Source organism: Aquibium sp. A9E412 (genome assembly GCF_030398335.1).
Lineage (GTDB): Bacteria > Pseudomonadota > Alphaproteobacteria > Rhizobiales > Rhizobiaceae > A9E412.
Map to the genome: position 1 here is coordinate 55492 of NZ_JAOAOP010000002.1, position 55147 is coordinate 110638.

The following is a 55147-nucleotide window of genomic DNA, read 5'->3' on the forward strand; positions in this document are numbered from 1 at the left end:
GCGAACCGGCGCGGCGCGACGCGCTGTGCGCGCGCGGACGCGGGTCGACGTGTGCAGGCCGTGCACCTGCTGCGGGCCGTGCCGGCCGCCGGTGGAACCGGCCACGGTCTCGCGCATTGGGGCGAAGGATCATCCCGCTCCGACGACGACGAACCACCGATGGTGACGATGTGAGAAAGATACTGGTCACAGGAGGCTGCGGCTTCATCGGCCGCGCGGTCTGCGACGAGCTGCTTGCCGCCGGCCATGCGGTGCGCGCCTTCGATGCGCTGATCGACCAGGTGCACGGCGACGGCGCGCCGCGCATGCCCGACGCGGTGGAGACCGTGCGCGGCGACATCCGCGACATGGACGCCGTGCGCGCCGCCCTCGAGGGCGTCGACGGCGTCGTCCACCTCGCCGCCGAGGTCGGCGTCGGCCAGTCGATGTACGAGATCGCCCGCTATGTCAGCGGCAACGACCTGGGCACCGCGGTGCTGCTCGAGGCGATGATCGAGCGGCGCGTGCGGCGCATCGTCGTCGCCTCCTCGATGAGCGTCTACGGCGAGGGACTCTACGAGACGGCCGACGGCGAGCGCCGCGGCGCCGTGCGCCGGCGTCCCGAGGCGGTGGCGCGCGGCGCCTGGGACCCGCTCGACGCGGCGGGGCGGCCGCTCGTGCCGGTCGCCACCGACGAGGAGAAGCCGGTCGAGCTCGCCTCGATCTACGCGCTCAACAAGTTCATGCAGGAGCGGGCGACGCTGCTGTTCGGCGAGGCCTACGGCGTGGAGGCGGTGGCGCTCAGGCTGTTCAACGTGTTCGGCCCCGGCCAGGCGCTCTCCAACCCCTATACCGGCGTGCTCGCCAACTTCGCCGCGCGGCTGGCCAACGGCAAGCCGCCGATGATCTTCGAGGACGGCGAGCAGCGCCGCGACTTCGTGCATGTGCGCGACGTGGCGCGCGCCTTCCGGCTGGCGCTCGACAAGCCGCGCGCCCCCGGCCACGTCATCAACATCGGCAGCGGCGACGCCTACACCATCACGGCCGTCGCCCGGCTTCTCGCCGAGGCGATGGGCGTGCCGGACACCGAGCCGGAGATCCTCGGCAAGGCGCGCGCCGGCGACATCCGCCACTGCTTCGCCGACATCGGCAAGGCGCGCGAGCTGCTTGGCTTCGAGCCGGAGCGGCGGCTGGAGACCGCGCTCGGCGAGCTCGCCGAATGGGTGCTGTCGACCTCGGCGACCGATCGCGGCGCGGAGATGCGCCGCCAGCTCGAGGAGCGGGGCCTGGTGTCATGACGGCGCGCGAGGACCCGCAACAGGCGACGCACGTGCCCTACGGCTTCGTCGAGTGGTTCCGCCCCGGCGAGTACGAGCGCACCGAGGAGCTCCTGCCCGACCTGATCGCCTCGGGCGCACGCTACGTGCGCACCCACCTGTCGTGGGCGGAGTATCTCGCGCCCGGCGGCGAGGCCTGGTACGACTGGCTGATCCCCAAGCTCGGGCCGCAGATCGACCTGCTGCCCTGCGTGCACTACACGCCGCCGTCGCTCGCCCGCAACGGCCGCACCACCGGCGCGCCGCGCCGGCTCAAGGACTACGCCGACTTCGTCGACCACGTGCTGACGCGCTACGGCCGGCATTTCCGCAGCATCGAGCTGTGGAACGAGCCCAACAACCTGCTCGACTGGGACTGGCGCGAAGACACCGACTACCGGCTGTTCTGCGAGATGATCGGCGGCGCGGCGCACTGGGCGCGCCGGCGCGGCTGGCAGCCGGTGCTCGGCGGCCCCTGCCCGTTCGATGCCCACTGGCTCAACCTGATGGGCGAGCGCGGCGTGCTCGACGAGATCGCCGCCGTCGGCCTGCACGGCTTTCCCGGCACCTGGGACAGCGAGGCGGGAAGCTGGCAGGGCTGGCAGCGCTACGTCGAGGAGACGCGCGCAATCCTGGCGCGCCACAACGGCGACGCCGAGATCTGGATCACCGAGACCGGCTACTCGACCTGGCGCAACGACGAGATCGAGCAGGCCCGCCGCTTCCTGGAGGCGCTCGCCGCGCCGGTCGACCGCGTCTACTGGTACAGCTGGCGCGACGTGCCGTCCGACATCGCGGTGCAGGAGGGCCACTGGTTCGATCCGCGCCACTATCACCTCGGCGCCGTCGACAAGGCCAACCGGCCGAAGCTGCTCGCCCGCCTCCTGATGGAGGGCGGCGTGCCGCGGGTGCGCGCGGTGTGCGAGCTCGGCCGCCCGACGCTGGTCAGGAAGGCACGCCCGGTCGCGGTGATCGGCGGCGCCGGCTTCATCGGCGCCAACCTCGCCGACAGCCTGCTGGCCGACGGCCAGGAGGTGCTGGTGCTCGACAATCTGAGCCGGCCGGGCGTCGAGCAGAATCTCGACTGGCTGTGCCGGGCGCATGGCGAGCGCGTGCATTCGGCGCTGATCGACGTGCGCGACCTCGGCGCGCTGCAGGCGCCGCTGGCCGATGCGCGGGCGGTCGTCCATCTCGCCGCGCAGACGGCGGTGACGACCAGCCTCGAAGACCCGGTGGACGATTTCGAGGTCAATGCGCGCGGCACCGTCAACGTGCTCGAGGCGGTGCGCCGCGCCGGCACCGATGCGCCGGTGCTGTTCGCCAGCACCAACAAGGTCTATGGCGGGCTCGACGACCTCGCCATGGTGGCGCTCGACGACCGCTACATCCCCGAGGACGAGGCGGTGCGCGCCGGCGGCATCGGCGAGGATCGGCCGCTCGACTTCTGCACGCCCTACGGCTGCTCGAAGGGCGTGGCCGACCAGTACGTGCTCGACTATGCCCGGCACTACGGCGTGCGCTCGGCGGTGCTGCGCATGAGCTGCGTCTACGGGCCACGGCAGTTCGGCACCGAGGACCAGGGCTGGGTGGCGCATTTCCTGATCCGCGCGCTGTCGGGCGAGCCGATCTCGGTCTATGGCGACGGCCGGCAGGTGCGCGACATCCTGCACGTCAGCGACGCGGTCGGCGCCTACCGCGCGCTGCTCTGCGACATCGACCGGGTGAAGGGCCAGGCCTTCAATCTCGGCGGCGGCCCGCACAACGCCGTCAGCATCCGCATGGTGCTGCGCGAGATCGAGCGGCTGACGGCGCGCAAGGTGCCGGTCGCGCACGGGCCGTGGCGGCAGGGCGACCAGCTCTACTTCGTCGCCGACAACCGCCGGCTGGAGGCCGCCGTCGGCTGGCGGCCGCGCGTGCCGTGGCGCGAGGGGCTGGCCGAGCTGGCCGACTGGCTGCGCGCGCACCGCATCGCCGGCGACGCACGGCGCAGGGCGCTGGCATGACCGCAGCGCCCGCCTTCGACCGGACGATGCCGGACGGCCCGGCGCCGCGGCCCGCCCACGTGCTGATGACGCTCGACGCGGTCGGCGGTGTATGGCGCTACGCGCTCGACCTCGGCCGGGCGCTGCAGGCGGCCGGCACCGCGGTGACCTTCGCCGGCTTCGGGCCGCAGCCCGACGCCAGCAAGGCGGCCGAAGCCGCCGATGCCGGACGGCTGGTGTGGCTGCCGGCGCCGCTCGACTGGACGGCCGAGGGCGAAGCCGCGCTCGAGGCCGTGCCGCAGCTCCTCGGCGAGCTGGTCGCGCGCCACCGCGTCGACCTGGTGCATCTCAACCTGCCGAGCCAGGCGGCCGGCCTGGCGCTCGACGTGCCGGTGCTCGCCGTGTCGCATTCCTGCGTGGCGACGTGGTTCCGCGCCGTGCGCGGCAGCGGCCTGCCGGCGCCGCTCGCCTGGCATCATGCGCGCAACGCCGCCGGCCTGGCCGCGGCCGACACGGTGGTGGCGCCGAGCGCCAGCCATGCCGCCATGCTGGCCAGGACCTATGGGCCCTCGGTCGCCGCACGGGTGGTGCCCAACGCGGTGCGGCCGCTCGCCCCGGCCGCGCGCAAGCAGCCCTTCGTCTTCGCCGCCGGGCGCTGGTGGGACGAGGGCAAGAACGGCGCGACGCTCGACCGGGCGGCGGCCGATGCGCGGTGGCCGGTGCTGGCCGCCGGTCCGACGCACGGTCCGGACGGCCAGACGTTCGGCTTCGCGCACGCCCGCCACCTCGGCGAGATCCCCAACACGGCGGCGCGGCGCCACATGGCGGAGGCCGGCATCGTCGTCTCGCCGTCGATCTACGAGCCGTTCGGCCTGGCGGCGCTGGAGGCGGCGAGCGGCGGCGCGGCGCTGGTGCTGGCCGACAATGCGACCTATCGCGAGCTGTGGGACGGCGCGGCGCTGTTCGCCGCACCGGCCGACGCGGCCGGCTTCGCCGCGGCGATCAACCGGCTCGCCGACGACGACGCGCTGCGCGCCGACCTTGCCGGCCGCGCCCGGGTGCGCGCCGCCGGGTTCACGCAGGAGCGCCAGGTGCGCGCCATGCAGGGCCTCTATGCGGCGGCCATGGCCAGACGCTCCGAGCCCCGGCCGATCGCGGTGTGAGCGCCATGCGTTTCGTCTTCTACACCCACTCGCTGGTCTCCGACTGGAACCATGGCAACGCCCACTTCCTGCGCGGCGTGCTGCGCGAGCTGCTGCGCCGCGGCCACGAGGTGACGGCGCTCGAGCCGGCCGACGGCTGGAGCCGGGCCAACCTGCTCGCCGAGCAGGGCCCGGCCGCGCTCGACCGCTTCCGGCGCCGCTTCCCCGACCTCGCGCCGCGCAGCTACGGCGCGGACTTCGACCACGCCGCCGCGCTCGACGGGGCCGACGTGGTGATCGTGCACGAGTGGACCGACCCGGCGCTGGTCGCCGAGATCGGCCGGATCAGGCGGCAGGCCGGCTTCACGCTGCTGTTTCACGACACCCATCACCGCGCGGTCTCCGCGCAGGGCGAGATCGCGGCGCTGTCGCTCGACGACTATGACGGCGTGCTCGCCTTCGGCGCGGCGCTGCGCCGCCGCTACGAGCGGGCCGGCTGGGGCCGGCGCACCTTCGTGTGGCACGAGGCGGCCGACGACACGGTGTTCGCGCCCGAGCCGCATGCCGAGCCCGAGCGCGACCTGATCTGGATCGGCAACTGGGGCGACGACGAGCGCGCCGCCGAGCTCGAGAGCTTCCTCGTCGAACCGGCCGGCCGGCTCGGCCTCGCCGGCACGGTGCGCGGCGTGCGCTATCCCCGCTCCGCGCTGGCCGCGCTCGAGCGGGCCGGCCTCGCCTATGGCGGCTGGATCGCCAATGCCGACGTGCCGGCCGCCTTCGCCCGCCACCGCTTCACCGTGCACGTGCCGCGCCGGCCCTATGTCGCGGCGCTGCCGGGCATCCCCACCATCCGCGTGTTCGAGGCGCTGGCCTGCGGCATTCCGCTGATCTCGGCGCCGTGGGACGACGCGGAGGGGCTGTTCCGGCCCGGCCGCGACTATCTCGTGGCGCAGGACGGCGAAGCGATGGCGCGCCACATGCGCGACCTTCTCAACGACGCGGCGCTGCGCCGGGCGCTCGCCGACAGCGGGCTGGCCACCATCCGCGCGCGGCACACCTGCCGCCACCGGGTCGACGAGCTTCTCGCCATCCTGGCCGCGCTCGGCACGCGCGAGCCGGCGGCGCCGGTCGCGGTGCGGGAGGCGGCACGATGAAGCTCGCCTTCTACGGCTCCAGCCTGCTGTCGTCCTACTGGAACGGGGCGGCGACCTACTATCGCGGGCTGCTGCGCGCGCTCGCCGCGCGCGGCTTCGACATCACCTTCTACGAGCCCGACGCCTTCGGCCGGCAGCAGCACCGCGACATCGCGCCGCCCGCATGGTGCCGCGTCGTCGTCTACGAGGCGAGCGAGGCGGCGGCGGCGCGCGTGGCGGCCGAGGCCGCGGAGGCCGACATCGTCGTCAAGGCGAGCGGCGTGGGGTTCGCCGACGACCTGCTGCTGGCGTGCGTGCTGCAGGCCTGCCGCGCCGACGCGGTGGCGCTGTTCTGGGACGTCGACGCGCCGGCGACGCTGGCCGAGCTGCAGGCGGCGCCCGAACATCCGCTGCGCCGCGCGCTCGGCCGCATCGACGCGGTGCTGACCTATGGCGGCGGCGAGCCGGTGGTGGCCGCCTATCGCGCGCTCGGCGCGCGCGCCTGCCACCCGATCTACAATGCGCTCGACCCCGAGACGCACCACCCGGTGACGGCCGAGCCGCGCTTTGCCGCCGATCTCGCCTTCCTCGGCAACCGGCTGCCCGACCGCGAGGCGCGCGTCGAGGCCTTCTTCCTCGAACCCGCCGCCGCCCTGCCCGACGCGCGATTCCTGCTCGGCGGCTCGGGCTGGGACGACAAGCCGGTGACGGCCAATGTGCGCTACATCGGCCACGTGCCGACGGCCGACCACAACGCCTTCAACGCGACGCCGAAGGCGGTGCTCAACGTGTCGCGCGACAGCATGGCGGCGAACGGCTTCTCGCCGGCGACCCGCGTCTTCGAGGCGGCCGGCGCCGGCGCCTGCCTGCTCACCGACCACTGGGACGGCATCGAGCTGTTCCTCAAGCCCGACGAGGAGGTGCTGGTGGCGCGCGACGGCCAGGACGTGGCCGCCATCATGGACCAGCTCGCCGAGGAGCACGCGCGCGCCATCGGCCGGCGCGCCCTCGCCCGTGTGCTCGCCGAGCACACCTACGACCACCGGGCGATGGAGGCCGACCGCATCATGCGGGCGCTGCACGCCGCAAAGTCCAGGGACGCTGCCGAATGACCCATGCCCTCACCCTCGTCGTGTTCGGCCTGTCGCTGTCCTCCTCCTGGGGCAACGGCCACGCCACCACCTATCGCAGCCTGCTGCGCGGCGCCGCCGAGGCGGGCCACCGCGTCCTGTTTCTCGAGCGCGACGTGCCGTGGTACGCCGCCCACCGCGACCTGCCGGACCCGGATTTCTGCCGCCTCGCCTACTATGACGGGGTGGAGGACGCGACGGCGCGCTTCGGCGCGGAGATCGCCGAGGCCGACGCGGTGATCGTCGGCTCCTACGTGCCGGACGGCCCGAAGCTGATCGATGCGCTCGCCGCCGCGCGGCCGCGGCTGCTGTGCTTCTACGACATCGACACGCCGGTGACGCTCGCCCGGCTCGAGCGCGGCGACGAGGCCTTCCTCGCGCGCCGGCAGATCCCGCTGTTCGACGTCTACTTCTCGTTCTCCGGCGGCACGGTGCTCGACGAGCTGGAGACGGGCTACGGCGCGCGCCGCGCGGCGGCGCTCTACTGCTCGGTCGACGCCGACGCCTACCGGCCGACCGGCGAGGCGCCGCAATGGGATCTCGGCTATCTCGGCACCTACAGCCCGGACCGGCAGCCGGCGCTGGAGCGGCTGCTGATCGAGCCGGCGCGGCGGCTGCCCGAACGGCGCTTCGTCGTCGCCGGCTCGCAGTATCCCGACGACATCGCCTGGCCGGCCAACGTCGCGCGCATCGAGCATCTGCCGCCCGGCGAGCACGCCTCCTTCTACAGCCGCCAGCGCTTCACGCTCAACGTGACGCGCGCCGACATGATCGCCGCCGGGTGGTCGCCGAGCGTGCGCCTGTTCGAGGCGGCCGCCTGCCGCACGCCGATCATCAGCGACCGCTGGCGCGGCCTCGACGCGCTCCTGCCGGAGGGCGAGGCCGTCCTGATCGCCGACGACACGGCCGACGTGACGGCCGCGCTGACGGCGCTCGACGAGCCGCAGCGCCGGGCCCTGGCCGAGGCCGCGCACGCGCGCGTGATGGCCGGCCACACCGGCCGGGCGCGAGCCGAGGAGATGGCGATCGCGCTCAGGGAATGCCTCGACGACGACAGGCCGGGCCGCCCGCCCGGCGCGCAGGCCGCCGAAGCGGCCGGAAAGGAAACGCAATGGTGACCGCCCCGCCCATTCGCCGTCCCGACGACGGCGCGCCGCGGACCGTGCTCGTGGCCGGCGGCGCCGGCTTCGTCGGCTCGCATCTGTGCGACGCGCTGCTGGCCGCCGGCCATACGGTGATCTGTCTCGACAGCTTCCTGACCGGCAGCGAGACCAACGTGGCGCCGCTCGAGAACCACCCGCGCTTCCGGCTGGTGCGGCACGACATCTGCGAGCCGGTCGCCATCGAGGAGCCGCTCGACGAGATCTACAATCTCGCCTGCGCCGCCTCGCCGCCGCACTACCAGGCCGACCGCGTGCACACCATGCTGACCAGCGTGCAGGGCACGCACAACCTGCTGACGCTCGCCCGCGCGCACGGCGCGCGCTTCCTGCAGGCCTCGACCAGCGAGGTCTACGGCGACCCGGAGGAGCATCCGCAGACCGAGGACTATCGCGGCAACGTCAACTGCACCGGCCCGCGCGCCTGCTACGACGAGGGCAAGCGGGCGGCCGAGACGCTGTGCTTCGACATGCTGCACGGCGCCGGCGTCGACGCGCGGGTGGTGCGCATCTTCAACACCTACGGCCCGCGCATGCGCGCCGACGACGGGCGCATCATCTCCAACCTAGTGGTGCAGGCGCTGCGCAACGCGCCGCTGACGGTCTATGGCAGCGGCGCCCAGACGCGCTCCTTCTGCTACGTCTCGGACCTGGTGGACGGGCTGATGGCGATGATGGCGGTGACGCCCAACCCGCAGGTGCCGGTCAATCTCGGCAATCCCGGCGAGTTCGCCGTGCGCGACCTCGTGGCCATCATCCGCTCGCTGATCCCGACCTCCTCGCCGGTCGAGCACCGGCCGCTGCCGCAGGACGATCCACGGCGGCGCCGGCCCGACATCTCGCGCGCCAAGACGCTGCTCGGCTGGGCGCCCAGGGTGACGCTGGCCGAGGGCCTGCCGCCGACCATCGACTGGTTCGCGCAGCTCGCGCCGCCGGCCGCCGGCCGGCGCGACGCGGTGCCGCGCGAGCGCGCCTCGAACATCGGAGCGACGCCATGAACGAACGCGTGAAGCCCGACCTGGCGGCGCGGATCGCCGCGCTCGGCCCGTGGTTCCACAATCTGAGGATCGGCGGCCTGCAGACCGCGCCCGACCACTTTCTCGGCGACTATCCGGCCTTCAAGTGGGACGGCTTCAAGCACGTGGTGCCGGAGGATCTCGACGGGGCGAGCGTGCTCGATATCGGCTGCAACGCCGGCTTCTACGCCATCGAGATGAAGCGGCGCGGCGCCGGCCGCGTCGTCGGCATCGATTCGGACCCGCGCTATCTGCGCCAGGCGGAGTTCGCCGCCCGCCACGAGGGGCATGCCATCGAGTTCCGCCAGATGTCGGTCTACGAGGTAGCAAAGCTCGGCGAGCGCTTCGATCTGGTGCTGTTCATGGGCGTGCTCTACCATCTGCGCCACCCGCTGCTGGCGCTCGACCTGCTCTACGAGCACGCAGTCGGCGACCGGCTGCTGTTCCAGTGCATGCAGCGCGGCTCCGAGCGCGTCGAGGGGCTGGCGCCCGACCACCCGTTCTCGGAATGGGCGGTGTTCGAGCGCGACGACTTCCCCAAGCTGCATTTCGTCGAGGCGCGCTACGCGGCCGACCCGACCAACTGGTTCATTCCCAACAAGGCGGCCGCGGAGGCGATGCTGCGCAGCGCCGGCTTCGCGATCGAGGCCAATCCCGAGCGCGAGGTCTATCTGTGCCGGCGCGGCCGGCGGCCGGAGGCGGTCGAGCCGCCGCCGCTCTGATTCGGCACTCCCTCAACGTCTCGGGGAGCCGGTTGTCGCGACCGGCCATGCGCGCGCGAAAGAAAGCACGGGCGGGCGGTCCCTCAGGCCGCGTGCGCCATCAAACGGGGAGACCGGACGGCGCCGTGGCCAACCGCGCGTCCGGTCACGCCCAGGCGAGCGCGACGGCCACCACCACCGCGATGGCGACCGCCAGAAGCGCGCCGGCGACCGCGCGGCCGGCCGAGGCACCGTTGCCCGGCCCGCCCCTGCCGCTCGCCGCGCCGCGGCCGGCCCGTCCGGCCGACGTCTCGCCGGCGCCGCCCGATGTCGGACCGCCGGTCGCCCGGCGGCGCTCCGCGGCGGCCGCCTGCGGATCGGTCGGCGTGCCGCCGGCCTCCGCGTCGGTGCCGAGCGGCGCGACCGCGGGATCGGCCGCGGCCACCTTGTCGCCGGTGCGGCCGCTGTCGATGTCGTCGCGAAGCCTGGCCTCCTCGCCGGACGGCTTGCGCGGAAAGTCCTTGGCCATGGCGCTGGTCTCCTGCCTGCGGCCCGCACCGCCGCATCGCCGGCCGTGTCGGTTCATGCCGTGCAACGCCTGCGTGCGCAGAGGGTTCCGGTTGCGGGAAGCAAGCGTTCCGGAAAACGCGTGGGGCCGCACCCTTGCGGGCGCGGCCCCGTGCGCTGGAGGTGGCGCGGCCTCAGGCCGCCGCGGCGGCCTCATCCATCCACGCCTTGTGGCGCCGTTCGTCGGACAGTGCCGCCTCGAAGACAGGCTTGGCGGAGGCCGGCACCGCATCGTTCTCCACCGCATGGCGGTAGGCGGCGATGGTGTCGTCCTCTTTGCTGCTCATCGCCTTCAACAGCGCGCCCTCGCCCATCAGGCCGCCGAGCTTGACCTTGCCGGTGGTGAGCATCTGCTTCAGGTCGCCCTCGTCGGGGATGGTCGCGTCATGCTCGCGCGCCAGGCGCTCGAGCTCGGCGACGTGGCGCTCGTGGTCGGCCTTGAAGCCGGCCACGGTCTGCTTGCGCCCGGCGTCCTCGAGCCGCTCGATGGTCGCCTCGTAGGCGGCGATCGCGTCGCGTTCCAGCGACAGCATGTTCTCGATCAGGGTGGCGAAGTCGCCGCTCGTTCCGACGGTCGTTGCCATGGTGGTGTCTCCTTGTCGGGGTGGCCGCCCATGCGGGCGGCGGCTACATCTGCTCGCTCTGCGCGGCGGTGTCGGGCCGGGCCTTGCCGAGATCGGGCTTCTGGCCGAGCGGCTCGGGCTTGTCGCGCGCGGAAAACTTGCCGCGACCGTCGAGCGAGGCGCCGGAGGTCCAGCGACCCTCGGGCGTCGGCTCGTCGAGCGAGGTGTTGAGGAAGTAGTAGGAGTGCTCGGTCGCCTCGTTGTCCTGCGGCGTCGAGTTGGGCACGGGAAGCTGCTTTTCCATGCCGCCCAGCTCCTCGATGACGGCCAGCCACTGCTGCTGGTGCATCGTGTCGCGCGCGATCAGGAAGGACAGCATGTCCTTCATGCCGGCGTCGTCGGTCATGTGGTAGAGCCGGCTGGCGAGCACCCGGCCGCCCGCCTCGGCCGTCACGTTCGCCATCATGTCGGCACCGATGTTGCCGGTGGCGTAGACATGGCTCATGTCGAAGGGCACGCCGTTGGCGTTAACCGGCATCGCCGACAGGCCCGACGACAGAATGTGGCGCGGGTTCATGCCGCCGAGGATGGCGTTGACCACCGGGTCCTGCGCCGCCTCGTCCTGCTCCGACACGGTCGCGCCCTCGAGGTTCAGCGCCACCGCGTGGCCGAGGAACTCGATGTGCGACAGCTCCTCCGTCGCCGTCATCATCAGCATGTCGCGGTATTTGGGATCGCCGCGCGCGCCCATCGCCTGGAAGAAATACTGCATGGCGACGCGAATTTCGCCCTCGATGCCGCCGATCGCCTGTTGAAGATACTTGGCAAACAGCGGATCGGGACGGTCGACGCGCACCTTGTACTGCAGCTTCGAAGAATGATGAAACATCGTGGCCTCCGTCTCGCGTAGAACGTGCGAAACAAACCGCGCGCCGTTGAGTTCCGCTCCGGCGCGAAAAACGGCCCGGCCGGCCGCAGGCGGCCGTGCCGCGGGCACGCCGCCGCTCGAGCGAGGCTTCATGGCACGGGGTCTTTTCGGGGAGGCATGCGCTGCCGCGTCGCGGGCGCTGCCGGCCGTGACGGCGCACGAGCGGCGGCGCCCCGCCTGCCCGGCGGGCAGCCGCACGGGCGGCAGGCCGGGCACGGCGCACGGAGCGCGAGCAACAACGAAAAAGCCGGGCGCAGGCCCGGCTTCTTCAGTCGTCCGGACGTCGCCGCCCGGCGGACGGGGCGCTGCGCGCCCCTTTTCCCATCGTCAGTTGACGGCGTCCTTGAGGCCCTTGCCGGCCGAGAAACGCGGCACGTTGCGCGCGGGAACCTGAACCTGCGCGCCGGTCTGCGGGTTGCGGCCGGTCGACGCCTTGCGGTGCGAGACGCTGAAATTGCCGAAGCCCACCAGGCGCACGTCGCCGCCCCCCTTCAACTCACGCGTGATGACCGAGAAGACCGCATCGACCGCCGACTGGGCATCCCCCTTGGAGATGTTGGCCTCGTCGGCGACGGCGGCTACGAGCTCGTTCTTGTTCATCAATAATTACCCCTTCCTTGGAGACCGGAACGCACGACTCACGCCGGCAGGACCGCAATTCTAGGAAGAAGCGGAAGGAGCACCAAGCGGCAAATCCCGAAAAAACCGGGAAATGCGCGGTTTGAGGGGTCTTTTCGACAAGAAAGCCGGACCCGAGGGCCCGGCTTTCCGATTTTCGCGATGCGGGAGCGGTGTCAGTGGGCCACGGTCTGGCCCGCCGCGTCCTCCGGCACGTCGACCTTGGCTGCCGTCTCGACCGGCTCGGTCCATTCGATCGGCTCGGGCTTGCGCACCAGCGCATGCTCCAGCACCTCGCCGACCCGGCTGACCGGCACGATCTCCAGACCGCTCTTCACGTTGTCCGGGATGTCGGCCAGATCCTTGGCGTTCTCCTCGGGGATCAGCACCTTCTTGATGCCGCCGCGCAGCGCCGCCAGGAGCTTCTCCTTGAGGCCGCCGATCGGCAGCACGCGGCCGCGCAGCGTCACCTCGCCGGTCATGGCGACCTCCTTGTGCACCGGAATGCCGGTGAGCACGGAGACGATCGCGGTGACCATGGCGACACCGGCCGACGGACCGTCCTTCGGCGTCGCGCCTTCCGGCACGTGCACGTGGATGTCCTTCTTGTCGAAGACCGGCGGCTCGATGCCGAAGTCGATCGCCCGCGAGCGGACATAGGAGGCCGCCGCCGAGATCGATTCCTTCATCACGTCGCGCAGGTTGCCGGTGACGGTCATCTTGCCCTTGCCGGGCATCATCACGCCTTCCACCGTCAACAGCTCGCCGCCGACCTCGGTCCAGGCGAGACCGGTGACGACACCGATCTGGTCCTCGCCCTCGGCCTGGCCGAAGCGGAAGCGCGGCACGCCGAGATAGTCGGCCAGGTTGTCCTCCGTCACGTCGACGCGCGTCTTGTCGGTGCGCAGGATCTCGGTCACCGCCTTGCGGGCGAGCTTCATCAGCTCGCGCTCGAGATTGCGCACGCCCGCCTCGCGCGTGTAGGTGCGGATGACCGCCTGCAGCGCCTCGTCGGAGATGGCGAACTCCTTGTCGGCCAGCGCGTGGTCACGCATCGCCTTGGGCAGCAGGTGCCGCTTGGCGATCTCGACCTTCTCGTCCTCCGTGTAGCCGGCGATGCGGATGATCTCCATCCGGTCCATCAGGGCCGGCGGGATGTTCAGCGTGTTCGCCGTCGTCACGAACATGACGCTCGACAGGTCGTACTCGACCTCGAGATAGTGGTCCATGAAGGTCGAGTTCTGCTCCGGGTCGAGCACCTCGAGCAGCGCCGAGGACGGATCGCCGCGGAAGTCCATGCCCATCTTGTCGATCTCGTCGAGCAGGAAGAGCGGGTTGGACTTCTTGGCCTTCTTCATCGACTGGATGACCTTGCCGGGCATCGAGCCGATATAGGTGCGCCGGTGGCCGCGGATCTCGGCCTCGTCGCGCACGCCGCCGAGCGCCATGCGGATGAACTCGCGGCCCGTGGCCCGCGCGATCGACTTGCCGAGCGAGGTCTTGCCGACGCCGGGCGGTCCGACGAGGCAAAGGATCGGTCCCTTGAGCTTCTTCTGCCGGCTCTGCACGGCGAGATACTCGACGATGCGCTCCTTGACCTTGTCGAGGCCGTAATGATCGGCGTCAAGAACCTCCTCGGCATAGCCGAGGTCGTTCTTCACGCGGCCGAACTTGCGCCACGGGATCGACAGGAGCCAGTCGAGATAGTTGCGCACGACGGTGGCCTCGGCCGACATCGGCGACATGGTGCGCAGCTTCTTCAGCTCCGCCTCGGCCTTCTCGCGCGCCTCCTTCGACAGCTTGGTCTTCTTGATGCGCTCCTCGAGCTCGGCCGCCTCGTCGCGGCCGTCCTCGCCCTCGCCGAGCTCCTTCTGGATCGCCTTCATCTGCTCGTTGAGGTAGTACTCGCGCTGCGTCTTCTCCATCTGGCGCTTGACGCGGCTGCGGATGCGCTTCTCCACCTGGAGCACCGAGATCTCGGCCTCCATGAAGCCCATCGCCTTCTCCAGGCGCTCGCGCACGGACAGCGTGCCGAGCATCTCCTGCTTCTCGGGAATCTTGATCGCGAGATGCGAGGCGACCGTGTCGGCGAGCTTCGAGTAGTCCTCGATCTGGCTCGTCGCGCCGACCACCTCGGGCGAGATCTTCTTGTTCAGCTTGACGTAGTTCTCGAAGTCGGAGACCACCGAGCGCGCCAGCGCCTCGATCTCGACCTCGTCCTCCTCCGGCTCGGCGAGGATCGTCACGCCGGCCTCGTGGAACTCCTCGCGCGGGCTGAAGGCCTCGATGCGGGCACGCGCGGTGCCCTCGACCAGCACCTTGACGGTGCCGTCGGGCAGCTTGAGAAGCTGCAGCACGTTGGCCAGCGTGCCGACGTCGTAGATCGCGTCGGGCGTCGGGTCGTCGTCGGCCGCGTTCATCTGGGTGGCGAGCAGGATCTGCTTGTCCGCACCCATCACCTCTTCCAGAGCCTTGATGGACTTCTCGCGCCCCACGAAGAGCGGCACGATCATGTGCGGGAACACCACGATGTCCCTCAGGGGCAACACCGGGTAGCGCTGGTCGCCGGTCGTCTTTTCGAATTCGGTCATCTTTCAGCCTTTCAGGACACAGCCGCCGGAAGGCCGGCTGCGGCTTCGCGGTTGGCGGCCGGGACGCGGTTCCGCCCGTCACGCGTTCTCACCAGGAACTCAAGCACGGAACTGCCCCGCCGCGACTTGTCTCATACTTGGAGAGAGCGCCGGCAAAGATCAAGGCTTCGAGCCCGCCGCGGCCCGAGGCCGGCGCGTCGTCCCCAACATGCACGCCGACGAAACACAGCCTCCGGCGGCGAACGGCCGCCGGCATCGCCGTGCGAAGGGGCCGGCGCGCGGCCGGCACGCAATGTGCATCAGGCGCTGGCCGAGCCCTTTTCCTTCTCGCGCTCGGCGTAGATGTAGAGCGGGCGGGCATTGCCGGCCACGACCTCGTCGGAGATCACCACCTCCTCGACGCCCTCGAGCGCGGGCAGCTCGAACATGGTGTCGAGCAGGATCGCCTCCATGATGGAGCGCAGGCCGCGCGCGCCGGTCTTGCGCTCGATCGCCTTGCGGGCGATCGCCATCAGCGCGTTCTCGTGGAAGGTGAGCTCCACGTTCTCCATCTCGAACAGCCGCTGGTACTGCTTGACCAGCGCGTTCTTCGGCGCGGTGAGGATCTGCACCAGCGCCGGCTCGTCGAGATCCTCGAGCGTCGCCAGGATCGGCAGGCGGCCGACGAATTCGGGGATCAGGCCGAACTTCAGCAGGTCCTCCGGCTCGACCAGCCGCAGCAGCTCGCCCGTCGGCCGGTCCTCCGACGAGACGACGGAGGCGGAAAAGCCGATCGAGGTCTTGCGGCCGCGGTCGGAGATGATCTTGTCGAGGCCGGCGAACGCACCGCCGCAGATGAACAGGATGTTGGCCGTGTCGACCTGCAGGAACTCCTGCTGCGGGTGCTTGCGGCCGCCCTGCGGCGGCACCGAGGCGACGGTGCCCTCCATGATCTTCAGAAGCGCCTGCTGCACGCCCTCGCCCGACACGTCGCGGGTGATCGAGGGGTTGTCGGACTTGCGGCTGATCTTGTCGATCTCGTCGATGTAGACGATGCCGCGCTGCGCCCGCTCGACGTTGTAGTCGGCCGACTGCAGCAGCTTCAAGATGATGTTCTCGACGTCCTCGCCGACATAGCCCGCCTCGGTGAGCGTGGTCGCGTCGGCCATGGTGAACGGCACGTCGATGATGCGCGCCAGCGTCTGGGCGAGCAGCGTCTTGCCGCAGCCCGTCGGCCCGATCAGCAGGATGTTCGACTTGGCGAGCTCGACGTCGTTGTTCTTCGAGGCGTGCGCCAGACGCTTGTAGTGGTTGTGGACGGCGACCGACAGGACGCGCTTGGCGTGGCCCTGGCCGATCACGTAGTCGTCCAGCACCTCGAGGATCTCCTGCGGGGTGGGCACGCCCTCGCGCGACTTCACCATCGAGGACTTGTTCTCCTCGCGGATGATGTCCATGCACAGCTCGACGCATTCATCGCAGATGAACACCGTCGGGCCCGCTATCAGCTTGCGGACCTCGTGCTGGCTCTTGCCGCAGAACGAGCAGTACAGCGTGTTCTTGGAATCACCGCCGCCGTTGCTGATCTTGCTCATCGTCCAAGTCCTTTCACTGCCACCGGCAGGCCGTCGGCGCATGCCGGGCGACCCTGCCGGTCGGGGAGACATTGCCCTTGCTCCCCGGCCCTGCCGGCCACGTCGGTCGACTTCCGAACGAAACACAAATCGGAAAGCGCGACAACACGCTGCGAATCCCCGACCCGAAGCCTAGGTCGCGGAAAACCAACAGATACTTAACGTAGGCCGTTGCCCGAACCGAGGGAACAGGAAATTGTGACAGAAATGACGCATACCCGCTCAAAAACGCGTCATCCGCCGGGCGGTTCCGCCCTTCACGAGGCCGGAGTCCCTTCCATCGCCTCGCGCGAGGAGATGACGCGGTCGACGAGGCCGAAGTCGCGCGCCTCCTCCGCCGTCATGAAGTGGTCGCGGTCGAGCGTGCGCTCGATCGTCTCGTAGTCCTGGCCGGTGTGCGCGACGTAGACCTCGTTGAGGCGCCGCTTGAGCTTGATGATGTCCTGCGCGTGGCGCTCGATGTCGGAGGCCTGGCCGGAGAAGCCGCCGGAGGGCTGGTGCACCATGATGCGCGAATGCGGCGTCGCGAAGCGCATGTCCTTGTGGCCGGCGCACAGCAGCAGCGAGCCCATCGAGGCGGCCTGGCCGACGCACAGCGTGGAGACCGCCGGCTTGATGAACTGCATGGTGTCGTAGATCGCCAGGCCGCTCGTCACCACGCCGCCCGGCGAGTTGATGTAGAGCGCAATCTCCTTCTTCGGGTTCTCCGCCTCGAGCCACAGAAGCTGGGCGCAGACGAGGCTCGCCACGCCGTCCTCGATCGGCCCGGTGATGAAGATGATGCGCTCCTTGAGCAGCCGCGAGAAGATGTCGTAGGCCCGCTCGCCGCGGTTGGTCTGCTCGACCACCATCGGCACGAGGTTCATGGCGGTGTCGACGGGATTGGGCATGGAGGGAAGTTCCTTTCGGGGACGGACGGCACCCGCCCGGCAGATTCGCTGTCGTCTCACGCGATAGATAGGACGCCGCTTCCCGGTTGCGCAAGGGTTGCGGCCGGCGCGGCCTGCGGCCGTCAGCCGCCCGCCAGCCAGGCGGCGAGCGCGCCGGTGTCGCCGCCGTCGAGGGCGCGGGCGACGCGACGGCCGACCGCCGCGCCGAACTTGTAGCCGTGGCCGGAGCAGGCCGAGACGACCAGCGCGCGGCCCCGCTCGGCGCAGAAGAAGCGCTCGTCGGCGGTGAAGGTGTAGGCGCAGGTGACGACGTCGGCGACGCGGTACTCGCCGATGCGCGCGATCGGCGGGGCGAACAGGTCGCGCACCGCCTCGCCCTCGCCGGGCCGCGGCGCGCGGTCGCGGTCGGCATCGGCGGTCGGCTCCTTGTGCAGGCCGGAGCCGAACTTGAGCCCCGCACCGCCCGACGGCGGGATGATGTAGCCGTCGGTCGGGCCGCCGACGTCGAGAATCACCGGCGCCGTCGCCCAGGCGGCGACCAGGTCGGCCGGCGGCTCGAGATAGACGACCGCCGTGCGGTGCGGCGCGAGCGTCGCGGCGAGCGCGGGGACGAGCTGCGTCGTCCAGGCGCCGGCGGTGACGAGCACGCGGTCGGCGCCGCGCTGCCCGCCATCGGCGAGCCGCACCGTGCCGGCCGCGCCGTCGACGGCGACGACGCGGGTGTGGTCGAGGATCTCCGCGCCGCGCTGGCGCAGCCAGGCGACCAGATCGGCGGCGATCCGCCGGCAGTGCAGCGCGCCGCCCTCCGGCGAGACGAAGGCATAGCGGAAGCTGTCCGGCGCGAGGAACGCAAAGCGCGCGGCGGCGGCCGCGCCGTCGAGCCGCTCGAACGGCCAGCCGCCGGCGCGCATGCCTTCCAGATAGCGCTCCGCCTCGTCGCCCGGCGCGCGCGAGACGGCCATGAAGCCGCGCGGATCGTAGTGCACGGAGCCGATGTCGCGCCACAGCGCGTCCCACGCCTCGAACGCCTCGGTGATGGCGTGGCCGTAGCCGCTGTCCGGCGCATAGGCGCGGCGGATGATGCGGTGATGGTCGCCGGAGGCGGCAAGCGGGTTGGGGATCGGCCCCTGCTCGATCAGCGTCACGCCGTGGCCGGCCGCCACCAGCGCCCAGGCGCTGCACAGCCCTGCGATGCCGCCGCCGACGATGGTCACCTGCATGGCCGCCCCTCCCGCACGCTTCAGGCCGCGCACTTTACGCGCTGGCATGTCGCGAACAAGGCGACGGGTGCATTTCCGGCCGGCCCGAAAGCGGCTAGAAGGAGCCATGCGCGCCGACGACACGCCGCCCGACGGCCTCGCCCTCGATCCGACCACACGGCGGCTGCGGCTCGACCCGCACGCCGACGGCTTCGTCCAGGATCCCTACCGCGTCTATGCACAGGTGCACGCCCGCGCGCCGGTCTTCTTCTGGGAGGACTACGGCCTGTGGTGCGTGGCCGGCTACGAGGCGGTCAACCGGCTGCTGCGCGACCGCCGGCTGGGCCGCGCCCGGCCGGCGACGCTGCCGCCGCCGGCCGGGCGCGGCCATCTGGCCGATTTCGACGCGGTCGAGGCGCACTCGATGCTGGAGCTCGAGCCGCCGGCGCACACCCGGCTGCGCACGCTGGTCAACCGCGCCTTCGTGTCGCGCCAGGTGGAGCGGCTCAGGCCGCGCGTCGAGGCGCTGGCGCACACGCTGATCGACGGCTTCGCCGGCGACGGCGAGGCCGAGCTGATCGCCCGCTTCGCCACGCCGATCCCCATCACGGTGATCGCCGAGATGCTCGGCGTGCCGGTCGAGGCGGGCCCGCAGCTCCTCGACTGGTCGCACCGCATGGTGGCGATGTACATGCACGCGCCCGACCGGGCGGCCGAGGACAGCGCCAACGCCGCCGCGCGCGCCTTCGCCGGCTTCGTGCGCGAGCACGCCGCCCGGCGCCGCCGGCAGCCCGGCGATGACCTGATGAGCGTGCTCCTGGCGGCCAACGATGCCGGCGACCGGCTGTCGGAGGACGAGCTGGTGTCGTCGGTCATCCTGCTGCTCAACGCCGGCCACGAGGCGACCGTGCACCAGACCGGCAACGCGATCGCCACCGTGCTCGCCCAGGGCGGCGACCCGCGCCGCTTCTTCGCCACGCCGGCGCAGACGGCCGCGACGGTGGAGGAATGCCTGCGCATCGACCCGCCGCTGCACATGTTCACCCGCTACGCCTACGAGCCGGTCGCGCTTGCCGAGGGCGTGCGGCTGGCGCCGGGCGAGACGGTCGGGCTGCTGCTCGGCGCGGCCAACAGCGACCCGGCGGCCTTCGCCGAGCCGCGCGGCTTCCGTCCCGGCCGCGACGACCAGAAGACCGTCGGCTTCGGCGCCGGCATCCATTTCTGCATCGGCGCGCCGCTCGCCCGGCTCGAGCTGCAGGCCGCGCTGGCGGTGCTCTTCGCGCGGCTGCCGGCGCTGCGCCCGGCCGCCCCGCCGCGCTATCGCGACAGCTATCATTTCCACGGGCTGGAGCGGCTCGACTGCACCTGGTAGCCGCCTTCCAGGCCCTGCGCGCCATTGCCTTCGCGCCGCACGCTGCTATCTCGCATGAGGCCGGCAAGGGGACCGGTCTCTCGGGGGAATAATGCAATGGTGCATTCCTTGGCGCTCGGCGTCGTCTTCGTGTTCGGCACGATCGCGCTCGCCTGGCTCAGCTATTTCGGCATGCGGGCGCTGACGTCGGGCTGGGTGGAGAGCGAGACGCGCGAGCTCGCCGGCTCGGTGATCTTCCGCGTCGCGGCGCTGCACGGGCTGATCCTGGCGCTGGTCTTCGCGCAGGAGATGATCGACTATCAGGAGCTGCGCTCCTCGCTGGTCGAGGAGGCGACGGCGGTGGCCGACATCTACAACGACATCCGCCGCTACGGCGGCGACGCGGTGGAGCCCATGCAGTCGGCGCTGTCGGCCTATGTGCGGGTGGTGGTGGACGAGGAGTGGGACCGGCTGGCGCGCGACACCCACCTGGCGCCGGAAGCCTGGTCACTGCGCGAGACGGTCTATCTGGCGGTGCTCGACCTTGAGCCGCAGACGGCGCGCGAAGAGGCGCTGCGCAACCACATGCTGGCCAAGATCCAGAAGATCGCCGAGCTGCGCCAGAAGCGGGAGAACACGGCGCTGCAGGCGATCAGCAGCATGTTCTGGTTCGCCGCGGTCGCCGGGGTGGTGCTGATCACCCTGCCCTACTTCATCTTTCCGCCGAGCCCGCTCAACCTGATGCTGCTCAGCGTCTACGGCGCCTTCACCGGCATCGTGATGCTGTTCATCTACGCCTTCTCCGACCCGTTCTCGCCGCCCGGCAACCTGGCGCCGGCGGCCTTCGAGCGGCTGCTGGAAACCGAGATCGGCGGCGCGGCGACGCAGTGACGGGCGGCGCCGTCCGGCGGCTTCAGTCCGCCGCCCGCGTCCAGGTCCCCTGTCCGGCGGCGTCGAGATACTCGATGACGAGCGAGCCGGCCTGCACGTCGAAGCGCACCGAAGAGCGCGAGCCGGCCGGGGCGTTCTCGCCGCGCGGGCTCACGGCGAAGGTGTCGCCGCTCCAGTGCGCCAGCGGGAAGGCCATCCCGTCCGGGCCGAGCCGCAGCACCAGGCCGTCCGCCGCCACGCCGACGGTCGCATCGCCGAAGTACGCGTTCGCGTAGCGTCCCGCATAGCGCGCGAGCGGCCGCGCCGGGTCGGCCGGGCGCGGCGGCGCAGCCCCGGCCAGGTCGCCGACCGGCGCATGCATCGCCGCCATGACGCCATTGTAGGCGGCGAACCAGTCGCGCGCCGGGGCGCCGAACTGGACGACGTCGAGAAAGTGCGCTGCCACGGCCTCCACGGCGCCGACCGGTCCGCCGTTCGACAGCACGACGATGCCGAGTTCCTCGCCCGGCAGCATGTGGAAATTGGTCGCCGCGCCGAGCAGGAACGCACCGGAATGGCTTATCACGGGCCGGCCCGTCGCCGTCACGCCGACATTGAAGCCGTAGCCGTAGAACCCGCTGCGGGCGGCCGGCGCATGCGCCGGGCCGCTGACGACCTGCGGGCGCAGCGCCGGCAGCAGGGCCTCGGGCGCGAACAGCGTGCCGTCCTCCGTCTTTCCCCCGGCGAGCAGCAGCGCGAGCCAGGCGGCGAGATCGCGCGCCGTCGACGACACGCCGCCGGCCGGCGACTGCTCGTCGGGGTCGCGCTCGTAGAGCGCCCGAAAGCGCCCGTCCTCGAAGGCGTGCAGCGTGGCGCGCTCGGGATGCGCGACGAAATCGGCATGGCGCGAGCTGGTGTCCTCCATGCCGAGCGGGCCGTACAGCGTCTCGGCGGCGAGCTCCTCCCACGGCTTGCCGGCGGCCGCGGCGACCGCCTCCGCCCCGGCGGTGATGCCGAAATTGGCGTAGTTGTAGGCGGTGCGGAAGGAATCCAGCGGCACGTTGACCAGCCGTTCGAGGATCGCCGCGCGCGAAAAGCCCAAATCCTCCAGGTCGTCGCCGGCCGCGTGCGGCAGGCCCGAGCGGTGCGCGAACATGTCGCCGACGGTGACCATCGCGCCGACACGGGCATCGGACAGCGCGAAGGCCGGCAGATGCGCGCGGATCGGGTCGTCCCAGCCGACCAGCCCGTCCGTCACCGCGATCGCCGCCACGGTGGCCGAGACCGACTTGGAGATCGAGGCGATCTGGAAGACGGTGTCCGGCGTGACCGGCGCGCCGGTCGCCAGGCTGCGCACGCCGAAGCCTTCGAGAAACACCGTCTCGCCGCGGTGCACCACGGCGACCGCCATGCCGGGCACGCTGCTGCGCCGCATGATCGCCTCGACGGTGGCCGGCAGCGTCTCCAGCGCCCGCGCGAGGCCGTCCGGCGCGAGCGCGACCGCGTCGTGCGCCGGTGTCGCGCCGGGCACCACCGTCTGCGCCTGCGCGCCGGCCGCCAGAGCACACGCGCAGAAAGCGGCGGCGACGGGGAAACGAAAGCGCATGGCGAGGTCCTCCTTGATGGCCGGCGCGGTCGCGGGCGGCGCCGCACGCGACTCGGATCGGGTTTCAGACCCGCCAGTGACCCCGGCGCGCATCCGAGGGCAAGCCCCGCATGGCGCGGCGGCCGCCACGTTCGCCATTCCGGCGGCCGCAGGGTGCGCCGGCCCGCCCCGGCCTCAGCCGGCGTCGCGAGCCGATCGGCTTTCACGGAATCGCAGATCATCTGCCAGTTGTTGTCCTGACGGGTTTGCCGACGGCGAGGCGGTGTCCACGTCGCCTGGAACCGCTTTAGCCGGCCGCCGGCCGGCAGGCGCGGCACAGGCCGCGCAGCTCCACCGTCGAGCGGTCGAGCGTGTAGCCGGCCTCGCCGGCCAGCGTGGCGAGCCGGCGCGCCAGGCGGGCATCGGCCAGCTCCGACACGGTGCCGCACTTGTCGCAGATGGCGAAAGCGGTCGCGTCGTGCACCGCCGTCTCGGGATGGCTGCAGGCGACGAAGGCGTTGAGGCTTTCGAGCCGGTGCACGAGGCCGCGCTCGACCAGCTTTTCCAGCGCGCGGTAGACCTGCAGCGGGGCGCGCAGCCCCTCGCCGCGCAACCGGTCGAGGATGGTGTAGGCGCTGAGCGGCCCTTCGGCCTCGGCCAGCGCGCGATGGACCAGCGCCTGGTTGCGCGTCAGGCCGGCGGGTTGGCCATGCGCGTGCCGGCTCATCGCGTCCCGCCCCCGGCGCGCCGACCGGCCAGCGGCACGAGGCCGAGCAGGAAGAGGACCAGCGCGGCGACGACGATGCTCGGCCCCGAGGGCGTGTCCCAGGCGAGCGAGCCGTAGAGCCCGCCGACCACGGCCACCACGCCGGCGAGCGCCGCCAGCACGGCCATCTGCTCCGGCGTGCGGGCGAAGCGGCGGGCGGTGGCGGCCGGGATGATGATGAGCGCGGTGATGAGAAGCACGCCGACGACCTTCATGGCGATCGCCACGACGACGGCCATCAGCAGCATGAAGACGAGCTCGGCGCGATCGGGCCGCAAGCCCTCGGCGGCGGCGAGCTCGCGGCTGACGGTGGCGGCGAAGAGCGGCCGCCACAGCCAGGCGAGCACGGCCAGCACCGCCGCGCCGCCGGCATAGATGACGGCGATGTCGGCGCGCGAGACGGCGAGGATGTCGCCGAACAGGAAGCCGATCAGGTCGACGCGCACCCAGCTCATCAGCGCCAGCGCGACGAGGCCGAGCGCCAGCGCCGAATGCGACAGGAGCCCGAGCAGCGCGTCGGAACCGAGCGTGCCCTGGCGGCGCAGCGCCAGAAGCGCCAGCGAGACCAGCGCGGCGACCGCGAACACGGCGAGCGTGACGTCGACCTGAAGCAGCAGCGCGAGCGCCACGCCGAGCAGCGCGGCATGCGCCAGCGTATCGCCGAAATAGGCCATGCGACGCCACACGACCAGGCAGCCGAGCGGTCCGGCGACGAGCGCCACGCCGATGCCGGCGACCAGCGCCCGCAGGAAGAAGTCGTCAAGCATCGCCGCCCTCCCGGCGCTCGGCCCGCGCATCGGGTGCCGGGAGGGCGGCCTCGCGATCGCGGCCGTGATGATGGCCGTCGCCCGGATGGCAGCTCTCGGTGACGCTGCCGTCGGCATGGCGCACCCGGCCGTCGGGCAGATGGGTGTGGTCGTGGTCGTGCCGGTAGACGGCGAGCGCGGCGGCGGCACGGTCGCCGAACAGGCGGCGGTACTCCGGGCTCTCGGCGACGGCGCGCGGCGGCCCCTCGCAGCAGACATGGCCGTTGAGGCAGATCACCCGGTCGGTCGCCGCCATCACCACATGCAGGTCGTGCGAGATCATCAGCACCGCGCAGCCGAGCCGGTCGCGGGCGGCGGCGATCAGCTCGTAGAGCGCGATCTCGCCGGAAAAGTCGACGCCCTGCACCGGCTCGTCGAGCACCAGAAGCTGCGGCTTGAGGGCGAGCGCGCGGGCCAGCATGGCGCGCTGGAACTCGCCGCCCGACAGCGTGCGCAGCTCGGCCTTGTCGAGATGGCCGATGCCGGTGTCGGCGAGCGCGGCGGCGACCTCGGCCGGCGACAGCCGCGCGGTCAGCCGCATGAAGCGGCCGACGGTCAGCGGCAGCGTCCAGTCGACCGCCACCGACTGCGGCACGTAGCCGACGCGCAGCCGTTCGCGCCGGCGCACCCGGCCCTCGTCTGGCGCCAGGACGCCGAGCGCCAACCGCGCGGTGGTCGACTTGCCGGAACCGTTCGGGCCGATCAGCGTGACGATCTCGCCCGGCCCGACCGAAAGGTCGACGCCGCGCACCAGCCAGCGCCCGGCCCGCCTTATGCCGGCGTTGTCGAGGGCGACGAGCGGTTCGTGCGGATCATGCGGATCATGCGGCTTGTGCACCGATGCGGCCTTCGCGGGTTGCGGCGTGCGGCCGGCAGGCCGTTGCGGCCCGGCCGACGCCGATCGTCTGTCATTCGTCGCCTGTCGGCCGTCGCCCGTGCGGTCCGGGCGCGGCCCCGCCCCCACCGGTCGGCACACCGCGGGCAGCGGCGGCGAGCGTGCGACGAGACGCTTGCCGGCGCTTATCGCATACGTTATAAGGTTACGCAATCTGTGATCTTATAACATCACGTCGATCCACATCACACCGGTGCCTGCGGGCGATCGAAGGAGGGAACGGAATGAGGAACGGACTGACCGGCGCGCTGCTGGCGGCAGGCGCTCTCGCATGGCAGGGGGTGGCCGGCGCGGCCGCGGCCGCGCCCGACGTGGTGGTGTCGATCAAGCCGGTCCACGCGCTGGTCGCGGCGGTGATGGAGGGCGTCGGCACCCCGCAGCTGCTGATCGAGGGCGCCGGCTCGCCGCACAGCTACAGCCTGAAGCCCTCGCAGGCCGCCGCCATCGAGGACGCCGACGTCGTGTTCTGGATCGGCCCGCAGCTCGAAACCTTCCTGCAACGCCCGCTCGCCACGCTCGGCCGCGAGGCGCGCACCGTCGCGCTGATCGAGAGCGAAGGCCTGACGCGGCTCGGCTTCCGCTCCGGCAGCACCTTCGAGGCGCATGCGCATGACGACGACGATCACGACCACGCGCATGGCGAGGACGACGGACACGGGCACGACCATGCCGCGGACGCCGCACGGGCCGACGACGACGCGCACGGCCATGACGACGGGCTCGACCCGCATGTCTGGCTCGATCCGGCAAACGCCGCCGCCATGACGGAGCGCATCGCCGCCGTGCTCGGCGCGGTCGATCCCGACAATGCGGCGCGCTATCGCGACAACGCCGCCGCCGCCGGCGCGCGGCTCGCCGCGCTGACGGCGGAGGTGACGGCGATGCTCGAGCCCGTCCGCGGACGCGGCTTCGTCGTCTTCCACGACGGCTACCGCTATTTCGAGGAGCGGTTCGGCGTGACGGCGGCCGGCGCGCTGACGGTCAACCCCGAGGTCGCTCCCGGCGCCGAGCGGGTGGCCGAGATCCGCGAGGCGGTGCGCCGCCTCGACGCGGTCTGCGTGTTCGCCGAGCCGCAGTTCGAGCCGCGGCTGGTCGCCGTGGTGAGCGAGGGAACCGGCGCGCGGAGCGCCGTGCTCGACCCGCTCGGCGCCGACCTGGACGACGGGCCGGAGCTCTATTTCGCGCTGATCCGCGGCATGGCGACGGCGATGCGCGACTGCCTGGCCGAGGCCGGCTGAGCGCGCCCGCCGCGTGCCGGCCCGCCGCCGGCACGCGGACGCGCCCGACGGCCGGCCGGGTCAGCCGGCCCTGGCGAGCGCCTGCTCGAGATCGGCGATGATGTCTTCGGCGTCCTCCAGGCCGATCGACAGGCGCACCACGTCCGGTCCGGCGCCGGCGGCGGTCTGCTGCTCGTCGGAAAGCTGCCGGTGGGTGGTCGAGGCGGGATGGATGATGAGCGACTTGGTGTCGCCGATGTTGGCCAGGTGCGACAGCATCTCGACGCCCTCCACCACCTTGACGCCGGCCTCGAAGCCGCCTTTCAGGCCGAAGGTGAAGACGGCGCCGGCGCCCTTGGGCGAATATTTGCGCATCAGCGCGTGGTTGGCGTCGTCGGGCAGGCCCGGATAGGAGACCCAGGCGACCGCCGGGTGCTTCGACAGCCACTCGGCGACCTTCAGCGCGTTCTCGCAGTGGCGCTGCATCCTGAGCGGCAGCGTCTCGATGCCGGTCAGGATCATGAAGGCGTTGAAGGGCGCGATGGTCGGCCCGAAGTCGCGCAGGCCGATGACGCGCGCGGCGATGGCGAAGGCGAAGTTGCCGAAGGTCTCGTGCAGAACGATGCCGCCATACTCCTCGCGCGGCTCCGACAGCATCGGGTAATTGCCCGACTTCGACCAGTCGAAGGTGCCGGCGTCGACCAGCACGCCGCCCATCGAGTTGCCGTGGCCGCCCATGAACTTGGTCAGCGAGTGGACGACGATGTCGGCGCCGTGCTCGATCGGCCGCATCAGGTAGGGCGTGGCCATGGTGTTGTCGACGATCAGCGGCAGGCCGTGCCGGCGGGCGATCTCGGCGATCTTCTCCAGGTCGACGAAGACGCCGCCCGGATTGGCCAGGCTTTCGACGAAGATGGCGCGGGTGCGCGCGTCGATCTGGTCCTCGAAGGTCGACGGGTCGCCGGTGTCGGCCCAGCGCACATGCCAGTCGAAGCTCTTGAAGGCGTGGCCGAACTGGTTGATCGAGCCGCCGTAAAGCTTCTTGGCGGCGATGAAATTGTCGCCCGGCTTCATCAGCGTGTGGAAGATGAGGAGCTGCGCGCCGTGGCCCGAGGCCGTGGCGAGCGCCGCCGTGCCGCCCTCGAGCGCGGCGACGCGCTCCTCCAGCACCGCCTGGGTCGGGTTCATGATGCGCGTGTAGATGTTGCCGAACGCCTTGAGGCCGAACAGCGAGGCGGCGTGGTCGACGTCGTCGAAGACGTAGGACGTCGTCTGGTAGATCGGCGTCGCGCGCGCTCCGGTCGCAGGGTCCGGCTGGGCGCCGGCATGAACGGCCAAGGTGTTGAATCCGGGCGTACGCTCGCTCATCGTCGGTTCTCCTGTTGCCTGAAAATCGGTGCGCATTGTTCGCAAAGTCGCGCCGTCAAGGCAAAGGCGATTTGCGCGGCGGCACGCCGGCGACGGGAAAATCAGCGCTGCCGGATGCCGAAACTTTGGAAACCGGCCTTCATCAGCGGCTTGCGCGCCGAAATGACCTTGCTGTTGACGCCGTTCCAGCCGATCTCGCGCGACAGCCGGGCGTACTCGATCTTCGGGCAGCGATCCATCACCACCTTGATGCCGGCGGCCTCGGCGCGGCGCGCCGCCTCGTCGTGGCGCACGGTGAGCTGCATCCAGATCACCTTGGGCAGCGGGTCGAGCGCCAGCACCTCGTCGACGATGCCCGGCACGGCGGCGGAGGCGCGGAAGACGTCGACCATGTCGATCGGCTCGGGAATGTCGGCGAGCCGCGCATGGACCGGGCGGCCGAGGATCGTCTTGCCGGCATGGCCGGGATTGACCGGAAAGACCGTGTAGCCCTTGTCGATCAGATACTTGGTGACGAAGAAGCTGGGCCGCACCTCGTTCGCCGAGGCGCCGACGATGGCGACGGTGCGCACGGTGTTGAGGATGCCGGAGATATAGGCGTCGTCGTAGGAATCGTGGTTCATGCGGCCTCGGCGCTCGAACGGTGCGGCTTCAAGGCGGAACACGGTCCACGGCAGGCGCGTTCCACCGGGCCGCGGCATTTGATAGACTGGATCAGAACCAACGCCAAGCCCGTCGAGGTCCTTCCCATGATCCGCAAGGCCGTTCTCCTGGCTGCCGGCCTGACGCTCGCGAGCGCGCCGGCGCAAGCCATCTCGCGCTACGATTCGCCGTCGCTGAACTGCGGCGAGGCCAAGGCTCTGGTCGCCGAGGAGGGCGCGGTGATCTTCCGCTATCCGGCGGCCAGCAATCCGAGCCTGACGCGCTACGACCGCTACGTGCGCAACCGCAGCTACTGCGCCTATGGCGAGGTCGCCGCGCCGCACTGGATCCCGACCGCGGACCGGGCGCAATGCCCGCTGTTGCGCTGCATGCAGCAGCTCGACGACGACGACCCGTTCCGCCGCGACTGAGCGGGTCCGCCCGGCGCGCCGCCGCCCCGCCCTCAGACGCCGCGCCAGACCGGCTTGCGCTTGTCGATGAAGGCGGCGATGCCCTCCTCGGCGTCGCGCGCCAGCATGTTCTCCACCATCACCCGGGCGGCGTGGTCGTAGGCCTCGGCAAGCCCCATCTCGGCCTGCTCGTAGAAGGCCTCCTTGCCGATGCGCAGCGTCAGCGGCGACTTGCCGGCGATCCGTTCGGCAAGCGCGCCGGCCTCCGCGACGGCCGAGCCGGACGGCACCACGCGGTTGACCAGGCCGATCTCGGCGGCGCGCTCCGCCGCGATCGGCTCGCCGGTCAGCAGCATCTCCATGGCATGCTTGCGCGCCACGTTGCGCGACAGGGCGACCATCGGCGTCGAGCAGAACAGGCCGATGTTGACGCCCGGCGTGGCGAAGCGCGCCGCCTCGCCCGCCACCGCCAGGTCGCAGGAGGCGACGAGCTGGCAGCCGGCCGCCGTCGCCATGCCGTCGACGGCGGCGATCACCGGCCGGGGATGGCGCACCACGGTCTGCATCAGCCGCGCGCACAGCGCCATGGTGTGGGCGAAGAAGGCGCGGCCGCCGTCGGCGTCGGCGCGGTGCGCCGTCATCTCCTTGAGGTCGTGCCCGGCGCAGAACACCTTGCCTTGCGCGGCGATGACGATGACGCGCACGGCCTCGCTCGCCCGCACCCGGTCGAGCTCGCCCTGCAGCGCCTCGATCATGGCGATCGACAGCGCGTTGGCCGGCGGGGCGGCGAGCGTCAGCCACAACACGCCATCCTCCAGCCGCGCGTCGAGCGGGCCGCGCACCGCGGTCTCGCCGGTTGCCGTCGCCTCGGCCATCGCCGCCTCCCTGGCTTGCCGGCCGCCTTCGGCCGTCCCTCCAGAAATACCATGCGCCGGCTTGAAGAAAAGGGAGGATGCGGCGATTGTGATTGACGTTTACGCGAACGGAAGGAGCGGTTCGTGGCCAAGGTGCTCTACGAGAAGGACGGGCGCATCGCGCGCATCACGCTCAACCGGCCGGAGGTGCTCAACGCGATCGACGACGAGCTGCCGCGCGCCCTGGCCGAGGCGGTGGAGCGGGCGAACGGCGACGCCGGCGTGCACGTCATCGTGCTGTCGGGCGCCGGGCGCGCCTTCTGCGCCGGCTACGACCTGACCTACTACGCCGAGGCGGCGGCCGGGGCCGGCAACGCGGTCACCCAGGAGATGCCCTGGGACCCGATGCAGGACTACGCCTTCATGATGCGCAACACCGAGCTGTTCATGTCGCTGTGGCGCAGCTACCGGCCGGTCGTCACAAAGGTGCACGGCTTCGCGGTGGCCGGCGGCTCCGACATCGCGCTGTGCTCCGACATGATCGTGATGGCCGAGGACGCCGAGATCGGCTACATGCCGGTGCGCGTGTGGGGCTGCCCGACGACGGCGATGTGGGTCTACCGGCTGGGGCCGGAACGGGCCAAGCGCATGCTGTTCACCGGCGACCGGATCGACGGCCGCGAGGCCGAGCGGCTCGGCCTGGTGCTCAAGGCGGTACCGGCCGAGCGGCTCGACGCGGAGGTCGAGGCGCTCGCCCAGCGCATGGCCACCGTGCCGGTCAACCAGCTCATGATGCAGAAGCTGGTCGTCAACCAGGCGATCGAGGCGATGGGGCTGAAGCAGACGCAGATGTTCGCCACGGTGTTCGACGGCATCACCCGCCATTCGCCCGAGGGCCTCAACTTCAAGCAGCGCGCCGAGACGGCGGGCTGGAAGCAGGCCGTGCGCGAGCGCGATCAGGGCACGTTCGACTGGACCGCCAACCGGCCGATCAACCCGCAGGCCTGAACCGGAGACACGCCCCGATGACCGCGCACAAGCCCGGCCTCGCGCCGGTGATGACCGCCGAGGAGGTCAACGCCTTCCTCAAGCAGGTCTACCCGCAGCTCAACGAGGACTTCGCCGCCTACGAGGCGGTGGCGGTGCGGCCGGGCGGCTGCACGGTGCGGCTCAACGCCAGCGAACGCCACCTCAGGCCGGGCAACACGGTGTCGGGCCCCTCGCTGTTCACGCTGGCCGACATCGGCGGCTATGTCTGCGTGCTGTCGCATATCGGCCGCGAGGCGCTGTCGGTGACGACCAACCTCAACATCAACTTCATGCGCAAGGCCGAGGCCGGGCCGGTGACCGGCGAATGCCGCATCCTCAAGCTCGGCCGCAGCCTGATGGTGTTCGACATCGACATGACCGCCGGCGTCGACCGGCATCTCGTCGCCCATGCCACAGGCACCTACTCCATTCCGCCGAAGCGCGGTGCCGCTTTGGGGTAACCTAATACCTCAATGTACAACCGATTGATTTGACTTGCTTTTCTGCGAAGAGCGGCGTGTTTTTGCGCTTGACGGGAAACCCCGCCTCGCCTATAAGCCACCGCGGAATGCGGCCCCGCCCGGGCCGCGTTTTCGTTGACGGCCGTCCAGGGCGGCCGTCGCGCGCCGAGGGCCGCACCCGGCGGCCATCGGGAAGCAACAAGAAACGCCCTTTTCTTTCAAAGGGTTCATGACACGGACAGCGAGACCATGAAGACCTTTTCGCAGAAGCCTGCGGACGTGGTGAAGAAATGGGTGCTCATCGACGCCGAAGGGCTGGTCGTCGGGCGCCTCGCCACCATCGTCGCCAACCGCCTGCGCGGCAAGCACAAGCCGAGCTTCACGCCGCATGTCGACGACGGCGACAACGTCATCATCATCAACGCCGACAAGGTGGTGCTGACGGGCAAGAAGCGCGACGACAAGACCTATTACTGGCACACCGGCCATCCCGGCGGCATCAAGCAGCGCACCGCGCGCCAGATCCTCGAAGGCCGCTTTCCCGAGCGCGTCGTGGAAAAGGCGGTCGAGCGCATGATCCCGCGCGGCCCGCTCGGCCGGCGCCAGATGAAGAACCTGCGCGTCTATGCCGGGTCCGAGCATCCCCATGCGGCGCAGCAGCCAGAGGCGCTCGACGTCGCCGCCATGAGCAAGAAGAACGTAAGGGTCCAGAAGTATGGCTGAACTGAATTCCCTGCAGGAGCTCGGCGAGGCCGCCGCGCCCCAGGCGCCCGAGGCGCCGGTGCATGTCCAGAAGCTCGACGCGCATGGCCGCGCCTACGCGACCGGCAAGCGCAAGGACGCCATCGCGCGCGTCTGGGTCAAGCCGGGCACCGGCAAGATCACCGTCAACGACAAGTCGTTCGAGGCCTATTTCGCCCGGCCGGTGCTGCAGATGATCCTGCAGCAGCCGATCGTGGCGACCAACCGCAACGGCCAGTACGACGTGATCGCCACCGTCACCGGCGGCGGCCTGTCGGGCCAGGCCGGCGCGGTGCGCCACGGCCTGTCGAAGGCGCTCACCCACTACGAGCCGGAGCTGCGCCCCGTGCTCAAGAAGGGCGGCTTCCTGACCCGCGACAGCCGCGTGGTCGAGCGAAAGAAGTACGGCCGGCGGAAGGCGCGCCGCTCGTTCCAGTTCTCCAAGCGCTGACGGCGCGGAGAGCCGCGAGACGACAGGGCGGGCCTTTGGGCCCGCTTTTTCGTGTTGCCCCCCTGCCCCGCGCGGCACCGTCCGCGCCGCCGAGACGGAGGAACGCATGCCCTCGAGATCGATCGACAACGCCTTCACCGCACGCGGCCTGAAGGGCGCGGCCGGCGACCCGACCTATGCCGGGGCGCTGTCCTTCATGCGGCGGCGATACGCCAAGTCGCCGAAGGGCGCCGACGCGGTTGTGTGGGGCATCCCGTTCGACGCCGCGGTGTCGAACCGGCCGGGCGCGCGCTTCGGGCCGCAGGCGATCCGCCGCGCCTCGGCGATCCTCGACAACGACCCGCAACATCCGTTCGGCCTCGACCTGTTCGACACGCTCGCCGTCGTCGACCTCGGCGACTGCCTGCTCGATTTCGGCGACCACGCCAAGACGCCGCGGCTGATCGAGCGCGAGGCGGCGCGGATCCTGCGCTCGGGCGCCTTCCTGCTGTCGCTCGGCGGCGACCATTCGGTCACCTGGCCGCTGCTCAAGGCGCATGCCGCCCGGCACGGGCCGCTGGCGCTGGTGCAGTTCGACGCGCACCAGGACACCTGGCCGGACGACGGCCGGCGCGTCGACCACGGCTCCTTCGTCGGCCGCGCCGTCGACCAGGGGGCGATCGATGCCGAGCGCTCGATCCAGATCGGCATCCGCACCCACGCGCCGCGCGACTGCGGCATCAAGATCATCGACGGCTACGCGCTCGACGAGATGCGCGCGGCCGACATCGCCTATGCGATCGCCGAGCGCACCGCCGGCAAGCCGGTCTACGTGACCTTCGACATCGACTGCCTCGACCCCGCCTTCGCGCCGGGCACCGGCACGCCGGTCGCCGGCGGCCCGTCGTCGGCCAGGATGCTGTCGGTGCTGCGCCAGCTCGGCGGGCTCGACATCGTCGGCGCCGACGTCGTGGAGGTGGCGCCGCCCTACGACCACGCCGACGTGACGGCGATTGCCGGGGCCGCGGTGGCGATGCACTATCTCGGCCTGCTCGCCGAGCGCCGGCTGCGCGAGCGCGGCTGACAATCCGATTCAGGCGCTTCGGAAATCGACTCCGGAACGCCTCTCAATCTGCTGATTTCAAAAGACGTTCGGAACCCGAGCCCATGACTGCGAAGATCTTCATCGACGGCGAGCACGGCACCACGGGGCTGCAGATCCGCGGCCGGCTGGCCGAGCGGCGCGACATCGAGGTGCTGTCGATCCCGGCCGACAAGCGCAAGGACCCGGCGGCGCGCGCCGACTTCCTCAACGCCGCCGACATCGCCATTCTGTGCCTGCCGGACGACGCGGCGCGCGAGAGCGTGGCGCTGATCGAGAACGCCGGCACGCGCGTCATCGACGCCTCGAGCGCGCACCGCGTCGCCGAGGGCTGGACCTACGGCTTCGCCGAGATGGACCGCGACCAGGCCGCCGCCATCCGCGAGGCGCAGCGCGTGGCCAATCCGGGCTGCTGGCCGCAGGGGCCGATCGCGGCGCTGCGGCCGCTGATCGCCGCCGGCCTGCTGCCGGCCGACCTGCCGGTCACCGTCAACGGCGTGTCGGGCTATTCCGGCGGCGGCCGCACGATGATCGAGGCCTACGAGGCCGACGGCGCCGCCGTGCCGCACTTCATGCCCTACGGGCTGACGCTCGACCACAAGCACCTGCCGGAGCTGACCGCCTATGCGCGCCTTGCCGGCGCGCCGCTGATGCAGCCGGCGGTGGGCCGCTTCGCCCAGGGGATGCTGACGGCCGTGCCGCTGCATCTCGGCCGGCTGGCGCGCGTGCCGAGCGGCCGGGCGCTGCACGGCGCGCTGGCCGAGCACTACGGCGCGCTCGCCGACAGCGCCGTCACGGTGGCGCCGCTCGCCGCCGTCGAGCGTTCGGCCGAGCTCGACCCGCAGCGTCACAACGGCACCAACGCCATGACGCTGCACGTCTTTGCCAACGACGCGCGCGCGCAGGCGCTGCTGATCGCCGTCTACGACAATCTCGGCAAGGGCGCCTCGGGCGCGGCGGTGCAGAACCTTGACCTGATGCTGGGTCGCGCCGGATAGACCCTGGCGCCTTCGGGCGGGCGCCGCCGCGCGGCCCTGCCCCGGCCGGTCAGCCGGCCGTGCGCACCGCCGTCTCGGGCGGATAGGCGCCGGCCGCCGCGCGCCGGTGCGCGACGGCGAAGCCGAGCACGACGAGCGCCATGCCCTGATGCACCAGCGCCCAGCCGAACGGCACCGCCCCGACGACGGTGACGATGCCGACCAGCGCCTGGACGACGACCAGCGCCAACAGCGCCAGCGCGCGCCGGGCATGGGTCGTGTCGGGCACCCGGCGCACGCTCGCCCAGGCATGCCAGAGGGCGAGCGCCAGCAGCAGATAGGCGCCGAGACGGTGCACGAACTGCACGGTCTTGGGGTTCTCGAACAGGTTGAGCCAGGCCGGCTGCTGCACGAACAGGCCGCCCGGCACCAGCGCACCGTCCATCAGCGGCCAGGTGTTGTAGGCGAGCCCGGCATCGAGCCCGGCGACCAGGCCGCCGAGGTAGATCTGCACCAGAACCGCGATCACGAACCAGCCGGCGAAGCGGCGCACGGCCATGGGTGCCGGACCGGCGGTGTGCGGCGCCAGGCCGCGCGCCACCGCCATGATGGCGGCGAAGATCAGGCAGGCGATCGTCAGGTGCACGGCGAGCCGGTACTGCGAGACGTCGACGCGGTCGACCAGCCCCGAGGCGACCATCCACCAGCCGATCGCGCCCTGCAGACCGCCGAGCGCGAGGATGCCGAGGAGCTTCGGCTTCAGATGGCTTTCGAGCCGGCCGGTCAGCCAGAAGAAGGCGAGCGGCAGCGCGAAGGCGAAGCCGACGCCGCGGGCGAGCAGCCGGTGCGCCCACTCCCACCAGAAGATCACCTTGAACTCGGCCAGGCTCATGCCCTTGTTGATCTGCTGGTACTCGGGGATCTGGCGGTACTTGTCCAGTTCCTCCTGCCACTGCGCCTCGCCGATCGGCGGGATGACGCCGTGGATCGGCTTCCATTCCGTGATCGACAGGCCGGAATCGGTCAGCCGCGTGGCGCCGCCGACGATCACCAGCGCGAACACCAGCACCAGAACGCCGTAGAGCCAAAGCCGCACCTGCAGCCGATGGCGCGCTTCGGCGGCGCGCGTGTCGAATGGCGAGGCGGCTTGGGCGATGCTGCTCATGGCGGGTCTGGGGATCCTGTGCGGGTCGGCGCATCAGTGGAACAACGCCGCGCCGAGCGCAAGGTCCGCGCGCGCGCGACATGCCGTCGCTGCGCCGCGCGCCGGCAGGCATTGCGCTCGCCGCGCCGGGGCTCTAGATCACGGTGGCAAGACACGCGAAGCGGCGTCGCACGCCCGCAAGATCCGCGCCGGGCCGAACGCGCCCGCCGGGCGAGATTGCGAGCCGCGCGGCGAGACAAGGAACCGGCGATGCCCGTCCGGCTGAAGAAGTTCATCGGCATGATCGCGCTGGTGGCGCTGGTCGTCCTCTACGCGCTCATCGCCACCACCGTGGCGACGGCACGGCTCGCCGAGGCGGGCGCGGTCGCCCATCTCGCCTATTTCTTCTTCACCGGCCTCCTGTGGGTGCTGCCGGCCATGGCGATCATCAAGTGGATGGCCGGCCGGCCGCAGGACAACCGCTGAGGCGCCTCACACGGTGACGAGGCGGCGACCGGCATTGGCCAGCGGCGTCGTCAGCCCCGACAGCATGGTGCGGACATGGGCGAGGCGCTGGTAGCGCCCGTTGACGGAGATGCGCGGCAGGCTGTGCAGATGGCCGGCGTGCTCGCGCTGCAAGACGCCGTGCCGGGTGGTGACGGCCGAGCGGTAGCCGGCCTCGGCCGCCAGCGCCACCTCGCGCGGGCCGACCGCGCTCTCGTAGCCGTAGGGATAGGCCATGTGCACGGGGCGCCGGCCGAGCTCGAGCTCGATGATGCGCGCGGCGTCGGCCATCTCGCGCAGCGCCGCCTCGGCTGACAGCCGCCTGAGGTTGTAGTGGTTCACGGTGTGGGCGCCGATGGTCACCAGACGGTGCTGCGCGGCCCGCCGGATCTCGTTCCAGTCCATCAGCGTGTCGCGCGAGGGCTTGGCGTGGTCGACGCCGACGGAGCGGGCGAGGTCGCGCAGCACCGTCTGGCGCTCCTCCTCGCGCACCACCGTCGTCAGGTGGTCGTGGATCGCCCGCACCGTCTCGTGCTTGGCGGCCAGCGTGCCGCAGTCGAAGGCGACGCGGCCCTCGGCGGTGTCGAGATAGAGCCGGTCGCGCGCGCACACCACGTCCTCCAGCACGTCCCACCACAGGTCGACGCGGCGGCTCGCCAGGCCGGGGCAGACGTGGATGGCGATCGGCACGTCGTGGTGCTCGAGCACCGGCAGCGCTTCGGTGAGGTTGTCGCGATAGGCGTCGTCGGCGGTGACGGCGAGGAAGCGCCGGCCGCGGCCGGTGACGAGCGCCTCGACCGCCTCGTCCATGGTGACGAAGGCGTAGCGCTTGCGCTTCAGCTTGCCGAGCAGGCGGTCGAGAAAGCCGGGCGTGACGGTGAGATGCCGGTTGATGCCGAGCGGCTTCGGCGGCTCGGCACTCACCCGGTGCAGCATCAGGATGGCGCCGACGCCGGACAGGAACGGCGCGGCGAGCGGCGCCGCCCCGGTCAGCCGCATCGCGTTGAGCGCGATCCTGCGAGCGGCTTCCTTCCTGTCGAGCATTCCTTCACCTTTTGCGGGTAGCGTGGCGCACGGCATCGGAGGATAGCACGCATGCATGGCGAGCAAGCTAGGGCTCAAGGATTGAAGGATGGTTGACGCAGCCACGGCGAGCCGACGTCCTGCCGGACGCACCGGCGCCGACGCGACGCCGGCCGCCCGCGGCCTCGCCGTCGCGCTGCACGCGGCCGATACGGCCGGGCAGGCAGCCTACGCCGCGTTCTGCCGGCAGGCGGTGTTCGCGCCGCCGCAGAGCCCCGAATGGCTCGCCGCCTGGGCGCCGCACGCCGAAGGCGAGACGGCGATCGCCGAAATCCGCCGCAACGGCGCGACGCTCGCCATGCTGCCGCTCGAGATCGTGCGCAGGCGCGGCCTCAGCCTCGCGCGGCCGATCGGCGGGCGGCATGCCAACGGCAACTTTCCGGCCACCGCGGCCGGGCTGCCCCCGCTCGACGCCGGCACGGCAGGCGCGCTCGCCGCCGCGCTGGCGGCCGCCGGCCGGCGCATCGACGTCGTGTGCCTGGAGCGCATGGCCGAGCGGATCGCCGGCCAGACCAACCCGCTGGCCGGGCTGCCGCGCCAGCAAAGCCCCGATGTGGCGCTCGCCGTCGCCCTCGACGGCGGCTTCGAGGCGCTGCTCGAGCGCGTCAACGGCAAGCGCAAGGGCAAGAAGCACCGCTCGCAGAAGCGCAAGTTCGAGGCGGTCGGCGGCGTGCGGCGGTTGCGCGCGGAGACGCCGGAGGAGATCGCGCGGATGCTCGACGCCTTCTTCGCCATGAAGCACGCGCGTTTCGCGCAGATGGGCATCGCCGACGTGTTCGCCGACGAGGCGGTGCGCGCCGCCTTCCGGGCGCTGTTCGGCGGCGAGGCGGGCAAGGCCAGGCCTGCCTTCGTGCTGCACGGGCTCGAGGTCGGCGGCGTGCTGCGCGCGGTCACCGGGTCGAGCGCGGCGCCGGGCCGGCTGGTCTGCGAGTTCGGCGCCATCGCCGCCGACGATCTGGCCCATGCCAGCCCGGGCGACTTCCTGTTCTTCGAAAACATCCGCGAGGCCTGCGAGGAAGGCTTCGCCGTGTACGACTTCAGCGTCGGCGACGAGCACTACAAGCGGCTGTGGTGCGATCTCGAGGAGCGCCAGTTCGACGTCGTCTTGCCGCTGACGCTGCGCGGCCGGGCCTATGCCGCCGGCCGGCGGCTGCGCACCGTGCTGCGCCGCAGCGCCAAGCAGACGCCGGCGGTGCGCGCGCTGGTCAGGCGCCTGCGCCGGCTTTCCGCGGCCCGCTGAGGGCGCGCCGGCGGGCGCGCAGCGCGTCGCGCCCCTCGCCTCAGGCGGCGCTGCGGCCGGGCGTCGCCGGCCGCGGTGACGCCCCCGTCGGCGTGACGACCGCGGGCTCCGGCAGGCCGGCGGCCTGCAGCGTCTCCACCGTCTCGGCGAGCGCGTCTTGCGAAGCCTCGAGCAGGCTGACGAGGACGGCGCTCGATTCGTCGAGCAGGCGCGTCAGGCCCGGCGCCTCGACCGGCCCGCACTCGACGATCACCATGTCGTAGGCCGTCGTCAGCGAATCCATGATGATCGGCAGGCGGTCGATCGCCCGCATCGCGCGGGCCGGGCTCGCCGTGCCGATCGGGATGACGTGGCAGTCCGAATAAAGGTCGCCGTGGATGACGTCGGCGAACTGCGCCTGCGAGGCCAAAAGATCGGTGATGCCGGGATAGACAACGCTTTCCAGCGTCGGCCAGGACGCCGCGCCCGTCGCCGTCAGGTCGAGCAGCAGAACGCGCAGGCCGGCATCGGCCACCTCGCGCGCGACCAGGATGGCGGCGGCCGCCGCCTCGTCGCCCTCCGGCGAGACGAACAGGGCGCGCGTGACGCCGCCGGCGATCAGCGCCTCGGCCGCCGCCGGCGCGGCGATGCCGCGCGCGGCGGGCGCGTCCGCCTGATCTTCTGGCGCGGCGTCGGCCTGCGGCTCGGCGGGCGCCGCGGCGACCGGCATGGCGATCGTCTCGACCGGGGCGAAGGCGCCGTCGGCCGGGCGCATGGCGCGGCCGCTGAACAGCTCGCGCAGCAGCGTGACGATGACGGCAAGCAGCAGTCCGGCGAAGAAGGCGGCGACGGTGAGCGGCAGGATCTTCGGGAAGTAGGGCTCGCTCGGCACGACCGCGCGCGAGAAGATGCGCGCGTCGGCCGGCAGGTAGTTGCGGTCGCGCCGCGCGCTCGCCTCGCGGTAGCGCGTCAGGTAGGATTCCAGCAGCTCGCGCTGGGCGGCCGCCTCGCGCTCGAGGGCGCGCAGCTCGACCTGCTCGCCGTCGGCGCGCGCCGATTCGGCCTTCAGCGTGTTCAGCTCCTCGGTCAGGTCGCGCTCGCGCAGCCGCGCCGTCTCGGCCTCCGTCTCCAGCGCCTCGCGCACCTTGCCGGCCTCGCTGCGGATCTGGGCGTCGAGGTCGCCGAGCTGCGAGCGCAGGGCGCGGATGCGCGGGTGGTTGTCGAGCAGCGTCGTCGACAGGTCGGCGATCTCGGCCCTGAGCTCGACCTGGCGCTCGCGCAGGCGCTGGATCAGCGGCGAGGCGAGCACGTCGGGCATGGTGTCGATCGAGGCGCCCTCCTGCAGGGCGCCGCGCACGGCCGCCGCCGTCGCCTCGGCCGCGGCGCGGTTGGCGCGCACCCGCGACAGCTCGGTCGACAGCTCGGAAAGCTGCTGCGTGGCGAGCACGGCGTTGTTCTGGCCGATCAGCAGGTCGGAGCTGGCGCGGAAGGCGGCGACACGCTCCTCCGCCTCCCTGACGCGCGCGCGCAGATCGGCGATCTCGGGCTCGAGCCAGGCGGTGGCGTCGGCGTTGGAGGCGAGCTTGGCCTGCCGCTGAACCTCGAGATAGGCCTCGGCGATGGCGTTCGGCACCTCGGCGGCGAGCGCGCGGTCCTCGCTGGAGAAGCGGATGACGATGACGCGGGAGTTCTCCACCCGGTAGACCTGCAGCTTCTCGCGGAAGGCGCTCAGCACGCGCTGCTCCGGCGGGATGCCGCGCGGGTCGCTCTTCAGGCCGGCGACGATCAGCATGCGGCCCGGCAGCGACACCTCGCCCTGCTCGAACTCGGCCCGCTCGGCGAGCTCGAGCTCGCGGGCGACCTGCTTGAGGATGTCGGTGGAGGTGATGACCTCGACCTGGCTGGTCACCCCCTCCTCGTCGAGGATGGGGCGGTCGCCCTCGCCCATCGCCGGCCGCGTGTAGACCGATTCCCGCGTCTCGATCAGCAGCCGCGTCTCGGCGCGGTAGAGCGGCGTCGCCAGCCAGGCGAAGAGGAAGACGAGACCGGCGACGGCGAGCGCGGCCAGCAGGATCTGCCGCCAGCGGCCGACGACGGCGGAAAAGAGCTTGCCGAAGTCGATGTCGACGTCGCTGGCCAGGGTCCGGTCACCATCCATGGCGGATCTCCGATGCGGTTCGCCGGCAAGCGTAAACGCGCATGGTAACCACGCGGTTAAGAGCGTTTCGGGGGCGAACGCGCGGCGCGCTGCGCGGCGACGCCGGTGCGGCGGCGACGCCGCTTTACCGGCCATTAACCCTAACAGGAGGATAACGGCTCGAGCTTCGAGGGTCGGCGCAACAGCCGGCCATGGAAAAGGTTTCGTGTGCGCCGATGAAACGCTCCTCCGCCCTTGCCGCCGCGCTGCTGGCCGCCGTCCTGACGGCGGGCTGCGCCAGCTACCGCCCCGCCCCGCCGGCCTTCCACGAAGCGCTCTACAAGCCCTATCTGCTCGACGCCGGAGACACGGTGCGCATCACCGTGTTCGACCAGGAGAACCTGACCAACACCTACGCGGTCGACCAGGCCGGCTACATCGCCTTCCCGCTGGTCGGCGCGGTGCCGGCGCGCGGCCACACCGCCAAGCAGGTCGAGGCGCAGATCGCCGCCATGCTGCGCGACGGCTATCTGCGCGATCCCGACGTGTCGGTCGAGGTGGCGGAATACCGGCCGATCTTCATCATGGGCGAGGTCGGATCGGCCGGCCAGTACGCCTACGTGCCGGGCATGACGGTGCAGAAGGCGATCGCCGCGGCCGGCGGCTTCTCGCCGCGCGCCAACCAGGCGACGGTCGACATCACGCGCGAGATCAACGGCAAGGTGATGACCGGCCGGGTGCTGATCTCCGACCCGCTGCTGCCCGGCGACACGGTCTATGTGCGCGAAAGGCTGTTCTGAGGCCCTGGCCGGACGGACGGCGCCATGACGGAGCCGCTGCGCATCGTCCACTGCTTCCGCTCGCCGGTCGGCGGCATCTTCCGCCATGTGCGCGACCTGTCGCGCGCCCAGGTGGCGGCCGGCCACGCGGTCGGCATCGTCTGCGATTCCAGCACCGGCGGCGACTACGAGGCGCGCCTGTTCGACGAGATGCGCGACATCTTCGCGCTCGGCGTCGCGCGCACGCCGATGCAGCGCCATGTCGGGCCGGGCGACATCGCCTCGGCGTGGCGCACCTGCCGCATCCTGAAGCGCATGCGCCCCGACGTGCTGCACGGCCACGGCGCCAAGGGCGGCGTCTATGCCCGCCTGTTCGGCACGGTGCTGCGGCTCGGCGGCACGCCGGTGGCGCGGCTTTATTCGCCGCATGGCGGCAGCCTGCACTACGACCGCGGCACCGCCACCGGCCGCCTGTTCTTCACGCTCGAGCGCGTGATGGACCGCTTCACCGACCACCTGCTGTTCGTCTCGCGCTACGAGGAGGCGACCTTCCGCGCCAAGGTGGGCGCGCCGCGCGCGCCGCACACGCAGATCTACAACGGCGTGGCGGCCGACGAGTTCGAGCCGGTGCCGGCCGCGCCCGACGCGGCCGATTTCCTCTATATCGGCATGATGCGCGACCTGAAGGGGCCGGACCTCTTCATCGAGGCGCTGGCCGAGGCGGAGCGGCGCACCGGCCGGACGATCACCGCCCATATGGTCGGCGACGGCGAGGACCGGCCGCGCTACGAGGCGCTGGCCGCCGCGCGCGGCCTTGCCGCGCGCATCGCCTTCCACGCCGCCATGCCGGCCCGGCAGGCCTTCCGCCTGGCGCGCATCGTGGTGGTGCCGTCGCGCGCCGAGGCGATGCCCTACATCGTGCTGGAGGCGCTCGCCGCCGGCAAGCCGATGATCGCCAGCGCGGTCGGCGGCGTGCCGGAGATCTTCGGCGACGGTTCACGCGCCCTGGTCGCGCCGGACAGCGCGGCGATCGCCGAACGCATGGCCGAGGCGCTGGCCGACGAGGCGGGCTTCGCCGCCGCCATGCCGCCGCGCGCCACGCTCGAGGCGCGCTTCAGCGCCGCGGCGATGGCGCGCCAGGTGATCGCCGTCTACCGCGCCGCGCGCGACCGGCGCGCGTGAGCCGCCGCGAGGCCGCACGGAGCGCATTTTAGCCCGCCCATCAATCGTTCCTTAGGGCCTTTCGCCTATGTCTGGCGGGGATATGCCGGGACGAGGCGGATGAGCGGGCTGGACAGCACGAAACCCTTTACGCTCGAGGCGGTGCGCGCCGTCGAGGACGACGAAGATCGCGGCACCGGCGGCCCGCTGGGCGCCGTCGCCCAGCAGGTGGCGAGCCAGTATCGCGAGACCTCCGCCTCGCCGGTCATGGTCAGCGGCTTCATGCGGCTGGCCGAGTTCGCGCTTTTCGTCGTCACCGGCTTGGCCGTCTTCGCGTTCTATGTCGGGCTCGACACCGGCGCGCCGGGCTGGCTCTACCCGGTCGGCATCCTCACCGCCTCGTTGCTCGCGCTGGCGCTGCTCGAATTCGCCGAAGCCTACCAGATGCCGGCGCTGCGCAACCCGACCGCCCATCTCGGTCGGGTGTTGGTGATGTGGGGTGCCGCGCTGGCCGCCGTCGCGGTGATCGGCTTCCTGTTCAAGGTCTCGCAGGAATTCTCGCGCGTCTGGTTCGCCCTCTGGTTCGCCGGCGGCTTCGTGTCGGTGATGACGCTGCGCTTCGCCGTGTCGCGGCTGATCCGCCGCTGGTCGCGCAACGGCCGCATCGAGCGGCGCGCCGTCATCGTCGGCGGCGGCCAGCGCGCCGAGGAGCTGATCCGCTCGATCGAGGCGCAGCCCTTCAACGACATCCGCATCTGCGGCCTGTTCGACGACCGCGACGACACGCGCTCGCCGCCCGTCGTCGCCGGCTATCCGAAGCTCGGCAACATCAACGAGCTGATCGCCTTCGCGCGCATCGCGCGCATCGACATGCTGATCGTGGCGCTGCCGATCACCGCCGAGCGGCGCGTCCTGTCGCTGCTCAAGAAGCTGTGGGTGCTGCCGGTCGACATCCGCCTGTCGGCCCATTCCAACGAGCTGAAGTTCCGCCCGCGCGCCTATTCCTACATCGGCTCGGTGCCGATGCTCGACATTTTCGACCGGCCGATCCACGACTGGGATTCGGTCGCCAAGCGGCTGTTCGACATCGTCTTCAGCCTGATCGGAATCGTCGTCTTCGCGCCGGTTATGGTCGCCACCGCGCTCGCCATCAAGCTGGAGAGCCGCGGTCCGGTGTTCTTCCGCCAGAAGCGGCACGGCTTCAACAACGAGACCATCGAGGTCTACAAGTTCCGCTCGATGTACACCGACCAGTGCGACCCGACGGCGCGCAACGCCGTGGTCAAGAACGACCCGCGCGTCACGCGCGTCGGCCGCTTCATCCGCAAGACCTCGATCGACGAGCTGCCGCAGTTCTTCAACGCGCTGTTCGGCAGCCTGTCGCTCGTCGGCCCGCGGCCGCACGCCGTCAGCGCGCAGACCCGCGACCGGCTCTACGAGGAGGTGGTCGACGGCTATTTCGCCCGCCACCGCGTCAAGCCGGGCGTGACCGGCTGGGCCCAGATCAACGGCTGGCGCGGCGAGATCGACAACGACGAGAAGATCCGCCGCCGCACCGAATGCGACCTCTACTACATCGAGAACTGGTCGCTGTGGTTCGATCTCAAGATCCTGCTGCTCACCCCGGTGCGGCTGCTCAACACGGAAAACGCCTATTGAGCGCGGCCGCGCCCGCGCTGCCGCGCCAGGCGGTCGATGCCCGGCTGGTCGCCGGGCTGAAGGTCGCCGCCGTCACCCTCGGCGTCTTCCTGTCGGGCTTCGTCATCCGCGAGCCGGCGCCCTACGAGCTCTACATGGTGGGGCTGATCGCAGTGTGGGGCCTGTTCGGGCTGCGCATCTCGCGCACGGTCGCGCCGCTTCTGGTCCTGCTCGTCGTCTTCAACGTCGGCGGGCTCGTCTCGATGAGCCAGCTCGCCGATCTCGGCGACATCCCGCTCTATCTCGCCGTGTCGCTGTTCTTGGCGCTGACGTCGGTCTTCTTCGCCGCGATCGTCGAGCGGCAGCCCGCGCTGCTGGCGCCGATCTTCCGCGCCTGGACGATCGCCGCCGTGGTGACGGCGAGCGCCGGCATCCTCGGCTATGCCGGGGCGCCCGGCTTCGAGATGTTCACCCGCTACGGCCGCGCGGCGGGCGTGTTCGAGGACCCCAACGTCTTCGGCCCCTTCCTCACCCTGCCCGGCATCTACCTGCTGCACACAGTGCTGACCGGCCGGCCGGCCAGCGCGCTCGTCGCCGCGCCGCTGCTGCTCGTGGTGGCGGCCGGCGTGTTCTTCTCCTTCTCGCGCGGCGCGTGGGGCCTGTTCCTGGCGTCCTCGCTGATGCTGGTCGCGGCGCTGTTCGTGCAGCACCGCGGCGGCCTGGTGCGGCTGCGCATCCTGGCGATGGGCGCGGTGGCGCTGCTGCTCATCGCCGGCGGCCTCGCCGCCCTCATGCAGGTGCCGGAGACCGCCGAGTTCTTCCGCCAGCGCGCCCAGCTCGTGCAGGACTACGACGCCGGCCCCTACGGCCGCTTCGCCCGCTTCGCCATCGGCTTCGCCATGGCCGCCGAGCACCCGGCCGGCATCGGGCCGCTGCAGTTCGGCAGGCTGCTCGGCGAGGACACCCACAACATCTGGCTGAAGGCGCTGCTCGACTATTCCTGGCTCGGCTTCGCCGCCTACGCGACGCTGATCGCGCTGACGCTGGGCCTCGGCCTGCGCATCCTGTTCCGCGCCCGGCCCTGGCAGCCCTATCTGATGTGCGCCTATGTGGTGCTTGTCGGCCATGTGGCGCTCGGCACGGTGATCGACACCGACCACTGGCGCCATTTCTACCTGCTGCTCGGCCTCGTCTGGGGCTGCATCGCGCTCGAGCAGCGGCACGCCGCCGGCGCCGCGAAGGGCGGCCGCCGCACCGGCCGGCAAAGCCCGCCGCCGGCGGCCGATTTGGCCTTGCGCGAACCCCGCCGAGCCTATAGGGGTCTTGGCGGTTCGGAGCGTAGCGCAGCCCGGTAGCGCACTTGACTGGGGGTCAAGGGGTCGTGGGTTCGAATCCCGCCGCTCCGACCATTTTTCCGGAAATTTTGATGCATGACGGCGCAGCCCGGTAGTGCCGTGCCGGTGCCGGGCCGAACCGTGTGAGGCGGTTTTCGGACGGCCAGCCGATCGCGCGTCGCGCGCCGACAGTGCGTGCGCCCGGCGGAAATCCGTCGCTATAGCGTTTCCAGGCGAAGTGGAAACCGGTTCGCCGTTCGCAAACGCGTGAAAACAATGCGTTAGAGCCGATCGGCGATTCCGTGAAACGCATAACGACTCTAGAGGCCGCAGGCGGAGCGCATGCGTGCCACCCAGTCGGCGAGCACCGGGTCGGCCCTGGCATGCGCGGCGACGGGCGTGTCCATCGGCCACGACACCAGCGGCGCAACCTGGCCGAAGGCGGCGCAGTCGGCCTCGCCCGGCGCCGCGCCGCCGAGCCATCCTTCGGCCTCCAGGTAGCGGGCGAGCGCGGCGAGCTCGCGCCGGCCGAGCGCGGCGATGGTCTCGGGGTCGTGGCGGGCGAGGCCGCGGGCGCGGAGCTGGCGGGCGAAGTGGCGGCGCATGGCGCGCGCCACAAGGGCGGCAAGCGGCCGCGGCAGCTCGGCGCGCACCGCCCCCTCGACCCAGGCGAAGCCGGCCGGGTGGACGAACAGCTCCCATTCGAGCACCTGGTGCAGGCGTTCCTCGCAGGCCGTCTGGAAGGCATGCGCGGCGGCCGCACGCGGCGTCGCGGCCGGGTCCTCCCGCGGCAGGCCGAGCCGCTCGGCGAGCGTGGCGATGATGACGTCGGTGTCGCCGATCAGACGGCCGTCGAGCGCCACCCACGGGCTCTTGCCGCGCGGCCCCTTCGAGGGGCGGTTCTCGATCACCTGCCGATAGGCGATGCCGTTGAGGTTGAGCCAGGCGAGCAGCTTCACGGCGAACGGACCGGTGGTGGGCAGGCCCCAGTCGGGCGCAAAGGTGTAGACCTCGAGCTCCACGGCATTGCCTCCACGCAGCGCGCTGCTTACCATTGGTAAGTCCGTGTTCTACCTACCACCGGTAAGAAGGTCAAGAGATGCCGAACGAAAAGACCGCAAGCACGCGCGCGCGCATCGTCGAGGCCGCCCGTGGCCTGGCCGGCGAGCGCGGCCCGGCCGCCGTGTCCTTCGACGCGGTCGCCGCCCGCCTCGGACTGAGCAAGCAGGCGGTGATCTACTGGTTTCCCAGCAAGGCGCTGCTGATGCGCGAGCTGGTTCTGCCGGCGCTCGCGGCGGAGGCGGAGGCGGCGGTGGCAGCGCTCGCCGGGGCGACGGCGCGCGGCGAGGCGGTGGCGCGCTTCGTGCGCGCGGTGGCCGGCTTCCACCTCGCCGATCTCGACCGCTTCCGCATGATGTATCTGCTGCCGCAGACCGGGCCGCGGCCGCGCAAGGCCGATCTCAGGGCCGTGCTCGAGGCAGTCCACCCGGTGACGGCGCGCATGTACGGCGCGCTCGCCGGCTTCCTGCCCGGCGGCGCCGACGGCCCGGCGGCGCGGCGCATGGCCGTCGCCGTGCATGGCAGCGTCCTCGGCCTCGTGCTGATGGTCGCGCTCGCCGAGCGCTCCGACGACCCGCTGCGCCACGGCACCGACGACCTGGTCGACAGCCTCGCCGCAGTCCTCGCCGGTCCAGGCGTCTGAGGCCTGCCCTTCGCCGCCCGCGGGCCGGACCCGGGAGCCGACGGCCGGAGCGGGCGCCGCCGGCGGCGCTGCACATGAAGCGTGCGGCGCAAGCCGGGCCCCCACCGGCGTGCCGCCTGCCGCGCGACGGCACGGCCTGACCGGCCGCCGCACCATCCCTTCCGATCCTTCAATCCAGTCGAGGACGGTCGATGAGTGACCACATGTTCGTCGTGACCGGCGGTCCCGGGTCCGGCAAGAGCAGCCTGATCGCGGCGCTGGCCCGGCGCGGCGTCGCCGCCATGCCGGAGGCCGGCCGGGCGATCATCCGCGATCAGGTGCGGATCGGCGGCCGGGCTCTGCCGTGGGCCGACCGCGCCCTGTTCGCCGAGCTGATGCTCGCCTGGGACCTGCGCTCGCATCACGAGGCCCTGGCCCGCGACGGGCCGGTCCTGATGGACCGCGGCATCCCCGACGTCGCGGGCTACCTGACGCTCTGCGGCCTGCCCGTGCCGGCGCATGTGGCGGCGGCGGCGGAGCGCCACCGGTACAATGCGCGCGTGTTCCTGGCGCCCCACTGGGAGGCCATCTTCACGCAGGACGGCGAGCGCCGGCAGGACCGGGCGGAGGCCGCGGCGACCGCCAGGGTCATGCGCGAGACCTACAGCCGGCTCGGCTACCGGCTCGTCGACCTGCCGCTGGCCGGGATCGAGGACCGCGCCGACTTCGTCGCCGCGCGCCTGCGGGGGGTGTGAGGGCTGCGCCCGACCGCAGTGGCGGACGAGGCGGCGCGGCCGGAGCGGAGCCGGCTTGGAGCTGACCCGCTTTTCACGGAACCGAAGATCGGCTCCAAGCTGTTGTCTTGGCGCGTTTCCAGACGGCGAACCGGCTTCCACGTCGCCTGGAAACGCTAGCGCACCTGGTCGAGCAGGCGCTTGCACTCCAGAAGGTCGAACAGCGCCTCCTGCAGCAGCGCGCGGTTGTCGCGCGACAGCGGCGCGGCGTCGGCCGCCACCGGCCCGTCCTCCTCGCGGCCGAGGCCGAAGAAGCGCCGGTTGGGCTTGACGCGCGGCTTGCCGACCAGCATCTCGTCGTCGGCCGCCGCCGGCTCGGGCGCGGCGCGCGCCGCCTCCTGCTGCTTGCGCTGGGCGATCGCCTCGATGGCCGCCACGTCGCCGCTGCCCACCGCGATGACGAACTGGTTGCCGTTCTCGCGCAGCAGCTTCTGGACGCCCTTGATGGTGTAGCCCTGGTCGTAGAGCATGTGGCGGATGCCCTTGATGAGATCGACATCCTGCGGCCGGTAGTAGCGCCGGCCGCCGCCGCGCTTCATCGGCTTGATCTGCGAGAAGCGCGTCTCCCAGAAACGCAGCACGTGCTGCGGCAGGTCGAGTTCCTCCGCCACCTCGCTGATGGTGCGGAAGGCGTCCGGGCTCTTGTCCATGCGGCCTCTCCCCCGCGGGGATGCGATTCGCGACTCATTTCAGCGGTTTGCCGGCGGCTTTTCAAGCCCGGCGGAAGCCGCTCCCCGGCGTCAGGCGCGCTCGGAGAGCTGGCGCGTGCGGTGCGCGCGCAGGATGCGGTCCTTGAGCACGTTGGAGGCCTTGAAGGTCATCACCTTGCGCGGCAGGATCGGCACCTCCTCGCCCGTCTTCGGGTTGCGGCCGATGCGCTCGCTCTTCTCGCGCACCTGGAAGGTGGCGAAGGAGGACAGCTTGACGGTCTCGCCGCGCACGATGGCCTCGCAGATTTCGTCCAGAACCATCTCGACGAGCTGGGCGGATTCGGTGCGCGACAGTCCGACCTTTCGGTAGACGGCCTCGGCAAGGTCGGCGCGCGTCAGTGTCTTTCCCCCCATACGGCCGTCCGAAACCCAAACAACGAAAGCATTCAAACCATTTCCGACGTTACAAAATTCCGCTCCGCCCGGTCAAGGACCCAGTCGGGCCGGATCGCTCCGCCGCCTACCAGCGCAGCACCGCCGCGCCCCAGGTGAAGCCGCCGCCCATCGCCTCCACCAGCACCAGGTCGCCGCGCTTGATCATGCCGCGATCGACGGCCACCGACAGCGCCAGCGGCACCGATGCGGCCGAGGTGTTGCCGTGCAGGTGGACGGTGGTGACGACCTTGTCCTCGGCGATGCCGAGCTTGCGGGCCGAGGCGTCGATGATGCGCTTGTTGGCCTGGTGCGGCACGAACCAGTCGATCTCGTCGGCCGTCACGCCGGCCTCGCCGAGCGCGGCCTCCACCACGTCGGCGATCATCGCCACGGCATGCTTGAAGACCTCGCGGCCCTCCATGCGCAGATGGCCGACGGTGCCGGTCGTCGACGGGCCGCCGTCGACGTAGAGCTTCTCGCGATGGCTGCCGTCGGAGCGCAGGCTGGCCGACAGGATGCCGCGGTCCGACACCGTGCCCGCGCCCTCGCCCGCCTCCAGCACCAGCGCGCCGGCGCCGTCGCCGAACAGCACGCAGGTGGTGCGATCCGTCCAGTCGAGCAGCCGCGAGAAGGTCTCCGAGCCGATCACCAGCACGCGGCGCGCGCTGCCGCCGCGGATGTAGAGGTCGGCCGTCGTCAGCGCGTAGACGAAGCCGCTGCACACCGCCTGCATGTCGAAGGCGAAGCCGTGATGCATGCCGAGACGCTGCTGGATCTCGACCGCGGTGGCGGGAAAGGTGTTGTTGGGCGTCGAGGTGGCCAGCACGATCAGGTCGATGTCGTCCGGCGTCAGCCCGGCGTCGGCGAGCGCGCGGCGCGCGGCCGCCTCGCCGAGCGAGGCCGTCGTCTCGTCGTCGCCGGCGATGTGGCGCTGGCGGATGCCGGTGCGCTGGACGATCCAGTCGTCGGTGGTGTCGACGAGCGTCTCGAACTCGGCGTTCTTCATGATGCGGGCGGGCAACGCGGAGCCCACGCCGCGCACGACGGATCGAATCATCTGCGAAGCCTACTGGTTGAGCGCGGCGCCGTCGGCGGGCGACCGGTCGGGGTTTGCCTCGCGCGCGTGATAAAGGTCAAGGCTGGAGCGCGTCTTTTCCAGAAGCCGGCTGCTGATCATCTCGTAGGCCAGCTCGACGGCCGCCGCGAATCCCTCCGCGTCGGCGCCGCCATGGCTCTTGACCACCAGCCCGTTGAGGCCGAGGAACACGCCGCCATTGATCTTGCGCACGTCCATCTTGTCGCGAAGCTGGGCGAAGGCGTCGCTGGCCAGCAGGTAGCCGAGGCGGGCGCGCCAGGTGCGGCCCATGGCGGCGCGCAGATAGCTGGCGATCTGCCGCGCCGTGCCCTCGGCCGCCTTGAGCGCGATGTTGCCGGCAAAGCCCTCCGTCACCACCACGTCGACCGTGCCCTTGCCGATGTCGTCGCCCTCCACGAAGCCGTGATAGGCCATCGATTCGAGCGCCGCCTCGCGCAGCATGCGGCCCGCCTCCTTGACCTCCTCCTGGCCCTTGATCTCCTCGACGCCGACATTGAGCAGGCCGACGCTCGGCCGCTCGACCTCGAACAGCGCGTTGGCCATGGCGCTGCCGAGCAGCGCGAACTCGACGAGCTGGCGGGCGTCCGCGCCGATCGTGGCGCCGACGTCGAGCACGATGCTCTCGCCGCGAATCGTCGGCCAGATGGCGGCGATCGCCGGGCGCTCGATGCCGGCCAGCGTGCGCAGGCAGAACTTCGACATCGCCATCAGCGCGCCGGTGTTGCCGGCCGACACGCAGACGTCGGCCTCGCCGTTCTTGACCGCCTCGATGGCGCGCCACATGGAGGATTTCCAGCGGCCGTTGCGCAGCGCCTGGCTCGGCTTGTCGTCCATGCGCACCGCGACCTCGCAGTGCACGAACTCGCTCGCCCGGCGCACGGCCGGCCGGCGCTCGAGCGCCGGCAGCACGGCCTCCTCGCGCCCATAGAGCAGGAAACGCAGGTCGGGCCGCCGCTCGACGACCTTGTCCAGCCCCGCGAGGATGACCTCGGGGCCGTGGTCGCCGCCCATGGCATCAATCGAAATGCGTATCACGCGCCAGCCGTCTCGTCCTGTGTCCGCCGGGCTCCCCAGGGTGCGGCGAAAATAGCGGTTTTGGCGGGGGGCACAACCGTCATTGTGGCAAAGCGGGGCGCCGCGCGCGCCCGTTCACCGCCGGCGCCGGAGTTTCGCCAGGCCGGCGCTGAGCGGGCCGCCGGTCTCCGCGCCCTCCGCCTCGGTGGTCGCGGCGTCGAGCGCGGCCCCCTGCTTGCGCGGGTAGGGATCGATGGCCAGCGCGAAGAACTCCTCGGCGACGGCGCCGACGTCGACCCGGTCGCCCTGCAGCGGCTCGGGCGGATCGTCGCCCTCGGGATCGAGCACCATCTCGCCGGCGTCGCGCTCCCGCCTGGCCAGCCGCGAGCGCGGCGGCACGAACAGCGCCGAGACCTCTTCCGACAGCGCGCTGACGACCGGCTCGAGCGTGACCACGCAGCGCTGCACGATGCGCGCCTCGACACGGCCCGACACGCGCACGCCGTCGCCGCGCCACGGCGCCACCGTCAGCGCGGCGTCGAAACGCTCGACCGCGGCCAGGCCGTGCGCTTCGGCGAGCGCGGCGCGCTGCGCGGCGTCCGCCTCGATGGCGACCGGCAGGCCGCGCTTCGGCAGCGTGCCGACATGGACGACGAACGCCACCGGGCTTTCGGTCTCGCCGCTCACGGCACGGCCTCCCGCGGCGCGGGAAGCGGCAGCCGGCCCGACAAGAGCGTGTCGAGCGGCGTCAGCCCGAGGGCGGCCACCGCGGCGATCAGATGGCGTGCCAGATCGTCCGCCTCCGGCCAGGTCTCGGCGTCGGGCCGCACGTTGCGGCGCAGCGCCGCCGCCAGTTCGTCCGGCGCGTCGCGGTCGATCGCCGTGCCATAGGCCTCGGCGCGGCCGTAGAACATGCGCGCCAGCTTCTTCATGCGCTTGGGCACCGACAGGTCGCCGATGCCGAGCTCGCGCAGTGAATGGTCGACGTCGGTGAAGAAGGTGTCGGTGACGGCCTGCGCGAGCTCCGCCGCCGCGCCGGTCTCGCCGCGCATGCGGTGCAGGAAGACGATCATGTGCGCCGACATCATCTCGAAGCGGCCGAGCGGCGTGTCGGGCACCTGCCAGCGCGCATAGAGCGCCGGCTGCCTAGCGGCTGCCACGATTTGCCCGTAGATCGCGTCGCTGAGGCCGCGATTGGCCTGGCCGCGGGCGAACAGGCGCTTGAACATGGCCATTGGCCTCCTCTGGCGTCGGGCGGACGCTGTTGCATCGGGGTGCAAGGTGGTCTACCGCTTTTGCCGCCCGGCGCAAGGCCGCCGATGCCGGAGCGCGGCCGGGCGGAGACCATGGAGATGTTGTTGCGGTATCGGGGAATCAAGACGGGCCGGCGTCCGGCCGCAGCACTGGCCGCCGCGCTGGGCGCGGCCGTCGTGCTGGCGGGCTGCACCGCGACCGACACGCTCAACCCGCGCGAGACGCTGACGCAGGGCTATGTCATCGATCCGGAGGCGCTGGAGCTTGTGCCGGTGGGCTCGAGCCGCGAGCAGGTGCTGCTGGCGCTCGGCACGCCGTCGACGACGGCGACCTTCGACAACGAGGTGTTCTACTACATCTCCCAGACGCGCGTGCGCAACGCCGCCTTCATGCGGCCGCGGCTGGTCAACCAGCGCGTTCTGGCCGTCTATTTCGGCGACGAGGGCCGGGTGACGCAGATCGCCGACTACGGGCTGAAGGACGGCAAGGTGTTCGACTTCATCTCGCGCACGACGCCGACCGGCGGCAAGGACCAGAGTTTCCTCGGCCAGCTGCTGTCGGGCGTGGCGAGCGGCGGCCTGCCCTCCAACCCCTTCCAGTAGCGCGCGCCGCCCGCGTCCCGGGCGGCATCGCACGCCGCTTCGGCGCGGCGCGCGGGCGGCAAGAAAAAACCCGCGGGAGGCGCGCTCCCGCGGGTTTTTCGTCTCAGGCGGCCGCCGGGCTCAGTGGGCGAGCACGGCGAGCAGCAGAAGCGCCACGATGTTGGTGATCTTGATCATCGGGTTGACGGCCGGACCGGCGGTGTCCTTGTAGGGATCGCCGACCGTGTCGCCGGTCACCGAGGCCTTGTGCGCCTCGGAGCCCTTCTCGTGCTTGACCCCGTCCTTGTCGACGAAGCCGTCCTCGAAGGACTTCTTGGCGTTGTCCCAGGCGCCGCCGCCGGCGGTCATCGAGATCGCCACGAACAGGCCGGTGGCGATGACGCCGAGCAGCATCGCGCCGACCGCCGAGAAGGCCTGGTCGGTGCCGGCGATCAGGTAGATCACGGCGAAGACGACCAGCGGCGACAGCACCGGCAGCAGCGACGGCACGATCATCTCCTTGATCGCGGCACGCGTCAGCATGTCGACGGCGCGGCCGTAGTCGGGCTTCTCCTTGCCCTCCATGATGCCCGGCTTCTCGCGGAACTGGCGGCGCACCTCCTCGACCACCGCACCGCCGGCGCGGCCGACGGCCGTCATCGACAGGCCGCCGAACAGGAACGGCAGCAGGCCGCCGAACAGCAGGCCGACCACGACGTACGGGTTGGACAGCGAGAAGTCGACCGACACGCCCTCGAAGAAGCTGCCGGGCTCCGCATTGGCCGCGAAGTACTTCAGGTCCTCGGTGTAGGCGGCAAACAGCACCAGCGCGCCGAGACCGGCCGAGCCGATCGCGTAGCCCTTGGTCACCGCCTTGGTGGTGTTGCCGACGGCGTCGAGGGCGTCGGTCGTCTGGCGCACCTCGGCCGGCAGCTCGGCCATCTCGGCGATGCCGCCGGCGTTGTCGGTCACCGGACCGAAGGCGTCGAGCGCCACCACCATGCCGGCGAGCGCCAGCATCGTGGTCACCGCGATGGCGATGCCGAACAGGCCGGCCAGATTGAACGACACGATGATGCCGGCGATGATGACGATCGCCGGCAGCGCCGTCGCCTCGAGCGAGACGGCCAGGCCCTGGATGACGTTGGTGCCGTGGCCGGTGACGGAGGCCTGGCTGATCGAGCGCACCGGACGATAGCCGACGCCGGTGTAGTACTCGGTGATCCAGATGATCAGGCCGGTGACGATCAGGCCGACGACGCCGCAGTAGAACAGGTCGGCGCCGGTGAAGGCGACGTCGTTGCTGGCGGTGAACGTCTCGCCGCCGCCCAGCCACAGCCACACGATCAGCGCCAGCGCGACGACCGACAGCGCGGCGGTCGCCCAGAAGCCCTTGTAGAGGGCGCCCATGATCGAGTTGTTGGAGCCGAGCTTGACGAAGAAGGTGCCGGCGATCGAGGTCACCACGCAGGCCGCGCCGATGACCAGCGGGAACAGCATCAGCGTGAAGGCCGTGCCGCCGGTGAAGAAGATCGAGGCGAGCACCATGGTCGCCACGACCGTCACCACGTAGGTCTCGAACAGGTCGGCCGCCATGCCGGCGCAGTCGCCGACATTGTCGCCGACATTGTCGGCGATGGTGGCGGGATTGCGCGGATCGTCCTCGGGAATGCCGGCTTCCACCTTGCCGACGAGGTCGCCGCCGACGTCGGCACCCTTGGTGAAGATGCCGCCGCCCAGACGGGCGAAGATCGAGATCAGCGAGGCGCCGAAGCCGAGCGCGACCAGCGCGTCGATGACGGTGCGGTCGGTCGGCTCGTAGCCGAGCGGGCCGATGAGGATGGTGAAGTAGACCGACACGCCGAGCAGCGCCAGGCCGGCGACCAGAAGGCCGGTGATGGCGCCCGACTTGAAGGCGATGTCGAGGCCGGCGGCCAGGCTGTTGGCGGCCGCCTGCGCGGTGCGCACGTTGGCACGCACCGACACGTGCATGCCGATGAAGCCGGCAGCGCCCGACAGCACGGCGCCGATCAGGAAGCCGATCGCGGCGACGAAGGTGAGCAGCCACCAGGCGATCAGAAAGACGACGACGCCGACGATCAGAACCGTGGTGTACTGGCGGGTCAGGTAGGCCTGCGCCCCCTCGCGGATGGCGCCCGCGATTTCCTGCATGCGTGCGTTGCCCTGATCGGCGGCGAGAACCGATTGCGTCGCCCAGATCGCGTAGAGGACAGAAAGCAGGCCGCAGGCGATGACTACATAAAGCATGGTCATTGCCGATTTCCCTTGATTTGGGCCCCGATGATTCCCCTCCGCAGGCCCGTTCTCGACAAGGCCGGCGGAGCAGAAGCCACGCCGGCCTTTCGCAGCGGCTTATGCGAAACAGGCCGAAGAACGTCAAGGTTTTGTTGCGTTTGTGCCGCGCTTCGGCCACATAGCGCCGGCGGCGGGGCGGCTCAGCCGCGCAGCCGCCGGCGCAGCGCGAGCGCGCCGAGCGCGGCCAGGCACAGCGCCGCCACCGGCAGCGCGATCCAGTTCAGCATCTCCCAGCCGAAGGCGTTGTAGACCTGGCCCGACATCAGCGAGGCGAAGGCGACGGTCGAGAACAGGA

The 55147-nt window shown here is 71.4% G+C and carries 54 protein-coding genes and 1 tRNA gene (1 of these 55 cut by a window edge); 28 read left to right on the plus strand and 27 right to left on the minus strand.

The window, feature by feature from the left end; genetic code table 11:
* Positions 1-170 precede the first annotated feature (170 nt).
* From N1F89_RS01570 to N1F89_RS01605, 8 genes are read left to right on the plus strand one after another with little or no spacing between them, the layout of a single operon-like run.
* Entirely contained in the window at positions 171-1277 is a 1107-nt protein-coding gene (locus N1F89_RS01570) for an NAD-dependent epimerase/dehydratase family protein (RefSeq protein ID WP_290080824.1), read from the plus strand.
* Entirely contained in the window at positions 1274-3298 is a 2025-nt protein-coding gene (locus N1F89_RS01575; protein WP_290080826.1) for an NAD-dependent epimerase/dehydratase family protein, read from the plus strand. The genes N1F89_RS01570 and N1F89_RS01575 overlap by 4 nt, the downstream gene beginning before the upstream one ends.
* Positions 3295-4440, plus strand: coding sequence for a glycosyltransferase family 4 protein (locus tag N1F89_RS01580; RefSeq protein WP_290080827.1), 1146 nt, complete (start codon positions 3295-3297; stop codon positions 4438-4440). The genes N1F89_RS01575 and N1F89_RS01580 overlap by 4 nt, the downstream gene beginning before the upstream one ends.
* A gap of 5 nt (positions 4441-4445) precedes the next feature.
* The gene (locus N1F89_RS01585; RefSeq protein ID WP_290081054.1) at positions 4446-5573 is read left to right on the plus strand and encodes a glycosyltransferase; all 1128 of its coding nucleotides are present in this window, start codon (positions 4446-4448) and stop codon (positions 5571-5573) included.
* Entirely contained in the window at positions 5570-6664 is a 1095-nt protein-coding gene (locus N1F89_RS01590; RefSeq protein WP_290080828.1) for a glycosyltransferase, read from the plus strand. The genes N1F89_RS01585 and N1F89_RS01590 overlap by 4 nt, the downstream gene beginning before the upstream one ends.
* Positions 6661-7800: a glycosyltransferase gene (locus tag N1F89_RS01595; protein WP_290080830.1), complete on the plus strand. Its 1140-nt coding sequence runs from the start codon at positions 6661-6663 to the stop codon at positions 7798-7800. The genes N1F89_RS01590 and N1F89_RS01595 overlap by 4 nt, the downstream gene beginning before the upstream one ends.
* Positions 7797-8840 (plus strand): UDP-glucuronic acid decarboxylase family protein, encoded by a 1044-nt coding sequence (locus tag N1F89_RS01600; protein WP_290080833.1) that lies wholly within the window; start codon positions 7797-7799, stop codon positions 8838-8840. Before N1F89_RS01595 ends, N1F89_RS01600 begins: the two co-directional genes overlap by 4 nt.
* Positions 8837-9580, plus strand: a complete 744-nt coding sequence (locus N1F89_RS01605) for a TIGR04290 family methyltransferase (RefSeq protein ID WP_290080834.1) — start codon at positions 8837-8839, stop codon at positions 9578-9580. The genes N1F89_RS01600 and N1F89_RS01605 overlap by 4 nt, the downstream gene beginning before the upstream one ends.
* Positions 9581-9725: 145 nt before the next feature.
* On the opposite strand, the gene N1F89_RS01610 is transcribed toward N1F89_RS01605, so the two are convergent.
* The 8 genes from N1F89_RS01610 to N1F89_RS01645 all read right to left on the minus strand — a co-directional run bounded on the left by N1F89_RS01610 (position 9726) and on the right by N1F89_RS01645 (position 18549).
* Complete coding sequence (locus N1F89_RS01610; RefSeq protein ID WP_290080835.1) at positions 9726-10088, minus strand: hypothetical protein; 363 nt, start codon at positions 10086-10088, stop codon at positions 9726-9728.
* Positions 10089-10260: 172 nt separating this feature from the next.
* Positions 10261-10710 carry a DUF2383 domain-containing protein gene (locus tag N1F89_RS01615; protein ID WP_290080837.1) on the minus strand — a complete coding sequence of 150 codons (450 nt, stop codon included), beginning with the start codon at positions 10708-10710 and terminating at the stop codon, positions 10261-10263.
* A 43-nt stretch (positions 10711-10753) separates the two neighbouring features.
* Positions 10754-11578 carry a manganese catalase family protein gene (locus N1F89_RS01620; RefSeq protein ID WP_290080839.1) on the minus strand — a complete coding sequence of 275 codons (825 nt, stop codon included), beginning with the start codon at positions 11576-11578 and terminating at the stop codon, positions 10754-10756.
* A 366-nt stretch (positions 11579-11944) separates the two neighbouring features.
* Positions 11945-12217, minus strand: a complete 273-nt coding sequence (locus tag N1F89_RS01625) for an HU family DNA-binding protein (protein WP_290080840.1) — start codon at positions 12215-12217, stop codon at positions 11945-11947.
* A 194-nt stretch (positions 12218-12411) separates the two neighbouring features.
* Complete coding sequence (lon, locus tag N1F89_RS01630; RefSeq protein WP_290080843.1) at positions 12412-14826, minus strand: endopeptidase La; 2415 nt, start codon at positions 14824-14826, stop codon at positions 12412-12414.
* A gap of 299 nt (positions 14827-15125) precedes the next feature.
* Positions 15126-16400, minus strand: a complete 1275-nt coding sequence (gene clpX / locus N1F89_RS01635; RefSeq protein WP_290080845.1) for an ATP-dependent Clp protease ATP-binding subunit ClpX — start codon at positions 16398-16400, stop codon at positions 15126-15128.
* 296 nt (positions 16401-16696) lie between these two features.
* Positions 16697-17329 carry an ATP-dependent Clp protease proteolytic subunit gene (locus N1F89_RS01640; RefSeq protein ID WP_290080846.1) on the minus strand — a complete coding sequence of 211 codons (633 nt, stop codon included), beginning with the start codon at positions 17327-17329 and terminating at the stop codon, positions 16697-16699.
* A 122-nt stretch (positions 17330-17451) separates the two neighbouring features.
* Positions 17452-18549: an FAD-dependent oxidoreductase gene (locus tag N1F89_RS01645; RefSeq protein ID WP_290080848.1), complete on the minus strand. Its 1098-nt coding sequence runs from the start codon at positions 18547-18549 to the stop codon at positions 17452-17454.
* A gap of 106 nt (positions 18550-18655) precedes the next feature.
* Between N1F89_RS01645 and N1F89_RS01650 the strand changes: the two genes are divergently transcribed.
* Positions 18656-19900 carry a cytochrome P450 gene (locus N1F89_RS01650; RefSeq protein WP_290080850.1) on the plus strand — a complete coding sequence of 415 codons (1245 nt, stop codon included), beginning with the start codon at positions 18656-18658 and terminating at the stop codon, positions 19898-19900.
* Between the two features lie 96 nt (positions 19901-19996).
* The gene (locus tag N1F89_RS01655) at positions 19997-20770 is read left to right on the plus strand and encodes a DUF4239 domain-containing protein (RefSeq protein WP_290080853.1); all 774 of its coding nucleotides are present in this window, start codon (positions 19997-19999) and stop codon (positions 20768-20770) included.
* 22 nt (positions 20771-20792) lie between these two features.
* Here N1F89_RS01655 and N1F89_RS01660 read toward each other — a convergent pair whose 3' ends face one another.
* From N1F89_RS01660 to N1F89_RS01675, 4 genes are all read right to left on the minus strand, one after another.
* Positions 20793-22355, minus strand: a complete 1563-nt coding sequence (locus N1F89_RS01660) for a serine hydrolase (protein WP_290080854.1) — start codon at positions 22353-22355, stop codon at positions 20793-20795.
* A 286-nt stretch (positions 22356-22641) separates the two neighbouring features.
* Positions 22642-23061, minus strand: a complete 420-nt coding sequence (locus N1F89_RS01665; protein WP_290080856.1) for a Fur family transcriptional regulator — start codon at positions 23059-23061, stop codon at positions 22642-22644.
* Positions 23058-23867: a metal ABC transporter permease gene (locus N1F89_RS01670; protein WP_290080857.1), complete on the minus strand. Its 810-nt coding sequence runs from the start codon at positions 23865-23867 to the stop codon at positions 23058-23060. Before N1F89_RS01670 ends, N1F89_RS01665 begins: the two co-directional genes overlap by 4 nt.
* Positions 23860-24744, minus strand: coding sequence for a metal ABC transporter ATP-binding protein (locus N1F89_RS01675; RefSeq protein WP_290080859.1), 885 nt, complete (start codon positions 24742-24744; stop codon positions 23860-23862). Before N1F89_RS01675 ends, N1F89_RS01670 begins: the two co-directional genes overlap by 8 nt.
* Before the next feature lie 281 nt (positions 24745-25025).
* Between N1F89_RS01675 and N1F89_RS01680 the strand changes: the two genes are divergently transcribed.
* Positions 25026-26039 carry a zinc ABC transporter substrate-binding protein gene (locus N1F89_RS01680; protein ID WP_290080862.1) on the plus strand — a complete coding sequence of 338 codons (1014 nt, stop codon included), beginning with the start codon at positions 25026-25028 and terminating at the stop codon, positions 26037-26039.
* Positions 26040-26099: 60 nt separating this feature from the next.
* Here N1F89_RS01680 and N1F89_RS01685 read toward each other — a convergent pair whose 3' ends face one another.
* Positions 26100-27386, minus strand: coding sequence for an O-acetylhomoserine aminocarboxypropyltransferase (locus N1F89_RS01685; RefSeq protein ID WP_290080865.1), 1287 nt, complete (start codon positions 27384-27386; stop codon positions 26100-26102).
* A 101-nt stretch (positions 27387-27487) separates the two neighbouring features.
* Positions 27488-28009, minus strand: coding sequence for a CoA-binding protein (locus N1F89_RS01690; protein WP_290080866.1), 522 nt, complete (start codon positions 28007-28009; stop codon positions 27488-27490).
* Between the two features lie 126 nt (positions 28010-28135).
* Between N1F89_RS01690 and N1F89_RS01695 the strand changes: the two genes are divergently transcribed.
* Entirely contained in the window at positions 28136-28459 is a 324-nt protein-coding gene (locus tag N1F89_RS01695; RefSeq protein ID WP_290080868.1) for a hypothetical protein, read from the plus strand.
* A 32-nt stretch (positions 28460-28491) separates the two neighbouring features.
* On the opposite strand, the gene N1F89_RS01700 is transcribed toward N1F89_RS01695, so the two are convergent.
* Positions 28492-29313 carry an enoyl-CoA hydratase gene (locus tag N1F89_RS01700; protein ID WP_290080869.1) on the minus strand — a complete coding sequence of 274 codons (822 nt, stop codon included), beginning with the start codon at positions 29311-29313 and terminating at the stop codon, positions 28492-28494.
* A 123-nt stretch (positions 29314-29436) separates the two neighbouring features.
* Between N1F89_RS01700 and N1F89_RS01705 the strand changes: the two genes are divergently transcribed.
* The 6 genes from N1F89_RS01705 (at position 29437) to argC (ending at position 34053) form a co-directional block, all read left to right on the plus strand.
* A complete protein-coding gene (locus N1F89_RS01705; protein ID WP_290080870.1) occupies positions 29437-30300 on the plus strand; it encodes a crotonase/enoyl-CoA hydratase family protein in 864 nt (287 codons plus the stop codon).
* 17 nt (positions 30301-30317) lie between these two features.
* Positions 30318-30782, plus strand: coding sequence for a PaaI family thioesterase (locus N1F89_RS01710; RefSeq protein ID WP_290080871.1), 465 nt, complete (start codon positions 30318-30320; stop codon positions 30780-30782).
* A 249-nt stretch (positions 30783-31031) separates the two neighbouring features.
* Positions 31032-31505: a 50S ribosomal protein L13 gene (gene rplM / locus N1F89_RS01715; protein WP_290080872.1), complete on the plus strand. Its 474-nt coding sequence runs from the start codon at positions 31032-31034 to the stop codon at positions 31503-31505.
* The gene (rpsI, locus tag N1F89_RS01720) at positions 31498-31974 is read left to right on the plus strand and encodes a 30S ribosomal protein S9 (protein WP_290080873.1); all 477 of its coding nucleotides are present in this window, start codon (positions 31498-31500) and stop codon (positions 31972-31974) included. The genes rplM and rpsI overlap by 8 nt, the downstream gene beginning before the upstream one ends.
* 106 nt (positions 31975-32080) lie before the next feature.
* A complete protein-coding gene (gene speB / locus N1F89_RS01725) occupies positions 32081-33037 on the plus strand; it encodes an agmatinase (protein WP_290080875.1) in 957 nt (318 codons plus the stop codon).
* Between the two features lie 83 nt (positions 33038-33120).
* Positions 33121-34053, plus strand: coding sequence for an N-acetyl-gamma-glutamyl-phosphate reductase (gene argC / locus N1F89_RS01730; protein WP_290080876.1), 933 nt, complete (start codon positions 33121-33123; stop codon positions 34051-34053).
* Between the two features lie 49 nt (positions 34054-34102).
* On the opposite strand, the gene N1F89_RS01735 is transcribed toward argC, so the two are convergent.
* Positions 34103-35197, minus strand: coding sequence for a COX15/CtaA family protein (locus N1F89_RS01735; RefSeq protein ID WP_290080878.1), 1095 nt, complete (start codon positions 35195-35197; stop codon positions 34103-34105).
* 249 nt (positions 35198-35446) lie between these two features.
* On the opposite strand from N1F89_RS01735, the gene N1F89_RS01740 reads away from it, so the two are divergent.
* Positions 35447-35662 carry a DUF2842 domain-containing protein gene (locus tag N1F89_RS01740; protein WP_290080879.1) on the plus strand — a complete coding sequence of 72 codons (216 nt, stop codon included), beginning with the start codon at positions 35447-35449 and terminating at the stop codon, positions 35660-35662.
* Between the two features lie 6 nt (positions 35663-35668).
* On the opposite strand, the gene N1F89_RS01745 is transcribed toward N1F89_RS01740, so the two are convergent.
* Complete coding sequence (locus tag N1F89_RS01745; RefSeq protein ID WP_290080880.1) at positions 35669-36724, minus strand: polysaccharide deacetylase family protein; 1056 nt, start codon at positions 36722-36724, stop codon at positions 35669-35671.
* A gap of 88 nt (positions 36725-36812) precedes the next feature.
* Here N1F89_RS01745 and N1F89_RS01750 point away from each other — a divergent pair, with 88 nt between their 5' ends.
* Positions 36813-38003: a GNAT family N-acetyltransferase gene (locus N1F89_RS01750; protein WP_290080882.1), complete on the plus strand. Its 1191-nt coding sequence runs from the start codon at positions 36813-36815 to the stop codon at positions 38001-38003.
* A gap of 40 nt (positions 38004-38043) precedes the next feature.
* On the opposite strand, the gene N1F89_RS01755 is transcribed toward N1F89_RS01750, so the two are convergent.
* Positions 38044-40140, minus strand: coding sequence for a Wzz/FepE/Etk N-terminal domain-containing protein (locus N1F89_RS01755; protein ID WP_290080884.1), 2097 nt, complete (start codon positions 40138-40140; stop codon positions 38044-38046).
* A gap of 215 nt (positions 40141-40355) precedes the next feature.
* Here N1F89_RS01755 and N1F89_RS01760 point away from each other — a divergent pair, with 215 nt between their 5' ends.
* The 5 genes from N1F89_RS01760 to N1F89_RS01780 all read left to right on the plus strand — a co-directional run bounded on the left by N1F89_RS01760 (position 40356) and on the right by N1F89_RS01780 (position 45106).
* On the plus strand, positions 40356-40919 hold the full coding sequence (locus tag N1F89_RS01760; protein WP_290080885.1) for a polysaccharide biosynthesis/export family protein: 564 nt from the start codon (positions 40356-40358) through the stop codon (positions 40917-40919).
* A 24-nt stretch (positions 40920-40943) separates the two neighbouring features.
* A complete protein-coding gene (locus N1F89_RS01765) occupies positions 40944-42080 on the plus strand; it encodes a glycosyltransferase family 4 protein (protein ID WP_290080886.1) in 1137 nt (378 codons plus the stop codon).
* Between the two features lie 99 nt (positions 42081-42179).
* Complete coding sequence (locus N1F89_RS01770) at positions 42180-43718, plus strand: undecaprenyl-phosphate glucose phosphotransferase (protein WP_290080898.1); 1539 nt, start codon at positions 42180-42182, stop codon at positions 43716-43718.
* Positions 43715-45052: an O-antigen ligase family protein gene (locus N1F89_RS01775; protein ID WP_290080899.1), complete on the plus strand. Its 1338-nt coding sequence runs from the start codon at positions 43715-43717 to the stop codon at positions 45050-45052. The genes N1F89_RS01770 and N1F89_RS01775 overlap by 4 nt, the downstream gene beginning before the upstream one ends.
* Positions 45030-45106, plus strand: a tRNA-Pro gene (locus tag N1F89_RS01780). The genes N1F89_RS01775 and N1F89_RS01780 overlap by 23 nt, the downstream gene beginning before the upstream one ends.
* Before the next feature lie 245 nt (positions 45107-45351).
* Here N1F89_RS01780 and N1F89_RS01785 read toward each other — a convergent pair.
* Positions 45352-46086, minus strand: a complete 735-nt coding sequence (locus N1F89_RS01785) for a glutathione S-transferase C-terminal domain-containing protein (RefSeq protein ID WP_290080901.1) — start codon at positions 46084-46086, stop codon at positions 45352-45354.
* A gap of 44 nt (positions 46087-46130) precedes the next feature.
* Here N1F89_RS01785 and N1F89_RS01790 point away from each other — a divergent pair, with 44 nt between their 5' ends.
* Both N1F89_RS01790 and N1F89_RS01795 read left to right on the plus strand, forming a co-directional pair.
* Positions 46131-46733: a TetR/AcrR family transcriptional regulator gene (locus tag N1F89_RS01790; protein WP_290080903.1), complete on the plus strand. Its 603-nt coding sequence runs from the start codon at positions 46131-46133 to the stop codon at positions 46731-46733.
* 191 nt (positions 46734-46924) lie between these two features.
* The gene (locus tag N1F89_RS01795) at positions 46925-47467 is read left to right on the plus strand and encodes an AAA family ATPase (RefSeq protein WP_290080904.1); all 543 of its coding nucleotides are present in this window, start codon (positions 46925-46927) and stop codon (positions 47465-47467) included.
* Positions 47468-47622: 155 nt separating this feature from the next.
* On the opposite strand, the gene N1F89_RS01800 is transcribed toward N1F89_RS01795, so the two are convergent.
* From N1F89_RS01800 to N1F89_RS01825, 6 genes are all read right to left on the minus strand, one after another.
* Positions 47623-48156: a MerR family transcriptional regulator gene (locus tag N1F89_RS01800; RefSeq protein ID WP_290080905.1), complete on the minus strand. Its 534-nt coding sequence runs from the start codon at positions 48154-48156 to the stop codon at positions 47623-47625.
* 90 nt (positions 48157-48246) lie between these two features.
* On the minus strand, positions 48247-48570 hold the full coding sequence (locus N1F89_RS01805; RefSeq protein ID WP_290080910.1) for an integration host factor subunit alpha: 324 nt from the start codon (positions 48568-48570) through the stop codon (positions 48247-48249).
* A gap of 106 nt (positions 48571-48676) precedes the next feature.
* Positions 48677-49648, minus strand: a complete 972-nt coding sequence (locus N1F89_RS01810) for a beta-ketoacyl-ACP synthase III (protein ID WP_290080911.1) — start codon at positions 49646-49648, stop codon at positions 48677-48679.
* A gap of 9 nt (positions 49649-49657) precedes the next feature.
* The gene (gene plsX, locus N1F89_RS01815; protein ID WP_290080913.1) at positions 49658-50722 is read right to left on the minus strand and encodes a phosphate acyltransferase PlsX; all 1065 of its coding nucleotides are present in this window, start codon (positions 50720-50722) and stop codon (positions 49658-49660) included.
* A gap of 114 nt (positions 50723-50836) precedes the next feature.
* The gene (locus N1F89_RS01820) at positions 50837-51388 is read right to left on the minus strand and encodes a DUF177 domain-containing protein (protein WP_290080916.1); all 552 of its coding nucleotides are present in this window, start codon (positions 51386-51388) and stop codon (positions 50837-50839) included.
* The gene (locus N1F89_RS01825) at positions 51385-51930 is read right to left on the minus strand and encodes a ubiquinol-cytochrome C chaperone family protein (RefSeq protein ID WP_290081057.1); all 546 of its coding nucleotides are present in this window, start codon (positions 51928-51930) and stop codon (positions 51385-51387) included. Before N1F89_RS01825 ends, N1F89_RS01820 begins: the two co-directional genes overlap by 4 nt.
* A 123-nt stretch (positions 51931-52053) precedes the next feature.
* On the opposite strand from N1F89_RS01825, the gene N1F89_RS01830 reads away from it, so the two are divergent.
* Complete coding sequence (locus N1F89_RS01830; protein WP_290081058.1) at positions 52054-52557, plus strand: outer membrane protein assembly factor BamE; 504 nt, start codon at positions 52054-52056, stop codon at positions 52555-52557.
* Between the two features lie 120 nt (positions 52558-52677).
* On the opposite strand, the gene N1F89_RS01835 is transcribed toward N1F89_RS01830, so the two are convergent.
* Both N1F89_RS01835 and N1F89_RS01840 read right to left on the minus strand, forming a co-directional pair.
* Complete coding sequence (locus N1F89_RS01835) at positions 52678-54810, minus strand: sodium-translocating pyrophosphatase (RefSeq protein WP_290080917.1); 2133 nt, start codon at positions 54808-54810, stop codon at positions 52678-52680.
* Positions 54811-54992: 182 nt separating this feature from the next.
* On the minus strand, positions 54993-55147 hold the final stretch of the coding sequence (locus N1F89_RS01840; RefSeq protein WP_290081059.1) for an MFS transporter. Its footprint extends 1069 nt past the window's final position; the window shows 155 of its 1224 coding nt (coding positions 1070-1224); its start codon lies off the right edge, out of view; its stop codon occupies positions 54993-54995.

Excerpts from the sequence above, each read along its gene's own strand:
- lon (WP_290080843.1), bottom strand. The coding sequence starts at position 14,826 with ATGACCGAATTCGAAAAGACGACCGGCGACCAGCGCTACCCGGTGTTG.
- N1F89_RS01585 (WP_290081054.1), top strand. The coding sequence starts at position 4,446 with ATGCGTTTCGTCTTCTACACCCACTCGCTGGTCTCCGACTGGAACCAT.
- N1F89_RS01665 (WP_290080856.1), bottom strand. The coding sequence starts at position 23,061 with ATGAGCCGGCACGCGCATGGCCAACCCGCCGGCCTGACGCGCAACCAG.
- N1F89_RS01650 (WP_290080850.1), top strand. The coding sequence starts at position 18,656 with ATGCGCGCCGACGACACGCCGCCCGACGGCCTCGCCCTCGATCCGACC.
- N1F89_RS01795 (WP_290080904.1), top strand. The coding sequence starts at position 46,925 with ATGAGTGACCACATGTTCGTCGTGACCGGCGGTCCCGGGTCCGGCAAG.
- N1F89_RS01760 (WP_290080885.1), top strand. The coding sequence starts at position 40,356 with ATGAAACGCTCCTCCGCCCTTGCCGCCGCGCTGCTGGCCGCCGTCCTG.
- N1F89_RS01755 (WP_290080884.1), bottom strand. The coding sequence starts at position 40,140 with ATGGATGGTGACCGGACCCTGGCCAGCGACGTCGACATCGACTTCGGC.
- N1F89_RS01700 (WP_290080869.1), bottom strand. The coding sequence starts at position 29,313 with ATGGCCGAGGCGACGGCAACCGGCGAGACCGCGGTGCGCGGCCCGCTC.
- N1F89_RS01590 (WP_290080828.1), top strand. The coding sequence starts at position 5,570 with ATGAAGCTCGCCTTCTACGGCTCCAGCCTGCTGTCGTCCTACTGGAAC.
- N1F89_RS01605 (WP_290080834.1), top strand. The coding sequence starts at position 8,837 with ATGAACGAACGCGTGAAGCCCGACCTGGCGGCGCGGATCGCCGCGCTC.
- N1F89_RS01580 (WP_290080827.1), top strand. The coding sequence starts at position 3,295 with ATGACCGCAGCGCCCGCCTTCGACCGGACGATGCCGGACGGCCCGGCG.
- N1F89_RS01695 (WP_290080868.1), top strand. The coding sequence starts at position 28,136 with ATGATCCGCAAGGCCGTTCTCCTGGCTGCCGGCCTGACGCTCGCGAGC.
- N1F89_RS01790 (WP_290080903.1), top strand. The coding sequence starts at position 46,131 with ATGCCGAACGAAAAGACCGCAAGCACGCGCGCGCGCATCGTCGAGGCC.
- N1F89_RS01765 (WP_290080886.1), top strand. The coding sequence starts at position 40,944 with ATGACGGAGCCGCTGCGCATCGTCCACTGCTTCCGCTCGCCGGTCGGC.
- rpsI (WP_290080873.1), top strand. The coding sequence starts at position 31,498 with ATGGCTGAACTGAATTCCCTGCAGGAGCTCGGCGAGGCCGCCGCGCCC.
- N1F89_RS01660 (WP_290080854.1), bottom strand. The coding sequence starts at position 22,355 with ATGCGCTTTCGTTTCCCCGTCGCCGCCGCTTTCTGCGCGTGTGCTCTG.
- N1F89_RS01770 (WP_290080898.1), top strand. The coding sequence starts at position 42,180 with ATGAGCGGGCTGGACAGCACGAAACCCTTTACGCTCGAGGCGGTGCGC.
- N1F89_RS01810 (WP_290080911.1), bottom strand. The coding sequence starts at position 49,648 with ATGATTCGATCCGTCGTGCGCGGCGTGGGCTCCGCGTTGCCCGCCCGC.
- N1F89_RS01745 (WP_290080880.1), bottom strand. The coding sequence starts at position 36,724 with ATGCTCGACAGGAAGGAAGCCGCTCGCAGGATCGCGCTCAACGCGATG.
- speB (WP_290080875.1), top strand. The coding sequence starts at position 32,081 with ATGCCCTCGAGATCGATCGACAACGCCTTCACCGCACGCGGCCTGAAG.
- N1F89_RS01645 (WP_290080848.1), bottom strand. The coding sequence starts at position 18,549 with ATGCAGGTGACCATCGTCGGCGGCGGCATCGCAGGGCTGTGCAGCGCC.
- N1F89_RS01690 (WP_290080866.1), bottom strand. The coding sequence starts at position 28,009 with ATGAACCACGATTCCTACGACGACGCCTATATCTCCGGCATCCTCAAC.
- N1F89_RS01825 (WP_290081057.1), bottom strand. The coding sequence starts at position 51,930 with ATGTTCAAGCGCCTGTTCGCCCGCGGCCAGGCCAATCGCGGCCTCAGC.
- N1F89_RS01670 (WP_290080857.1), bottom strand. The coding sequence starts at position 23,867 with ATGCTTGACGACTTCTTCCTGCGGGCGCTGGTCGCCGGCATCGGCGTG.
- N1F89_RS01750 (WP_290080882.1), top strand. The coding sequence starts at position 36,813 with ATGGTTGACGCAGCCACGGCGAGCCGACGTCCTGCCGGACGCACCGGC.
- N1F89_RS01595 (WP_290080830.1), top strand. The coding sequence starts at position 6,661 with ATGACCCATGCCCTCACCCTCGTCGTGTTCGGCCTGTCGCTGTCCTCC.
- N1F89_RS01685 (WP_290080865.1), bottom strand. The coding sequence starts at position 27,386 with ATGAGCGAGCGTACGCCCGGATTCAACACCTTGGCCGTTCATGCCGGC.
- N1F89_RS01740 (WP_290080879.1), top strand. The coding sequence starts at position 35,447 with ATGCCCGTCCGGCTGAAGAAGTTCATCGGCATGATCGCGCTGGTGGCG.
- N1F89_RS01830 (WP_290081058.1), top strand. The coding sequence starts at position 52,054 with ATGTTGTTGCGGTATCGGGGAATCAAGACGGGCCGGCGTCCGGCCGCA.
- N1F89_RS01575 (WP_290080826.1), top strand. The coding sequence starts at position 1,274 with ATGACGGCGCGCGAGGACCCGCAACAGGCGACGCACGTGCCCTACGGC.
- rplM (WP_290080872.1), top strand. The coding sequence starts at position 31,032 with ATGAAGACCTTTTCGCAGAAGCCTGCGGACGTGGTGAAGAAATGGGTG.
- N1F89_RS01800 (WP_290080905.1), bottom strand. The coding sequence starts at position 48,156 with ATGGACAAGAGCCCGGACGCCTTCCGCACCATCAGCGAGGTGGCGGAG.
- N1F89_RS01805 (WP_290080910.1), bottom strand. The coding sequence starts at position 48,570 with ATGGGGGGAAAGACACTGACGCGCGCCGACCTTGCCGAGGCCGTCTAC.
- N1F89_RS01710 (WP_290080871.1), top strand. The coding sequence starts at position 30,318 with ATGACCGCGCACAAGCCCGGCCTCGCGCCGGTGATGACCGCCGAGGAG.
- N1F89_RS01785 (WP_290080901.1), bottom strand. The coding sequence starts at position 46,086 with ATGGTAAGCAGCGCGCTGCGTGGAGGCAATGCCGTGGAGCTCGAGGTC.
- clpX (WP_290080845.1), bottom strand. The coding sequence starts at position 16,400 with ATGAGCAAGATCAGCAACGGCGGCGGTGATTCCAAGAACACGCTGTAC.
- N1F89_RS01625 (WP_290080840.1), bottom strand. The coding sequence starts at position 12,217 with ATGAACAAGAACGAGCTCGTAGCCGCCGTCGCCGACGAGGCCAACATC.
- N1F89_RS01680 (WP_290080862.1), top strand. The coding sequence starts at position 25,026 with ATGAGGAACGGACTGACCGGCGCGCTGCTGGCGGCAGGCGCTCTCGCA.
- N1F89_RS01640 (WP_290080846.1), bottom strand. The coding sequence starts at position 17,329 with ATGCCCAATCCCGTCGACACCGCCATGAACCTCGTGCCGATGGTGGTC.
- argC (WP_290080876.1), top strand. The coding sequence starts at position 33,121 with ATGACTGCGAAGATCTTCATCGACGGCGAGCACGGCACCACGGGGCTG.
- N1F89_RS01620 (WP_290080839.1), bottom strand. The coding sequence starts at position 11,578 with ATGTTTCATCATTCTTCGAAGCTGCAGTACAAGGTGCGCGTCGACCGT.
- N1F89_RS01655 (WP_290080853.1), top strand. The coding sequence starts at position 19,997 with ATGGTGCATTCCTTGGCGCTCGGCGTCGTCTTCGTGTTCGGCACGATC.
- N1F89_RS01835 (WP_290080917.1), bottom strand. The coding sequence starts at position 54,810 with ATGACCATGCTTTATGTAGTCATCGCCTGCGGCCTGCTTTCTGTCCTC.
- N1F89_RS01735 (WP_290080878.1), bottom strand. The coding sequence starts at position 35,197 with ATGAGCAGCATCGCCCAAGCCGCCTCGCCATTCGACACGCGCGCCGCC.
- N1F89_RS01610 (WP_290080835.1), bottom strand. The coding sequence starts at position 10,088 with ATGGCCAAGGACTTTCCGCGCAAGCCGTCCGGCGAGGAGGCCAGGCTT.
- N1F89_RS01615 (WP_290080837.1), bottom strand. The coding sequence starts at position 10,710 with ATGGCAACGACCGTCGGAACGAGCGGCGACTTCGCCACCCTGATCGAG.